This is a genomic window from Acinetobacter sp. YH16038, assembly GCF_013417275.1.
In the GTDB taxonomy this organism is placed as follows: Bacteria; Pseudomonadota; Gammaproteobacteria; order Pseudomonadales; family Moraxellaceae; genus Acinetobacter.
Genome location: NZ_VPEG01000027.1, coordinates 1 through 50700 on the forward strand (window position 1 = coordinate 1; position 50700 = coordinate 50700).

Annotated in this window: 46 protein-coding genes; 22 read left to right on the forward strand and 24 right to left on the reverse strand. The window is 42.8% G+C overall.

Features of this window, described 5'->3' with window-relative positions; all coding sequences use genetic code 11:
* Nucleotides 1-770: 770 nt before the first annotated feature.
* Entirely contained in the window at nt 771-1061 is a 291-nt protein-coding gene (locus tag FTV34_RS12210; protein ID WP_180070358.1) for a hypothetical protein, read from the reverse strand.
* Nucleotides 1062-1559: 498 nt separating this feature from the next.
* Nucleotides 1560-2792 (reverse strand): tyrosine--tRNA ligase, encoded by a 1233-nt coding sequence (tyrS, locus tag FTV34_RS12215; RefSeq protein WP_161792066.1) that lies wholly within the window; start codon nt 2790-2792, stop codon nt 1560-1562.
* Nucleotides 2793-2855: 63 nt separating this feature from the next.
* Between tyrS and FTV34_RS12220 the strand changes: the two genes are divergently transcribed.
* Entirely contained in the window at nt 2856-3983 is a 1128-nt protein-coding gene (locus tag FTV34_RS12220; protein WP_179993045.1) for an anhydro-N-acetylmuramic acid kinase, read from the forward strand.
* Nucleotides 3984-4085: 102 nt separating this feature from the next.
* On the opposite strand, the gene FTV34_RS12225 is transcribed toward FTV34_RS12220, so the two are convergent.
* The 4 genes from FTV34_RS12225 to FTV34_RS12240 form a co-directional block, all read right to left on the reverse strand.
* Entirely contained in the window at nt 4086-5381 is a 1296-nt protein-coding gene (locus FTV34_RS12225) for a lytic murein transglycosylase (RefSeq protein WP_218947846.1), read from the reverse strand.
* Nucleotides 5382-6100: 719 nt separating this feature from the next.
* Nucleotides 6101-7222, reverse strand: a complete 1122-nt coding sequence (locus FTV34_RS12230) for a 5-(carboxyamino)imidazole ribonucleotide synthase (RefSeq protein ID WP_179993046.1) — start codon at nt 7220-7222, stop codon at nt 6101-6103.
* 28 nt (nt 7223-7250) lie between these two features.
* Nucleotides 7251-7763: a 5-(carboxyamino)imidazole ribonucleotide mutase gene (purE, locus tag FTV34_RS12235; RefSeq protein ID WP_180004433.1), complete on the reverse strand. Its 513-nt coding sequence runs from the start codon at nt 7761-7763 to the stop codon at nt 7251-7253.
* A gap of 197 nt (nt 7764-7960) precedes the next feature.
* A complete protein-coding gene (locus tag FTV34_RS12240; protein WP_004780323.1) occupies nt 7961-8302 on the reverse strand; it encodes a DMT family protein in 342 nt (113 codons plus the stop codon).
* A gap of 241 nt (nt 8303-8543) precedes the next feature.
* Here FTV34_RS12240 and mpl point away from each other — a divergent pair, with 241 nt between their 5' ends.
* Both mpl and FTV34_RS12250 read left to right on the forward strand, forming a co-directional pair.
* Entirely contained in the window at nt 8544-9908 is a 1365-nt protein-coding gene (gene mpl / locus FTV34_RS12245; RefSeq protein WP_180053992.1) for a UDP-N-acetylmuramate:L-alanyl-gamma-D-glutamyl-meso-diaminopimelate ligase, read from the forward strand.
* Between the two features lie 346 nt (nt 9909-10254).
* A complete protein-coding gene (locus tag FTV34_RS12250) occupies nt 10255-11337 on the forward strand; it encodes a zinc-dependent alcohol dehydrogenase family protein (protein WP_166139256.1) in 1083 nt (360 codons plus the stop codon).
* Between the two features lie 57 nt (nt 11338-11394).
* Here FTV34_RS12250 and FTV34_RS12255 read toward each other — a convergent pair whose 3' ends face one another.
* Nucleotides 11395-11865 (reverse strand): BLUF domain-containing protein, encoded by a 471-nt coding sequence (locus FTV34_RS12255; protein ID WP_180070360.1) that lies wholly within the window; start codon nt 11863-11865, stop codon nt 11395-11397.
* A gap of 202 nt (nt 11866-12067) precedes the next feature.
* On the opposite strand from FTV34_RS12255, the gene FTV34_RS12260 reads away from it, so the two are divergent.
* Nucleotides 12068-12421 (forward strand): hypothetical protein, encoded by a 354-nt coding sequence (locus FTV34_RS12260; protein ID WP_180070362.1) that lies wholly within the window; start codon nt 12068-12070, stop codon nt 12419-12421.
* On the opposite strand, the gene FTV34_RS12265 is transcribed toward FTV34_RS12260, so the two are convergent.
* Entirely contained in the window at nt 12414-12701 is a 288-nt protein-coding gene (locus FTV34_RS12265) for a GNAT family N-acetyltransferase (RefSeq protein ID WP_004780333.1), read from the reverse strand. The genes FTV34_RS12260 and FTV34_RS12265 overlap by 8 nt on opposite strands.
* Before the next feature lie 292 nt (nt 12702-12993).
* Here FTV34_RS12265 and FTV34_RS12270 point away from each other — a divergent pair, with 292 nt between their 5' ends.
* The 5 genes from FTV34_RS12270 (at nt 12994) to FTV34_RS12290 (ending at nt 18232) form a co-directional block, all read left to right on the forward strand.
* A complete protein-coding gene (locus FTV34_RS12270) occupies nt 12994-14187 on the forward strand; it encodes a sugar transporter (RefSeq protein ID WP_180053999.1) in 1194 nt (397 codons plus the stop codon).
* Nucleotides 14188-14518: 331 nt separating this feature from the next.
* Nucleotides 14519-15484, forward strand: coding sequence for a TerC family protein (locus FTV34_RS12275; RefSeq protein WP_180053994.1), 966 nt, complete (start codon nt 14519-14521; stop codon nt 15482-15484).
* A gap of 255 nt (nt 15485-15739) precedes the next feature.
* The gene (gene guaD, locus FTV34_RS12280) at nt 15740-17059 is read left to right on the forward strand and encodes a guanine deaminase (protein WP_180070363.1); all 1320 of its coding nucleotides are present in this window, start codon (nt 15740-15742) and stop codon (nt 17057-17059) included.
* Between the two features lie 211 nt (nt 17060-17270).
* Nucleotides 17271-17798, forward strand: a complete 528-nt coding sequence (hpt, locus tag FTV34_RS12285) for a hypoxanthine phosphoribosyltransferase (protein ID WP_004780337.1) — start codon at nt 17271-17273, stop codon at nt 17796-17798.
* A 176-nt stretch (nt 17799-17974) separates the two neighbouring features.
* Nucleotides 17975-18232: a GlsB/YeaQ/YmgE family stress response membrane protein gene (locus FTV34_RS12290; RefSeq protein ID WP_034171345.1), complete on the forward strand. Its 258-nt coding sequence runs from the start codon at nt 17975-17977 to the stop codon at nt 18230-18232.
* Nucleotides 18233-18316: 84 nt separating this feature from the next.
* On the opposite strand, the gene FTV34_RS12295 is transcribed toward FTV34_RS12290, so the two are convergent.
* Together FTV34_RS12295 and dmeF are read right to left on the reverse strand one after the other, a co-directional pair.
* Complete coding sequence (locus FTV34_RS12295) at nt 18317-19015, reverse strand: DsbC family protein (RefSeq protein WP_180025583.1); 699 nt, start codon at nt 19013-19015, stop codon at nt 18317-18319.
* A 136-nt stretch (nt 19016-19151) separates the two neighbouring features.
* Entirely contained in the window at nt 19152-20087 is a 936-nt protein-coding gene (dmeF, locus tag FTV34_RS12300) for a CDF family Co(II)/Ni(II) efflux transporter DmeF (RefSeq protein ID WP_180070365.1), read from the reverse strand.
* Between the two features lie 56 nt (nt 20088-20143).
* Between dmeF and FTV34_RS12305 the strand changes: the two genes are divergently transcribed.
* A complete protein-coding gene (locus FTV34_RS12305; RefSeq protein WP_180004162.1) occupies nt 20144-20407 on the forward strand; it encodes a metal/formaldehyde-sensitive transcriptional repressor in 264 nt (87 codons plus the stop codon).
* Nucleotides 20408-20579: 172 nt separating this feature from the next.
* The gene (locus FTV34_RS12310) at nt 20580-21725 is read left to right on the forward strand and encodes an MFS transporter (RefSeq protein ID WP_180070385.1); all 1146 of its coding nucleotides are present in this window, start codon (nt 20580-20582) and stop codon (nt 21723-21725) included.
* Nucleotides 21726-21766: 41 nt separating this feature from the next.
* Here FTV34_RS12310 and mnmE read toward each other — a convergent pair whose 3' ends face one another.
* The 5 genes from mnmE to rpmH form a co-directional block, all read right to left on the reverse strand.
* Nucleotides 21767-23122, reverse strand: a complete 1356-nt coding sequence (gene mnmE, locus FTV34_RS12315) for a tRNA uridine-5-carboxymethylaminomethyl(34) synthesis GTPase MnmE (protein ID WP_180070367.1) — start codon at nt 23120-23122, stop codon at nt 21767-21769.
* A 91-nt stretch (nt 23123-23213) separates the two neighbouring features.
* A complete protein-coding gene (gene yidC, locus FTV34_RS12320) occupies nt 23214-24977 on the reverse strand; it encodes a membrane protein insertase YidC (protein WP_179993056.1) in 1764 nt (587 codons plus the stop codon).
* A 5-nt stretch (nt 24978-24982) separates the two neighbouring features.
* Complete coding sequence (gene yidD, locus FTV34_RS12325; RefSeq protein WP_005233127.1) at nt 24983-25303, reverse strand: membrane protein insertion efficiency factor YidD; 321 nt, start codon at nt 25301-25303, stop codon at nt 24983-24985.
* A 9-nt stretch (nt 25304-25312) separates the two neighbouring features.
* Nucleotides 25313-25708: a ribonuclease P protein component gene (rnpA, locus tag FTV34_RS12330; RefSeq protein WP_034706193.1), complete on the reverse strand. Its 396-nt coding sequence runs from the start codon at nt 25706-25708 to the stop codon at nt 25313-25315.
* A 29-nt stretch (nt 25709-25737) separates the two neighbouring features.
* Complete coding sequence (gene rpmH, locus FTV34_RS12335) at nt 25738-25872, reverse strand: 50S ribosomal protein L34 (protein ID WP_000831329.1); 135 nt, start codon at nt 25870-25872, stop codon at nt 25738-25740.
* 658 nt (nt 25873-26530) lie between these two features.
* Here rpmH and dnaA point away from each other — a divergent pair.
* From dnaA to FTV34_RS12360, 5 genes are all read left to right on the forward strand, one after another.
* Complete coding sequence (gene dnaA / locus FTV34_RS12340; RefSeq protein WP_004780349.1) at nt 26531-27913, forward strand: chromosomal replication initiator protein DnaA; 1383 nt, start codon at nt 26531-26533, stop codon at nt 27911-27913.
* Nucleotides 27914-28022: 109 nt separating this feature from the next.
* Nucleotides 28023-29171 (forward strand): DNA polymerase III subunit beta, encoded by a 1149-nt coding sequence (dnaN, locus tag FTV34_RS12345; protein ID WP_159124285.1) that lies wholly within the window; start codon nt 28023-28025, stop codon nt 29169-29171.
* Between the two features lie 25 nt (nt 29172-29196).
* Nucleotides 29197-30279 (forward strand): DNA replication/repair protein RecF, encoded by a 1083-nt coding sequence (gene recF / locus FTV34_RS12350; RefSeq protein WP_179993059.1) that lies wholly within the window; start codon nt 29197-29199, stop codon nt 30277-30279.
* 54 nt (nt 30280-30333) lie between these two features.
* A complete protein-coding gene (gene gyrB, locus FTV34_RS12355) occupies nt 30334-32799 on the forward strand; it encodes a DNA topoisomerase (ATP-hydrolyzing) subunit B (RefSeq protein ID WP_166139278.1) in 2466 nt (821 codons plus the stop codon).
* Nucleotides 32800-32992: 193 nt separating this feature from the next.
* A complete protein-coding gene (locus tag FTV34_RS12360; protein WP_180070369.1) occupies nt 32993-33340 on the forward strand; it encodes a hypothetical protein in 348 nt (115 codons plus the stop codon).
* Nucleotides 33341-34032: 692 nt separating this feature from the next.
* Here FTV34_RS12360 and FTV34_RS12365 read toward each other — a convergent pair.
* Both FTV34_RS12365 and FTV34_RS12370 read right to left on the reverse strand, forming a co-directional pair.
* Nucleotides 34033-35196 carry a zinc-dependent alcohol dehydrogenase gene (locus FTV34_RS12365; RefSeq protein WP_159124281.1) on the reverse strand — a complete coding sequence of 388 codons (1164 nt, stop codon included), beginning with the start codon at nt 35194-35196 and terminating at the stop codon, nt 34033-34035.
* Between the two features lie 304 nt (nt 35197-35500).
* On the reverse strand, nt 35501-37444 hold the full coding sequence (locus FTV34_RS12370; RefSeq protein WP_180070371.1) for an ATP-binding cassette domain-containing protein: 1944 nt from the start codon (nt 37442-37444) through the stop codon (nt 35501-35503).
* A 211-nt stretch (nt 37445-37655) separates the two neighbouring features.
* Here FTV34_RS12370 and FTV34_RS12375 point away from each other — a divergent pair, with 211 nt between their 5' ends.
* The 4 genes from FTV34_RS12375 to erpA all read left to right on the forward strand — a co-directional run bounded on the left by FTV34_RS12375 (nt 37656) and on the right by erpA (nt 41585).
* Nucleotides 37656-38660, forward strand: coding sequence for a putative solute-binding protein (locus FTV34_RS12375; RefSeq protein WP_180070373.1), 1005 nt, complete (start codon nt 37656-37658; stop codon nt 38658-38660).
* Between the two features lie 254 nt (nt 38661-38914).
* Nucleotides 38915-39925, forward strand: a complete 1011-nt coding sequence (locus FTV34_RS12380) for a putative solute-binding protein (RefSeq protein ID WP_004780360.1) — start codon at nt 38915-38917, stop codon at nt 39923-39925.
* Nucleotides 39926-40119: 194 nt separating this feature from the next.
* On the forward strand, nt 40120-41133 hold the full coding sequence (locus FTV34_RS12385; RefSeq protein WP_180070387.1) for a putative solute-binding protein: 1014 nt from the start codon (nt 40120-40122) through the stop codon (nt 41131-41133).
* 116 nt (nt 41134-41249) lie between these two features.
* Entirely contained in the window at nt 41250-41585 is a 336-nt protein-coding gene (gene erpA / locus FTV34_RS12390) for an iron-sulfur cluster insertion protein ErpA (protein ID WP_004780362.1), read from the forward strand.
* A gap of 60 nt (nt 41586-41645) precedes the next feature.
* Here the strand turns inward: erpA and FTV34_RS12395 are convergent, their stop codons facing one another.
* From FTV34_RS12395 to FTV34_RS12420, 6 genes are all read right to left on the reverse strand, one after another.
* The gene (locus tag FTV34_RS12395; RefSeq protein WP_162835342.1) at nt 41646-42023 is read right to left on the reverse strand and encodes a hypothetical protein; all 378 of its coding nucleotides are present in this window, start codon (nt 42021-42023) and stop codon (nt 41646-41648) included.
* 111 nt (nt 42024-42134) lie between these two features.
* Nucleotides 42135-43040 (reverse strand): matrixin family metalloprotease, encoded by a 906-nt coding sequence (locus tag FTV34_RS12400; RefSeq protein WP_180070375.1) that lies wholly within the window; start codon nt 43038-43040, stop codon nt 42135-42137.
* Nucleotides 43041-43160: 120 nt separating this feature from the next.
* Complete coding sequence (locus tag FTV34_RS12405; RefSeq protein WP_180004176.1) at nt 43161-43604, reverse strand: hypothetical protein; 444 nt, start codon at nt 43602-43604, stop codon at nt 43161-43163.
* A gap of 118 nt (nt 43605-43722) precedes the next feature.
* Nucleotides 43723-45663, reverse strand: a complete 1941-nt coding sequence (gene dnaK, locus FTV34_RS12410; RefSeq protein WP_180070377.1) for a molecular chaperone DnaK — start codon at nt 45661-45663, stop codon at nt 43723-43725.
* 118 nt (nt 45664-45781) lie between these two features.
* The gene (grpE, locus tag FTV34_RS12415) at nt 45782-46330 is read right to left on the reverse strand and encodes a nucleotide exchange factor GrpE (protein ID WP_104427027.1); all 549 of its coding nucleotides are present in this window, start codon (nt 46328-46330) and stop codon (nt 45782-45784) included.
* 724 nt (nt 46331-47054) lie between these two features.
* On the reverse strand, nt 47055-47549 hold the full coding sequence (locus FTV34_RS12420) for a hypothetical protein (protein WP_180025579.1): 495 nt from the start codon (nt 47547-47549) through the stop codon (nt 47055-47057).
* 213 nt (nt 47550-47762) lie between these two features.
* Between FTV34_RS12420 and FTV34_RS12425 the strand changes: the two genes are divergently transcribed.
* A complete protein-coding gene (locus tag FTV34_RS12425; protein WP_180070379.1) occupies nt 47763-48833 on the forward strand; it encodes an alpha/beta hydrolase in 1071 nt (356 codons plus the stop codon).
* Nucleotides 48834-48878: 45 nt separating this feature from the next.
* On the opposite strand, the gene FTV34_RS12430 is transcribed toward FTV34_RS12425, so the two are convergent.
* Nucleotides 48879-49550, reverse strand: a complete 672-nt coding sequence (locus FTV34_RS12430) for an acetoacetate decarboxylase family protein (RefSeq protein ID WP_180070381.1) — start codon at nt 49548-49550, stop codon at nt 48879-48881.
* Nucleotides 49551-49653: 103 nt separating this feature from the next.
* Here FTV34_RS12430 and FTV34_RS12435 point away from each other — a divergent pair, with 103 nt between their 5' ends.
* Nucleotides 49654-50226, forward strand: coding sequence for a peptidylprolyl isomerase (locus tag FTV34_RS12435; protein ID WP_180070383.1), 573 nt, complete (start codon nt 49654-49656; stop codon nt 50224-50226).
* Nucleotides 50227-50700 lie beyond the last annotated feature (474 nt).

A 50700-nucleotide genomic window follows, 5' to 3' on the forward strand; every position in this document is an offset into this window, starting at 1 on the left:
CCAGCGTTCAATCTGAGCCATGATCAAACTCTTCAGTTAAAATCATTTCGAACTTTATAAGTAAAGTTCTTAAACTTGGCTCATCAATTTTCTGACAAATATTTCTCAAATAAACTTCGAGTAATTTCTACCATTCAATCAATGAAAATAATTTCGATCAATCAACCAGTAAAAATCCACACAAGTTGTTCTTCATAATCTCTTAATGATCTTTCTAACATCTCGTCAATGCCAGAAGCTGGACTTCGATAAACTTAACAACTCAACGCTTCGTGTTTCGTTCGTTTCCGTCTATCTCGTCGGTATGGGTGCATTCTAGAGGATTTCAGAATCATTGCAACCCCCAATTCACTATATTTTTCACGTATGTATCTTTTTTCTACGAATTTCGTTAAAAAATCGCTTTTTTATCTAAATTTTGAGCATTTTTCTTCAATAAAAGCCGTATTTATTGCAATTCAATTTAAAACAGTAAAATTTATTAAGACCTGATAACTATCAAAAAACTGTGATTTTTAAATAAGACCGTACAATTTAAGGGCTGTATCCAGAATTTTCCGAAACTTTCTTATATCAGCTTACACATTTTGCTGTTTTCTATCCGACTTATAGATATGGAGCTTTCTGTAAGGTTAAGATATTAGCTGAATACAGATTTTTTCTTAACACCCGCTTTTAAGAAGCAAAAATGAGGATATGATCTTTCTAGATTTCAGATCATCCAGAAAGCTTACTTAAGCGCAGAAGAATAAGTAGAAGATTAAAATCGGTTAAGCCACATTTGAGTATCTATCTTTTACCCAATACTGCATCACTTCCTCAATCACTTCTTTCTTGCCACTATAGTCTTCAGCAGCAAATAATAATTTGGCCCGACGTGGCAGACGTTCTTTGACTAATGAAAAGAGTAAATAGTAGGAGGCAAGATCTAATTGCTGAAATAAGGCCTGTACCTGATCAAAAGATTTTTGTTTTTGCTCAGCAGATTCATATTCGAAGAGAAAACGCAAAATGAAATCGATGTCTTCATCAAACATCTGTTCAGTCTGGTATTGATACACCTTATTTACCTTTCTTTTTATAGATGGATTGAGATTCAAAGATGATTCATTTATCTCATTATAGATTTAGCTTTAATCCCAGCTGATTCATCCATCTTTGTTTTGAATTTATTGAAGATTGAACATATAGCCAGACAACACCAATAAAAAAGGAAGAGATCTCTCCCAAAATCTCTTCCTTTGAATTGAATCTTTACCCGATCCATTATGTCATTATTATAGTTATTCACATTATATTAACTTGTCTCTTTACTTAGAGACCTGATCAATTATGGAGTTGTCTGTTATTGATCATTACCCTCTAGATATGCTTTTCACGGAATCTCTAGACGAATAAATCTTATACACAAAAAACCAGAAATGCAAGCCAAATGGCAAAATTTAAATGTTGTTTTTATAAGGTTTTTTTTGAATTTCTATATTTATATAATTCATATACAGCTTAAAAAATAAAAGCAGGCCGAAGCCTGCTTTTATTTCAATAACTTAGAACCAGCCTTAGTCAACGAAGGTCACTTTTGCAATTGCTTTTTTGCTGGCCTGAATAATTAAAGTTACGTTCTCTTTCACAGAAAAAGACGCATCAACCGGTTTCCAGTCCACTTTTACAGTGCCGCGGCCTAAGGCATCTTTAGCTTGAGCAGCATTTTTGGTTAAGCCAGCTTCACGTAAAATTGAAGTAATGAAGATCTCACCACCAAATTCGCCACGTGAAATAGTCACTTCTGGCGTACCTTCAGGCAGTTCACCTTCAGTAATGATATTACCTGCACCTTTATGGGCGTGAGCGGCAGCTTCAGCACCATGGAAACGTTCCACCAGTTCCAGCGCAAGAATGCGTTTCACTTCCTGCGGGTTACGGCCTTCTTCGATTTCTTTCAGTAAGCCTTGGATTTCTTCTATAGACTTGAAGCTGAGCAGATCGAAATAACGCTCAATCAATGAATCTGGCATAGACAGTACTTTCTGATACATCGCGCCAGGTGCATCAAATACACCAATATAGTTGCCTAAAGATTTAGACATCTTGTTCACGCCATCTAGACCTTCAAGAATTGGCACAGTGATACACACCTGCGCTTCCTGGTTATAACGGCCTTGCAGAGTACGACCCATCAACAGGTTAAAAGTCTGGTCTGTACCCCCTAACTCTACGTCAGCTTCCAAGGCGATTGAGTCATAACCTTGAACCAGTGGATATAAGAATTCATGAATCGCAATCGGTTGCTGATTGTTATAACGCTTGGTGAAGTCATCACGCTCTAACATACGTGCAACTGTTTGCTGTGATGCCAATTGAATCAGGTCAGCTGCAGTTTTTTGTGCAAACCATTCCGAGTTAAACACGACTTTGGTTTTGTTTGGATCAAGAATTTTAAATACTTGTTCCTGATAGGTTTTTGCATTTTCCAGCACCTGTTCGCGTGACAATGGCGGGCGGGTTGCGCTCTTACCAGTCGGGTCACCGATCATCGCAGTGTAGTCACCAATCAGGAAGTACACTTCATGGCCCAAGTCCTGGAATACTTTTAATTTATTGATTAAAACTGTATGACCTAGGTGCAGATCCGGTGCAGTTGGGTCAAAACCCGCTTTAATTTTTAAAGGACGATTCTGCTTTAATTTCTTCAGAAGGTCTTCTTCAGAAATAATTTCGTGGGTGCCTCGTTGGATGAGGGCAAGTTGTTCTTCAGCCGGCAGGAAATTTGACATCACAAAATCCAAATAGATCAGTTATACAATTTGTGCGATATACTAACACTTTTTCAGCACATTGCAGGCTTAAGAATAATCATGACAGCGATCTATATTGGGGTAATGACCGGCACAAGCATGGATGGTGTCGATATTGTTGCTGCTTCTTTTGATCCACTTCAGCTTCATGCTACCCTCACCTTGCCTTTTGATCCCGATCTTCGTGATGAACTGATGGCGTTAACTTTGCCAGATGACAATGAAATCGATCGCATGGGCAAAGCTGATGTCGCACTGGCACAGATGATTGGTCATGGCATCAATGCGCTGATTAAAGAAAATAATTTAGATCGATCTCAAATCAAGGCGATTGGCTCACATGGTCAGACCATCCGCCATCGCCCCGAACATGGCTTTACCCTGCAAATTGGTGATCCGAATATCATTACTGAAATCACCCAGATTCCGGTCATTTCCGATTTCCGTCGTCGTGATCTGGCTGCTGGCGGCCAAGGCGCGCCTTTAGTTCCGGCTTTTCACCAAGATATTTTCCAGCATGACAGTATTCACCGTGTGATTCTGAATCTGGGCGGCATTGCCAATGTGAGTATTCTGCCGGCAGGCCAACCGGATCAGGTCTATGGCTTTGATACCGGCCCTGCCAATATTCTGATGGATGCCTGGTGTCAGCGTTATACCGGCCAGCCTTTTGATGAAAATGGTAACTGGGCAGCTTATGGCACGCCAATCCGTAGCCTATTGGACCGTTTACAGGAACATGAGTTCTTCTCAAAAGAGCCACCCAAAAGTACTGGCCGCGAAGACTTCAATCTGGAATGGCTGGATGAACAAATTGCCGACTGGCGCAATGACCTTCAATACGATGAACTTGAAGATACACCAGAGAATGTGCAAGCTACTTTAATGAAGCTCACGACCCGTGCGATTAAAAAAGCCATTTACCGTTCCGGTCTGGATACCGGTGAAGTTTATGTTTGTGGTGGTGGTGCCTATAATTCACATTTATTGGAACAGTTACGCTGGCGTTTGCGTAAACATCATTGGAGCGTACAAACCACAGCCGATCTTGGCTTAAATCCGACTTGGGTAGAAGGCACGGCTTTTGCCTGGCTGGCGATGCGTTTTATGAATCAACTCAGCGGCAATCTGCCGGCTGTGACAGGCGCATCAGGTTATCGTGTTCTGGGTACAATTACCTCTGTATAAGAGCAGCTTTAAGCTCACTATATATAGTTATAAAAAAGGTCTGCATATTTGCAGACCTTTTTTATAATGAAGAATCATATTTAGATCATGTCTAAATTCTTCCTAACGCATCATGAGTTTGGCATTTTCATTTCTAAATGCACGCAGGATTTGCTGTCCTGCGCGACCGGTCGGGCTTAAACCCAAACGGTTCTGTTCCTGACGAATCGCCTGACGGGTTTTATCCCCAATTAGACCATCTACCTCACCAATATCATAGCCACGGTTTAACAGGAATTGCTGGATCTCGCGACGTTCCGCACGTGACGTACCCGGATCATCGGTTGGCCAAGCTGCCTGGATGCTTCCTTTACCTTGTAAGCGGTCAGATAAATGTGCAATCGCTAAAGCATAACTTTCTGCTGCATTATAGCTGTAAATAGCATCAAAATTCTTAAAGACTAAAAATACCGGGCCATTTTCACCTGCAGGTGCCAATAAGCCAGCCTGAGAAGATTCTGATAAATTGCCCTGCAATAGCGAAGTACCGTCAGCGCGCACCACACCACGGTTCATCCAGCTACTCAGTGATTTTTTATTGCGTCGGCCTTCGCCTGAAACAGACATGCCTTGTGGAATTTTTACTTCAAAGCCCCAAGGTTGGCCAGTCTGCCAGCCACGTTTTTTCAGGAAATTGGCTGTAGAAGCCAGTGCATCAGGAATACTGCCGACTAAATCACGACGACCATCCCCATCAAAATCTACCGCTAGTTCATCATAGGTTGATGGCATAAACTGGGTGTGACCAAATGCGCCTGCCCATGAACCTTTTAGCTGGCTTTCATAGACATCACCACGCTGTAACAGTTTCATAGTGGTGAAGAACTCACCACGGAAATAACTTTGACGACGACCTTCACAACTCAAAGTACCCAAAGACTGTAATAAAGGATATTTCCCGGAAATGTCTCCAAAATTACTTTCTACGCCCCATACGGCTACGATGGTTTCTGCCGGCACTCCATAGGCTGCGCTAATCCGGTTTAATACCTCACGATGTTGCTGCAGTTTTTGTCGACCCAGTTGTACACGTTCTTCATCCACCAGTCCGGACAGATAATCCCAGATCGGAGTCGAAAACTCAGGCTGATAATTCAGCTTTTCAATCACAGAATAATCGGGTGTTAAATTTTGCGTATAACGATCGTAGGTTGAACCACTTACGCCTTGTGCAATCGCCTGACTGCGCAAATTGGCAAGACAATTCTGAAAATTATTTTGGGACGCATAATTGACGGGGCTGCTCGGAACAGAGGATATATCCGTTGATGTCACACGCTGACCATTAATAATCAGTTCTGCCTGTGCCTGTGTAGCAGCTAAAACCAAAGAACCAACAAAAAGTGCAAGCCGTTGCATAAGACCCTTAAATATTTAGATTTTGAATTATGTTTCTACCTTAGCAGCTCATGACGAAAATTAAAGCGCCAATGCGTAAATTTAAATTCATAATTCCTACACTTTTGAATTCATTTTGTAGCTTTTAAATTTAAAAACTTATCCACAAGTCCATTTTAAATTCAAATCAGGCTCATTTTTTTAAATTTAAATTCAAAACTCAGGAAATTACTTTTGAATTTAAAAATTTATTGTGGATAACTTGTCTTTAGATTAGGACTGCTCAATCAGCCAAAGGCTTCTGGTATATAGTATTTCTATTTTAAATTCATTTTTATTAGAAGTAACTATATTTAAATTCAGAACTTTGAATTCATTGATCAGCTTTTAAATTTGAATTCATATTTTTGAATTTAAATTTAAGCAGCGAAGTTTAAATTCAAAGTTCATTTTTAAATTTGAATTTATTTTTATGAATTTAAATTCAAAATCTATTTCCAGTTTTAAATTCAAACTCAATATTAAGTTTATCCACAAGTGAATAACCCAGAATTCAGCCCAAAATAGCAGCGAATTAAATTATTATATTTATACTCAATTGATCAGTTTATAAGCAATTGATTTTAAAAATGATCCGACCAATGGCAGGGGATTTTTAAAGAGGCGCAATCATGCCTGAATCTGGACAAATAAAAAAGCGATCACCGAAGTGATCGCTTTTTTTATCAGCAGCTTAAAGCTTAGATGGTCATATCTTCGCTCAATGCCAATGGATTCGGTAAAATCTTCGCCAGTTGACGGCATAAAGTGGTCAGCTGAGCGCTGTCTGTGGGCATCAAAGTGATGTGACCAATCTTGCGACCTTCACGTTCTGTTTTATTGTACAGATGCAGGTGTGCGCCTTCTAAAGTCAGGACATCTTCAGATTTGGGATGCTGACCGATAATGTTCACCATCACGGTTGGACGCACCACTTCAGTTGAACCCAGTGGCAGACCTGCGACCGCACGAATATGGTTTTCAAACTGCGAGCAGACAGCGCCTTCAATCGACCAGTGACCTGAGTTATGCACACGTGGTGCCATTTCATTTGCATACAGGCCTTTGTCTGTCACAAACAGCTCAAGGGTCAAGACACCCACATAATTCAAGTGATTGAGCAGGCGAGTGATGTAATCCTGCGCGACTGGCTGCAGATCCGCACTATTGGGTGCCGGAACGATGGAATGCGACAGGATGCCGTTATGGTGATGATTTTCAGCCAATGGCCAGGTTTTGACATCACCATTTTGACCACGTACCGCAATGATGGATACTTCACGCGAGAAAGTCACAAAACTTTCGGCAATCAATTCACCAGCAGGGCCGAGTTCCGCCCAGGCCTGATCAATCTGATCTGCTGAACGTAGAACGAACTGGCCTTTGCCGTCATAACCACCACGAGAGGTTTTTAGCACGATCGGTAAGCCAAGCTCAGCAACGGCCGCCTGCAAGCTTTCGACTGAAGTCACCGCTTTATATGGTGCAACCGGAATTTCCAGTTCATCAAATAGTGCCTTTTCAGACAGACGATGTTGTGCAATAGCTAAAGCCTGACGAGGCGGATGCAGATCTTTGTTTTGCGTTAAAACGTCGACATCAGCTAGGGGTGTATTTTCAAACTCCAGGCTGAAGACATCTGCGCTATTGATGAAATCCTGCAAGCCATTTACAGCTTTTGTTGAGAAAACCGGACCCAAAGCCGCAGAAGGGCAGTCCGTATTGGCTTCAAAGAACGTACATTGAATATTTAGAGGTAGTGCGGCTTGTGCCATCATCCGGCCTAGCTGGCCGCCACCAAAAATACCGATGGTTTTATCCATTGTGTTTGATCCCGTATTAAGCTTGGACTTACATTTGACCTGGAATATTATTACTTGCGACTTTCTCGGTTTGTGCCGCGCGGAAATCTGCGACATTTTTTGCGATCTCTGGACGGGTTAAACCTAAAATCTGTGCTGCCATAATGGCTGCATTGGTTGCACCGGCAGGACCGATCGCCAATGTTCCTACGGCGATACCCGCTGGCATTTGCACGATAGAAAGCAATGAATCGACACCATTTAAGATCGAAGATTTGACGGGTACACCCAGTACTGGCAGATCAGTTTTGGCTGCACACATACCTGGTAAATGCGCTGCACCACCTGCACCGGCAATAATCACCTGAATACCACGATCACGCGCTTGTTCAGCATATTCAAACAGACGGTCCGGGGTACGGTGTGCGGAAACGACTTCGGCTTCAAATGGGACACCAAGCTGCTTGAGCATATTGGCAGTGTGTTCGAGAGTTGCCCAATCTGATTGAGAACCCATGATAATACCTACGAGAGGAGTATCTTGTGCAGCAGCCGCATTCATTGCAAATTTTCCAGAGATTAAAGTAAGAAAGATAAATCTCGACGAGAGAGCCAAGCTTGAATAGGAATGCATATTATAGACTGATTTTTCAGCTTCATAAAATTTAACGGTCAAAGCAAGGCTCGATTTTTCTTATTTTTTTAGCAGATTCTTAAAAACTGGAATAAAAATAGGGAAGTAGTGGCTAGTAGATGATTTCAAGAACTGCGGAATACAAAATAGACACAACCACAGAGACATAGCGCCGCCCATAAATAATCCAGTTTAAACGGCTGTTTGAACAGGAAGATCATAAAGGGAACAAAGACCAGTAGAGTGACGACTTCCTGAGTAATCTTCATTTGACCCACCGCCAGTCCCTGTTGGGCTAATAATTTGGTCGCTGGAATCATCAGGCTATATTCAAACAAGGCAATGGCCCAGCTAAATAAAATCGCCTGCCACAGCGGTGCATCATGCGGCAGGAATTTGAGATGTCCGTACCAGGCCAAGGTCATAAAACAGTTGGCAATCACCAGAAGAAATAGAGCCGGTAGCATCTGCATGCACTCTGCAAAAAGTTCGGGCTTATTTTACGATTTATTTTGCCAAAAGATATTCCGGAAGCTTGAAAATTTCCCTGAATTTGTCTGTGAAACAGGATTTAAAAAATCCCGCAGGAATGCTTGAACTTTGACTATCTTTTCGGTCAAAGCCTTGCTATCGTTGCTTGCAAATCGAATAAATCATGGCAACAGCACCAGTACAAAGTGATGTGTCAGGCAAAATGGAGTGAAGTAGATGCATCTGCATATTTTGGGTATTTGTGGCACCTTTATGGGTTCACTGGCATTACTGGCACGTGATCTGGGCCATAAGGTGACAGGATCGGATCAAAACGTTTATCCACCGATGTCGACCCAGCTGGAAAATGCAGGCATTACTTTAATGCAGGGCTACGACCGCAGCCATTTACAGCCGCATCCGGATCTGATCATTGTCGGCAATGCCATGAAACGTGGTATTGATGCTGTAGAATATATGCTGAATGAAGGCCTGCCTTATATTTCAGGTCCACAGTTTCTGGCTGATCATGTCTTGCAAGGCAAACACGTGCTGGGTGTCGCCGGAACGCATGGCAAGACCACAACAACAACCATGCTGGCTTGGGTACTGGATCAGGCCGGTTTAGAACCTGGCTTCCTGATTGGCGGTGTACCGCTTGGCTTTTCAGAAAGTGCGCGTCTCGGTGGAGGGAAATACTTCTGTGTCGAAGCTGATGAATATGATTCTGCTTTCTTCGACAAGCGTTCCAAGTTCGTGCATTACCATCCTAAAACTGCGATTCTGAATAATCTGGAATTTGATCACGCCGATATCTTTGATGATCTGGCAGCGATCCAGAAACAGTTCCACCATTTAGTGCGTACCATTCCAAGTGAAGGCCGCATTATTACGCCAATTACTGAAACGAATATTGATGAAGTGCTAGAGCAGGGCTGCTGGACGCCTGTGGTTCGTACTTCATTAGATGCCAATGAAAAATCTGAGCTTTATGCTGAACAGCTTTCAGAAGATGGTTCTCACTTCAAGGTACTCCAATACGGTATCGTGAAAGGCGAAGTGAAATGGAATATGACGGGTCAGCATAGTGTAGCCAATGCACTGGCAACGATTGCTGCTGCTGAACATGTCGGTGTCTCTATTGAAACGGCTTGTGAAGCACTTTCAAACTTTGGCGGTGTTAAGCGCCGTATGGAACTGCTGGACACTGTACGCGGCATTGAAGTCTATGATGACTTTGCCCATCACCCAACCGCGATTGATACCACCCTTGATGGCGCACGCAAGCGTCTCGGTGAACGTAAGCTGTGGGCAATTATTGAACCACGTTCCAATACTATGCGTATGGGCAGTCATAAAGATGGCTTGGCACATTCCGCGCGTCTGGCGGATGAAGTGATCTGGTATCAACCTGAAGGTCTGGACTGGGATCTGCAACCGGTAATTGACGCTGCGCCAAATAAAGCTGTAGTCGCACGTACTCTGGATGAGATTATCCAGACCGTAGTGGCTGAAGCAGGTGAGGGCGATGCGGTGGTAATCATGTCCAATGGCGGTTTTGGCGGGCTACATCAGAAACTGATTAGCGCTTTAAAAGCTTAAAAATTTATATAAAAAAGCCCGTAATAGCGGGCTTTTTTATTTTAAACATTAAATTCGCTTTCTATCTTTTTTAAGAAAATTAAACTTCATTCAAGTTCAAATCAACTTTCTTATTTCACTATTAAAACAGCTAAAATTTATCTTTTTTCTTTTCATTATTTTTTGTTGCAATCTGGATATAAGACTCATTGCAGTCTTTGAGTGCCCTAGGCACAATCAATAAGAACAACAGTATTTCGATCCTCTTTTATCCTTCACCCTCCTGATGATTTTCCAGGCTGTAAAGGCAGCAAAAAAATAGCTTTATCTCTCTTGTTCAGACCCTCATTTCCTTAGGAGATCTGTCATGACAACAATGAAAGCCATGGTGTATTACGGCGCCAATGATATTCGTTTTGAAGAACGTCCTATTCCCCAAATTCTGCAACCTACTGATGCCATTATCAAACTTAGCAAAGTCACCATTTGTGGTACCGACCTCGGGATCTGGAAAGGTAAAAACCCCGAAATTGAAGAGGTCGCAAAAGAAAAAACCGGCAGCTTTAATGGCCGGATTCTCGGTCATGAAGGTATTGGTATTGTGGAAGAAGTCGGTTCTGCAGTTCAAAACTTTAAAAAAGGTGATCGGGTGATTATTTCCTGTGTCAGCCGCTGCGGCACCTGCGAAAACTGTCAGAAACAGCTATATGCCCATTGTAGAAACGAGGGTGGCTGGATCATGGGCTATATGATTGACGGCACTCATGCCGAATATGTCCGAACCCCATTTGCCGATACTTCTCTCTATCACCTACCAGAAGGTCTGAATGAAGATGTTGCGGTCTTTCTTTCAGATATTTTACCGACCTCACATGAAATTGGTGTGCAATATGGTCAGGTCAAACCGGGAGACAATGTGGCGATTGTCGGTGCCGGCCCAATCGGCATGAGTGCCTTGCTCACTGCTCAGTTTTATTCTCCAGCCAATATCATCATGGTCGATGTCGATGATAACCGGCTGGAATTTGCCAAAACTGTCGGTGCCACCCATACCGTGAATTCAGCCAATGAGGATGCTATTCAACGTGTACTGGACCTCACTGATGGAAGAGGAGTGGACTGTGCCATTGAAGCGGTGGGCCTGGAAGCCACCTGGAATATTTGCCAGCATATTGTGAAAGAAGGCGGACATCTGGCCAATGTCGGTGTACATGGTAAATCCGTCAATTTTGAACTGAATAAACTCTGGATCAAGAACCTGACCATAACCACAGGCCTAGTCAATACCAATACCACCGGGATGCTGCTCAAGACCTGCTGCTCCGGCAAACTGCCACTGGAAAAACTGGCCACCCATCACTTCAAGTTTGCTGAATTTGAAAAGGCCTATGATGTGTTTAAACATGCCTCTGACGAAAAGGCTTTAAAGGTCATGATTGAAATGACTTAGATCATCATTGGCAACAAAAAAGTCCGCTATGCGGACTTTTTTATTTTTTAGCATCAATTAAAAATAGGGAATATAACCACGCTGTTTATAACCTTGAGGAGAAGCAAGATTGGCCTGATTTTCATCCAGACGATAGAGCAGTTCCAGGAATCCACCCAGTTGTTCCTGTTGCAGTGCATGAGGTTCAAACTGGTCTAAACCAAAACGTGAAAATAAAGAAGAAATTTCACTATGTTTATGGACATATTTCATCGACCACTCCGAGAAATGTGGACGTTCTACCGTTGCATCCTGAAAGCGAAGCACCTGATGATGGCGTGGATCACGGCAAATACTCTGAAACAGATTTTCTACCACCTCTGCCTCACCTTCCAGACATTGAAAAAACTTGCCGTGGGAATAATATAAAACCCCGTTAATTTGGTGAGCTTTATTAAATTTTCTCGCTACAGATAATATATCGCTAAGATCCTGTAATAACTCTTGTTCAGATTCTATCCGCTCACTAGCGTAGCAAAGCTGTAGCATAAGGTCATCTCACTGAAGAAAGAATTAAAAGCATAATTTAATCAATTATTTTAATTTAAGTCGATCATTTTTTAATCAAATATCCGTTTTTGCTTACATTGTTTTAGGTTTGCTTTTCCAAAGAAAACTTCTAACAATTACCTCCTGAGAGGAAATCAATGATTTCAGATATATAGCGATAATGATGAAGGAGTGAAACCTGATGTTAAAAGATCTGATTTTCACTGTAGCGTTGTTGTGTATATGTTTTATGCTTTTGATTATGCTGAATGAGATGGCCTTGACGACCGAGACCAACATTCTGCTCAGTTCAGTTTTTGTAGGCTGGACGCTTTTACAGTTTGTTCGCCGTCGTATGTTTTTTTATATCAGTGTAAGCCTGATGATAGGAATACTTACGCTGTTAGGCAAATATGAAGAAGTGTTATGGAACAGCATAGGCCTGATGGCAGGTTATGGCGTATATAACCTGCTGCAGCGTATTTCTGTACCTGCATTTAAAGGCAAATTACAACATATCTCTATCTTGGATAAGTTTAATTCAATTGCTAAATAGCAGCTGCCACATCCTGTAGGCTGCGATCACGTTTAAACATGACATCTACATAGGAACACTGGGGAATAATTTTTAAGCTATTCTTGCGGGCAAAGTCGACCAGTACATCCAGCATTTTGCGTGCTACGCCTTGACCGCGTAAGGAATTATCTACCCAGGTATGATCAGCCACGATGGTCGATGCTTCTTGCCACTGATATGTAATTTCAGCAAGACGTCGACCATCTTCCTCCATAAAAAATACACCGCCGCGTTTTGAATCTTGATGTTGAATGTCCATACTGAAGGCTGATCTCTTAATAAAATTATTGGTTTATTTAATTTAAAACATCTTCTTAAAGAAATAATATGAATTATTGTTAAGTTTTTAATATTGTATGAAATTTTTTATTTTCTTTCATCATTTCCTGTGATTTTTTTCAAATATTGATAACTTTTTATTTCTCTATTTTGCCTGATTGAGGGTGATGCAGTTTGAGTCATCACATATCACCCCAAAAATTTAATTTTAGCTACTCCCTAATTGAGAAAGACAGGATTAGAATGCAGCATCTTTTTGCATGCAACTTCGTATGTCTGACTCATCTTCCGCTTCTTCCGTCACCAAGCAATGGATTGGTGTCATCGCTTTAGCCTGCGCGGCTTTTATTTTTAACACTACTGAATTTATTCCTGTGGCCTTACTGAGTGGAATCGGGCAAAGCTTTGCCATGTCCGCCACTCAGGCCGGCATCATGCTGACCATTTATGCCTGGATCGTGGCCCTACTATCTCTTCCGATCATGCTGCTCACCAAAGCCATAGAACGGCGTTTTCTACTGATGCTGGTCTTTGCGGTCTTTATTTTAAGTCATGTGCTGTCCTATTTTGCCTGGAGTTTTAGCACGCTGGTGATCAGCCGGATAGGGATTGCCATCGCACATGCCTTGTTCTGGTCGATTACCGCTTCACTCGCGGTTCGGGTCGCACCGAAAGGTAAAGAGTTTCAGGCACTTGGTTTATTAGCCACAGGAACGGCGATGGCGATGGTGCTCGGTATTCCATTTGGCCGGATGATTGGTGAGGCGTATGGCTGGCGTAATAGTTTTGCCCTGATTGCGTGTCTCGCATTGATCATTTGCCTGATTCTGGCCAAAACCTTGCCATTGCTTCCAAGTGTCAATTCAGGCTCCCTCAGCAGCTTAAAAAGCCTGATCAAACGTCCAAGCCTGATGCTAGTCTTTACCCTCACCATTCTGGTGATTACGGCGCAGTTTACCGCTTATAGCTATATTGAACCATTCTCCCTGAATATCGCCCGCTTTGATTCAGCCCAGACCACAACTTTACTTCTGGTTTATGGCGGAGCAGGATTCCTGGGTTCTTATCTGTTTGGCCGCTTTGCCGCACAGTTTCCGAAAATGACTATTCCTGCTTTTACTTTTGGACTGGTTATTTCCATGCTGCTGTTATTACCACTGTCGAGCACAGTCACAGGTCTGTCTGGCTTATCTCTACTATGGGGTTTGAGCATCATTGGTTTCAGCTTGGCTCTACAATCCAAAACCCTGAACCTGGCTGCAGATGCCACAGATGTTGCCATGGCCATTTATTCAGGCCTGTATAACGTCGGGATTGGCGGAGGAGCTTTGCTTGGCAGTATGGTCACACTTCAGATCGGGCTATCGAGCATTGGCTGGGTAGGCGCAGGGCTGGCGATTCTTGGATTTCTGCTTAGTCTTTATTTGGTTCAGCGTTTGGACTTTCTGCCCAAAGCTGCTGATTAAACGCTGCTTTTTGTAAAATAATTTGTGATTATACATAAAATCTGTCATGCTCATTTGATATTGAGCAATTGCTCAAACAGAATTGAGTTTGAACAAGGGGAGTAGCCTCCTCCAAACGTTTAAGAATGAAGTTTCAGTTTTTGAACGTGTCAGAATATCGTCATTACACTTTGCAAAAAGTCGGTATCTGAGCATCTTGGAATGCGACTGGATCTCATCCAGTAGAGCACAAAGATGTAGGCAAGACCTTGATCATGTTGTTATAGATGTATTTCATCTGGCAGCAGGTCAAGGTTTTTTTATGGCCGATTGTCAGATGTGGAGAATTCCCATGGAAACAATTGGTACACCTTGGCTGTATCTGGCTTTTTTCATTATCGTTGCAGTGATGCTGGTCATCGATTTTATCGGCTTTAAGCATCAGCACGGACAGCCCACCAAAGTCCGCACTGCCGCCTACTGGAGTGTTGCCTGGGTCAGTGTAGCGACTCTGTTTGGCGGTGCATTATGGCTGTATCTGGAACAGACTTCAGGTGCTGCTCTGGCAAACCAGAAGGTGATGGAATACTTTGCCGGTTATTTGCTGGAAAAATCTCTGGCAATTGATAATGTCTTTGTCTGGCTGATGATCTTTGCTGCCTTTGCTATTCCTCCTGCACTGCAACGCCAGCTGCTGCTCTATGGCGTTTTGGGTGCCATTATTCTGCGGACCATCTTTATTTTTATTGGCGCATGGTTCGTACAGGAGTTCTCGTGGATTCTGTATATCTTCGGTGCTTTTCTGGTTTATACCGGTTTTAAATTCCTGCGCGGCCAAGGAGAAGAGCATACCGATATTGAAGATATGGCAGTTCTGAAATGGCTACGCAAACATATCCGGATTACGCCGCAAATGCGTGGCAATAAATTTTTTGTGCATCAGAACGGTGTCCTGTGGGCAACGCCATTATTTCTGGTGCTGATTCTGGTGGAAGCTTCTGATGTGATCTTTGCGGTAGACTCGATCCCAGCCATTTTCGCTGTCACCACCGATCCCTTTATTGTTTTAACAGCGAATCTGATGGCGATTCTGGGTCTGCGTGCCATGTTCTTCCTGCTCGCTGGTGCTGCATCAAAAATGTACTATCTGCCTTATGGCCTCGGGATCATTCTGGTCTTTATCGGCTTCAAGATGCTGATGCTGGAAGTATTCCATATGCCGATCTGGATTTCCCTGAGCTTTATTGTCATTGTGCTGACGATTACCGCCTGGTTATCAATCCGTCATAGCAAAAAATACAATGAAACAGCGCTATAAATAATTGCTTCGTCATTCCTGATAAGTCCGCAAAATGCGGGCTTCTTTTATTTCAGGCCAGTGATCGTTTTAGCTACTTTAATGAACATCATTTTCTTTATTTAAATCTAATTTAAAAATCTCGTGATAATTGCTTTGATCTTGGCCGCTATTTTGCATTGTTAAAATTTGGGGATTTTTAGTTGTGTATTTCCCATACAGGCTAGAACTTTTCAGCTACAATCAATCGAAAAAATTACAAAGTGCAGGTTTTCAATGTCTTCTTACATTGCGACGACAGCTATCCGTGGTCGTTTCCTCGATATCCAGAATACAGTTGCCCAAGCACGTGAAATTCACGACCAAGTGCGTTATATAGAAGATGGTTTACTCATCATAAAAAATGGAATAATCCAGTGGTTTGGTTCCTGGCAGGAAGGTCAGCAGCAGCTCCCTGAAGGTCTGGATATTACTTATTATCCTGAACAGCTCATCATTCCGGGTATGATCGATACCCATATCCATTTCCCGCAAACTGAAATGGTCGGTGCTTATGGGGAACAGCTACTAGAATGGTTAAATACTTATACCTTCCCGACTGAGATCCAGTTTCAGGATCCGGCGTATAGCCAGAAAATTGCACAGTTCTTTATTCAGGAATTGCTGAAAAATGGTACAACCACAGCTTTGGTGTTCTGTACCGTTCATCCAGCCTCGGTAGAAGCACTGTTCGAAGCGGCTACAGCACAGAATATGCGTCTGATTGCCGGTAAAGTGCTAATGGACCGCCATGCACCTGAAGCCCTGACGGATACTGCAGAATCTGCCTATAGCGACTCTAAAGCCCTGATTGAGAAATGGCATGGTAAAGGACGTAATCTTTATGCGATTACGCCACGTTTTGCTCCGACCTCAACGCCTGAACAGCTGGAAAAAGCAGGGCAGTTAAAAGTCGAATATCCAGATGTTTATATCCATACTCATCTCAGTGAAAACAAAAATGAGATTGCCTGGGTAAAAGAACTCTTTCCGGAACGTGAAGGCTATCTGGATGTCTATCATCATTATGGGCTGACCGGCGCTAAATCCGTATTTGCGCATTGTGTGCATCTGGAAGAAGGGGAGTGGGATTGTATGCATCAAACCGACTCTGCGATTGCCTTCTGTCCAACCTCAAACCTGTTCCTGGGTAGCGGTTTATTTCCACTGAAGAAAGCCTGGGATAAAGGCGTGAAAGTCGGCTTGGGTACTGATATCGGGGCAGGAACCTCCTTTAACCAGCTCCAAACCCTAAATGAGGCTTATAAAGTGCAACAGCTGCAAGGAGAAAAACTTTCGGCTTTTGAGTCGCTATATCATGCGACCCTAGGTGGTGCGAAAGCCTTAAGTCTGGATGACCGCTTGGGGAATTTCAATGTGGGCAAAGAAGCAGACTTTGTGGTGCTGGATCTTAATGCCACCGCTTTACAACAACTACGCCAGAGCAGGGCCAAAAATATTGAAGATACCTTTTTTGCACTGACCATGCTGGGGGATGACCGTAATATTGCAGCAACCTATGTCTATGGACAGGCTGTCTATGTCAAGGCCCAATAAATCGCGTCAGCGTAGGATCATTTTGGCTGCAATCTTCGCCGTCTGTGCTTTTGCGCTGAAGAGAGATTCACAGCAGCCCGAAAATTGATTACATTTACAGCAAGTAAAACAGGTGCATCTCAAGCAAGGATGTATTAAAATTGCTGCAATTCAGGTGTTGCAGGTCAACACCTTTTTTATTTTGCTATTTTTATTTTTTAGGTATCTACCCATGACCGTTCAAATGAGCGTAATGATTTCCGCTGAAGAAATTCAAGCTAAAGTCAAAGAGCTTGGTGCTAAAATCGATGCACACTATGCCAATAGTGACAAAGAGCTTGTACTTATCGGTTTGTTACGCGGTTCAGTGATTTTCATGGCAGACTTGTGTCGTGCCATTACCAAGCCACATGAACTCGACTTCATGACTGTATCCAGCTACGGCGGCGGTACGATTTCGAGCCGTGATGTCAAAATCCTGAAAGATCTGGACGGTGAAATCCGTGGTAAAGATGTGCTGGTGGTTGAGGATATTATCGACTCAGGTAATACCTTAAGCAAAGTCCTGGAAATCCTGCAAACCCGTCAGCCAAACTCAATTGAACTGTGCACTCTGGTGAGTAAACCTTCACGTCGTGAAATCGAGCTGGAAGTAAAATTCCTGGGCTTTGAAGTCGAAGACAAGTTCATTGTTGGTTATGGCCTGGACTATGATCAAAAATACCGTCATATTCCATTTATTGGTGAAATCGGTCTTTAAGAACCGGTTTAAAAGAAGTGGCTTCGTGCCACTTTTTTTTATTTCTTGAATCATTTCAGTAACACAGCAAACAAAAACGCAACAGCCCGTTGCAGGACATGACTTTTTTCAGTGCTTTTCTTGCCGCAAGATAAACCTGATGTAAAAACAAAGACATGATAACAAGGAGTATGCTGATGTGGTCAATTATCGTTGCAATTGTAGTGGGTTTTATTGCGGGTCTGGTTGCACGCGCGATTCATCCTGGTGATGACAAGGCTGGATTCATTGTTACGACCCTGTTGGGGATTGCCGGTTCACTGGTTGCGACCTTTGCCGGGCGTATGCTGGGCTTGTATTCCCAAGATTCTGCCGCAGGCTTTATTGCCTCAGTGATTGGTGCTGTAGTCATCCTGTTTATCTATAATATGGTGACCAAACGCAAACGAATCTAAGCCCTGCTTGGAATAAGTTTCTTTCATAAAAAAAGAGCACTGGTTTAAGTGCTCTTTTTTTATTTATTGAGCATAGTCAGAATTTTACAGGCCGAATTCTTTGAAACCTTGTTCAATCTGTTCTGCTGGCTGAGCGCCCATGACTTTAAAACCATTCGAGAAAATAATCGCTGGTGTGCCATTTACACCGAGTGATTGTGCCAGCTGTTTATTACGTTCAATCGGGTTGGCACAGCTCTTTTTCGATTTAGGTTGTATACCTTGACCAATCAGGTCTTCCCAAGCCTGTGCTGGATTTTTTTCACAATAAACCTGTTTGGACGGCGCAATTGACTGCTGTTTTAAAGGCAGAATGAAGGTATAAATCGTGACATCTTTGAGTTTTTTCAGCTCTACTTCAAGTTGTTTACAATACGGGCAATTTGGGTCAGAAAAGATGGCAAGCTGACGTTTTCCTGTCCCTCTGACTGATTTAATCGCATCCTGTAGCGGTAACTTTTTCCAGTCGACACTGTTTTGTTTGAGTAATAAATCCTGAGTCAGATTATGCTGGTCCTGGATACGAAACATTGAACCGGCTAGGAGATGCTGGGCATCTTCATTCAGATAGACAATCTGCCCCTGCATGGAACCGCTATAGATTCCTTTCATTTCGGTAGGCTGAATATTTTCAATTTTTAGGTTGGGACTGTTTTTTGCCAGATTGGCTTTAACCGTATCCACATTGGCAAAGCTAAGGCCAGGGAAGAGGGTCAAAGCCAGCAGCATATTTCTTATTTGCATGAATGTCCTGCTCAGGTGCAAGTTAAATGTGTTTCGATTTTAGTCTTTTTAAAAAGAAAATTCTGACTATTTTATGTAGCCTGATGTTCAAATCGAACTGATCAATCAATCATGTTTCACGTGGAACATTGCCCCTTTAATGCTGATTCACTTCCACCGAGATATGCACAATTTCTTCATGAATAGAGATCGCCTCACGGATTTGATCAGCACTAATGGGGATTCCCGTTTGAACGGCAACAAAACAGGAAAATTTACCTTTACCGACTCTCGATACATGCAGGTCAGTTAAATGCAGATCATTCCCATATTCAGCAATGACTTCACGTATTTCTTCGACCACTGGGGCATCCATATCGGCATCCAGTAAAGTCTTGGCACTTTGCTTTAGCAGGCCAATCGCCCAGCGTGCGATCAGGATTGAGCCGACCAGTCCCAGTACTGCATCGAGAAAATCCCAGCCCATATATTTTCCAGCAAACAAGGCAATAATGGCCAGAACAGAAGTCACGGCATCAGCAACCACATGCAGAAAGGCCGCTTTATGGTTCAAGTCATGATGACCATGATTATTATCATGCTCGTGATGGGAATGTCCGTGATGATGATCATGGTGATGGTGCCCATCATCATGCAGCAACCAAGCACAGGCCAGATTAATCAATAGTCCTAAAATCGCGATTGGAATGGCTTCGCTATAATGAATCTGAACTGGCGAAAATAGACGTTCTACTGAATGAATCGCCATAAAACCGGCTACTACAAGCAATAAAATTGCACTGCTATAACTGGCCAGAATTTCAATCCGCCAAGTACCCATATTAAAGCGGGGATCATTCGCATAATGGCGGGCCGCTTTATAGGCAAAGTAAGCTAGTCCCAAGGCCAATACATGCGAGCCCATATGCCAGCCATCAGCAAGTAAAGCCATTGACTGGAAGATCCATCCCCCTAATACTTCCAGCACCATCATGACGGCAGTCAGAATCGTGGCAAACAGAATCTTTTTCTGTGCGAGTGGATTACCTTCATCAAATTGATGGCTGTGCGAATCGGCGTTATGTTTTTGCATAAAAGGGAACTATTATTAATACTCCCCCCTAGTATATTTATTTTTGGAGATTTGTGGTGAGTCATGTACATGATGATAAAAAAATATTAAACCGGGTACGGCGCTTGCAAGGTCAGATGAACGCTGTAGAGCAGTCTCTCCTGAATCCTGAAGCAGGTTGTATTCAGGTCCTGCAACAGGTTGCAGCCGTTAAAGGTGCCATAAACGGTTTGATGAATGAATTGATCGAAACCCATTTAAGAGAGCATGTCATTGGAGAAGCTGTGGTTAATGAAGAAGAACTGGCTGAGTTTTTAAAATTATTAAAGCGTTATGGCTAATTGTTTAGTTCAACATTTTTGTTTTCTTTACAGCAAGATAATTGACCGCTTTTTCATCTAACCGATACACTGCCACCCATTCTCTTCTTTCTTCCACATCATTCTTTTTAAAATGTGGTGAAACTTTTACGGCAGCTACATGACAGAAAATATCTCATGGCGACCTTTCGCCATGGTCAGTCTTGCATTGATTATGGGTACCATCGGTACAGCACTGGCAAGTCCGCTTTATCCCATTTATCAACAGATCTGGCATTTATCGCCAAGCCAGATTACCTATATTTTTGTCGCCTATATGTTTGGCTGTCTGGGTACCTTATTATTCCTGGGGCGTACCAGCAACACGATTGGTTTCTTAAGAACGCTACAAATTGGTCTGGTATTTATTAGCATTGGCTTGGTCATTTCAGTCTTTGCCGAGAATGCGCTGATTTTGTCGGTGGGCCGTTTTATCATTGGTATTGCTTCAGGCCTGATGACCACTTCAGCAATGCTAGGCATGATGCAAACCATTCCAGAGACTCATAAGCAGCTTGCACCGCAGCTGGTATCGATTCTGACTGCGGTTGGCTTTGGTCTGGGTCCTTTGGTCGGCGGAATCATTGCGCAGTTTTCTCAGATGCCACTGATTACTCCATATCTGCCTATTATTTGGGGGGCAGTGCTGTGTTTTGTCGGATTATTCTGGCTAAAAACCCCTGCTTTTGAACGTCAGCCTTTTAGTATTGCACCGAAATTACTGCGTCCTGAACCTCAATATCATGCTGTGTTCATGATTGTGGGATTAACTGCATTTAATGCCTTTGCTGCTTTCAGTTTATTTGCTTCACTGTCACCGTCTTTTGTGCAGGATATCTTGCCCTGGCATGGTCCTTTGGTCAGCGGTACCGCCATTACCTGTATTTTGCTGATTTCTGCTGTGGTGCAGTTCTTTGCTAAAGCTGTTCCTGCAAAGAAATGTCTGAATATTGGCTTGATGATTATGCTGGTGAGCTTGGTTAGTCTTGCTCTTTGTATGATCCTTAAAGCAAGTATCTTGTTCTTCGCCAGTGATATCTTATTCGGGATTGGACATGGTTTTGCCTTAATGGGCGCATTCGGTGTGATTCATGCGATCACAACCTTGCAAAATCGGGCAGCCGTGATGTCGACTTACCTGTTTATTGGCTATTTGGGCACGATTGTGCCGATTATCGCGGTGGGGTATCTGGCTGATCACTTCGGCTTAGGATTTGCCGTGATCAGCTTCTGTGTAGTGATCAGTGCACTCTGTCTAATCTTGTGGTTATGGCATCAAAAACTGCAGATAAAAGCCTAATAAAAAAGCCCTCGAATGAGGGCTTTTTTATTTTTTAAATATTATTTACCAATACAGAATGATCCAAAAATTTTGCCTAGCAGATCATCCGCACTAAAGTCACCGGTAATTTCGCCCAGCGCATTCTGTGCCAGACGTAAAGACTCTGCGACCAGTTCACCTGCGTTATAAACAACAAGTTGCTCACGGGCTTCAGCTAGGTACATCTGAGTGCGCTTCATTGCGTCTAAATGGCGGGTACGGGCAATAAAGGTATCTTCTTCAGGTTGGAAGCCTGCATGCGCTGTAATCGCATCTATGAGCGATTGAACGCCAGTTTCCTGCTTGGCTGAGACGGTAATATGACGAAAGCCCTTGAAATCACCCATAACAGCATCGGCACCGGTCAAATCCGCTTTATTCCCAATCAGGACCAGACGTTTCGGCTCAAGATGTTCGGCAAAATATTCTTGAGCGAGCTGTAATGGGTCATCACCTTGGCTCAGGTCATAAACCAGCAATAGCAGATCGGCCTGTTCAATTTCTTTAATCGCACGGCGAATACCTTCTTTTTCCACAATATCGCCGGTTTCACGCAGACCAGCAGTATCAGTCAGGGTAATCGGCAGGCCATTCAATGTGATCTTTTCATGCAATACATCACGGGTTGTCCCGGCAATATCGGTCACAATCGCACGTTCATTACCTGCTAGTGCATTCAGCAGGGATGATTTACCTGCATTGGGTTTACCGGCAATCACCACTTGTAGACCTTCACGCAGTAACTGACCCTGACGTGCAGATTGCTGAACCTGAGTGACGGCATTCGCCACGCCATCCAGCAGATTTAAAATCTTGCCATCAGCCAGAAAGTCAATTTCCTCTTCCGGGAAATCGATCGCCGCTTCGACATGCAAACGCAAGTGAATCAGCTGTTCTAATACCGTATTGACCTTGGTCGAGAATGCCCCTTGCAGCGAACGGACTGCAGACCGGGCAGCCGCTTGGGAGGTCGCATCAATCAGATCGGCAATGGCTTCGGCCTGTACCAGATCCAGCTTGCCATTCTCAAAGGCACGCATCGAGAATTCACCGGCTTTGGCTGCAGTGGCACCCAGTTCCAGCAAACGGCCCAACAGGGCATTCTGGATCACTGGACCACCATGGCCTTGCAGTTCCACCACATCTTCACCAGTAAAGGAATTCGGATTCGGGAAGCAGATCACCAGACCCTCATCCATCACTTCGCCGGCTGCATCATAGAACTGACGGAATCCGGCAAAACGGGCTTTGGGCAAATCTTTTTGGCTCAAAGTCTGGGCAATTTCATAAGACTTGGGACCCGACAGGCGAATGACACCTACACCGCCACGTCCTGGGGGAGTTGCAATCGCAGCAATCGTAGTTCGGTCGAGCATAACATTCACCTAGAAAAACTTAAAAATACAGCAAAAAAAATCCGCTCAAGATTACCATCTTAAGCGGATTTATTCAGCCCATCAGTACAACTTAGTTGACTGGTGTTGCCTCATCGCGTTTAGCACGGTCTTTGGCAACAGACTTGTTGATCAGTGTTTGCTGCAAGATCGTGATCAAGTTGTTCACAATCCAGTACAACACCAGACCTGCCGGGAAGAACAGCAAGAATACTGTAAAGATCACTGGCATAATCTTGAACACTTTCGCCTGCATTGGATCAGTTGGCTGCGGATTCAGCATCTGCTGAATATACATGGTCGCCCCCATGATCAATGGCAGGATGAACCAAGGATCCATTGAAGATAAATCTTGGATCCAGAACATCCATGGTGCATGGCGCAGTTCTACAGATTCCATCAGTACCCAGTACAATGCCAGGAAAATTGGCATTTGCAGTAACAATGGTAAACAGCCAGCAAGTGGATTCACCTGCTCACGTTTGTACAGTGCCATCATTTCCTGAGAGAAGCGCATACGGTCTTCACCAAACTCTTCTTTCATGCGTTGCATTTCAGGTGCAATCACACGCATTTTCGCCATAGAGCGGTAGCTCTTCGACGACAATGGCCACAGGATCAGTTTAACCAGTACGGTTAACAGGATGATTGCCCAACCCCAGTTACCCACTAGACCATGGAAGAACTCAAGACCAACAAACAGCAGTTTGGCAATTGGCCATAACCAGCCATAATCTACAGTCTGGTTCAGACCAGTCGCTAGGTCTTTCAGCTCCGATTGAACTTTTGGACCAGAGTAGAAGGTCGCATCGATTTCAGCTACGGTGCCTGCAGGCACATTGAAAGTTGGAGAAGTAAAACCAATGATATTCATGTTATCAGTTGATTTACGTGATTCCAGCTTCGCACTGTAGGCTTCACCATTGGCTTGAGTCAATTTCAGGTTACCTGGCACCCAGGCACTCACGAAGTAGTGCTGAACCATTGCAACCCAGCCACCTTTGGCTTCGGTATTCAGTTTTTCTTCAACAAAGTTGTCAAATTTTAACTTGTTGTAGTTTTCATCCGGTGTACCCCAAGCGCCGCCCAGGAACGTTCCCAGTGTGAAGATACCCTGATCAGATTTACCTGGATCTTCGGAATTGTCACGTTTGATCTGACCGAACATCTGACCTTGCCAGGTCTGGCCGCTGCGGTTGACCACTTTGTGATTCACAACTACCGGATATTCACCTTCAGTAAAGTTGAAGGTTTTAATGACTTCTACACCATCAGCCGTTTTAAAGACCATAGGTACAGAAAGTACTTTGACAGTTTCGCCATCTTTATTTTTAGCGGCTTTGGCATCTGCCAGTGTATAAGCCGTTTTTTCCAGCTCATAGGTTGGACGGCCACTACGGCTGCTGTCCGGTCCATTCAGACCGATCAGGCCCGACTGGGCGACATAAGTCCGTTTCGCATCGCTTTCCAGCATGACGAACGGTTCATCGCTGTCTTTATTCTTGTCATGATTGAGTAATTCAACACGAACAATATCACCACCTTTAGGATTGATCCAAAGATGATAAAGGTCAGTTTGTACTGAAATAAGCTGCTGACTTACAGGTGCGGTGGCATCCGTTGCTTGCTGCGCTGGCATATTTGCTTGTGGCAGATCAGAGGCGGTCGTCGCCGTCTGAGCATTTGGCAAATCTGCAGATACTTCATGTGAAACAACCGCAGCTTCTTGCTGTGGTTTGGTTTCAGCATTGCCATAATCTTTTTGCCACGCCAAAATGAGCAAATATGCGACAACAAACATGGCTCCGAGAATTGCAATCCTGGCCCATTGTTGCATATGTATTACCCCAAGTGGTTAGAGTGATTTTGGTTCAATAAACGATCACGAAAGGGTACAGCAACGTGAAGCGTTTGAGAATCTATTTGCTGAAATGAAATAAAACGAATCGCTTTCGGGGGAACCGGATCATATCCAGAGCCACCCCACGGATGACAACGGCAAATACGCTTAGTAGCCAGCCACACACCACGTACAGCTCCATGTGTATGGACTGCTTCCAAGGAATATTGAGAACATGTTGGAATATAACGACAGCGTGGTCCCAATAAAGGACTAATCGCAATCTGATAGAAACGTATTAACCAATGCAGTAAACGTACCATTGGCCATCTCTACTTTTGTGGGGAGGATGATGCTATTTTGGAATGCTTTTTGGCAAGACGGTTGAGTTTCTGCCAGGCAAATTGTAATTGCTGATGCAACTCTGCGTTCGGCACTGCTTCTATACCTACTTTAGGCATAACCACAATATCCAAATCATCTAGTTGCTGTTGATGCAGGCGAAAACTTTCGCGAGCAAGTCGTTTTACTCGATTTCGTTCGTGCGCACGGCGCACTTTTTTCTTGGCAACAACTAAACCCAAACGGCTGTTTGGCAGTTCGGAATGTTTTGCAAGAAAAAGGAAATGGGGTTGATGCACTTTAAAAAGCGCACCATCAAAGACTCCTTTATAATCTGCAGCACAGCGTAAACGAAGCTCTGTACCAAAACTATAAAGTGTAGTCATAACACCCAAAATCGGCAAAGCCTAACTGATTAAACAGTTAAGCTGTGACGACCTTTTGCACGACGGCGAGCTAGAACTTGACGACCAGCTTTAGTAGCCATACGAGCACGGAAACCATGAACGCGTTTACGCTTTAATTCAGATGGTTGGAATGTACGTTTCATATTGAAACTCCAAAAATGATCTTTCTATAAAGGTCCGCGATTTTAGTGCTCATTGCTTGAGCTGTCAATGCAAAAGCCACTTTCTTTTCAAATAAGACTGAAATCAAAATTGTAAATAGGGATTAAAAAAATTGTATTCAAATACCTATATATAAGTTAACCACAATATAACTATTTGTTTTAAAATTAAATATAAGTTATTAACACTTATATCAACATAGTTATCCACAACTTATGTGAAATCTAAATTTAACTCATGAGTTTTGAATTTAAATTTAAACTTTTCTTAGTTATCCACAAAAGAACCGAATCTTATAAATAAATTCAAATTTATAAATTTAAATTTATTACTATTAGGATGGACTTTTTCTGTGGAAAAGCTAATTTTATATTAAATAAACAAAAACTTAGTTTGTGGATAAAACTGTTTTTATTAATTTTATACTTTGTGGATAACTTTGTGCTATATTTTATCCACAGCTTGCGGATAAACTTATCCACACCAGCTTTTTAAATTTAAATTTATCCACCATGACTGCTTTTTGCGCAAAATCTGTGGAAATTGCCATGACAGATGTGGATAACTTGGTTAGAATGGCGACCCGCTTTGGTCGCGGTCAGCCTTTTTGATTAACAATGGAATGAATAGGGGATTCACATGCTTTGGACAGACTGCTTAAATCGCTTGCGACAAGAGCTCTCTGGAAATGTCTTTACAATGTGGATTCGCCCGTTGGTTGCAGAAGAGCTGGACGATACCCTGCGTCTTTATGCACCTAATCCGTATTGGACGCGCTACATTCAAGAGCATCATCTGGAACTGATTTCGATTTTGGCCGAACAGCTGTCTGAAGGTCGCGTACGTAAAGTTGAAATTCTGGTGGATTCACGTCCAGGTGCAATTTTATCTGCCAGTGAACAGCCAGCGACGACAACAGCGGCTTTGGAATCTGCACCTGTGGTTGCGCCAGCGCCGCGTCCTAAGAAAGAAAAAGAAGATTCAGGCAAAAATAGCCGTAAACGTCAGCTGAACCCTTTATTTACCTTCTCGTTATTTGTTGAAGGCCGTTCTAACCAGATGGCGGCTGAAACCTGTCGTAAGGTGTTAACCCAACTCGGGGCTTCACAACATAACCCGCTATTTTTATATGGTCCGACTGGTCTGGGTAAAACCCACTTGATGCAGGCCGTCGGAAATGCATTATTACAGGCAAAACCCAATGCCCGCGTGATGTATATGACTGCAGAAAGCTTTGTGCAGGATTTTGTCAGTTCCCTACAACAGGGCAAGGTTGAAGAGTTTAAGAAAAACTGCCGTTCACTGGATCTTTTGCTAGTCGATGATATTCATTTGCTCGCAGGTAAAGAAGCCAGTCTGGTGGAGTTTTTCTATACCTTTAACGCGTTGCTGGATGAATCGAAGCAAATTATCCTAACCTCGGATCGTTACCCTAAAGAATTGACAGAACTGGATCCACGTCTGGTTTCACGTTTTTCCTGGGGACTTTCTGTGGGTGTGGAACCACCCGATATTGAAACTCGAATTGAAATCTTGCTAAAAAAAGCCGAGAACACCGGTGTAGATTTACCACGTAACTGTGCGCTATTTATCGCCCAACAAGTAGTGGCGAACGTACGTGAACTTGAAGGTGCGCTAAATAAAGTGGTAGCGATCTCGCGTTTTAAAGGAACGCCGATTGATCTGGATGTGGTACGTGAGTCTTTGAAAGATGTCCTCGCAATTCGTGCCCGTACCATCAGTACTGAAAATATCCAGCGTGTCGTGAGTGAGTATTTTCGCATTCCGCTTAAAGAGCTGGTAGGTCCAAAACGTACCCGTATTTATGCCCGTCCACGTCAGCTTGCAATGGGTCTGGCACGTGAACTGACTGGAGACAGTTTCCCGGAAATTGGTATGGCTTTTGGTGGTCGAGATCACAGTACAGTCATGCATGCCTGCGAAAAAGTGCAAAGCTTGCGTGAAGAAGATCCGATCTTCAATGAGGACTATAAAAACCTGCAACGCCTGTTGCAGAGTTGACCTAAAACGCTCAAATTCTGTTCTTGCTATGCGGCCTGTTTTGCCGCATAGTTAACTGCTAAAAATTCAACTTTTATCTTATTAATCTTCAGCTTTAGAGGAATGTACCGTGCGTTTAAAAATCGCGAAAGAAAGCTTACTGAATGTTCTCTCACATGTCGTAGGAGCGGTTGAACGTCGCCATACCTTAAATATTCTTTCAAACCTGAAAATCCAGGTGACTGCTGAAGCTTTGACCGTCACCGGTTCGGATCTGGAAGTGGAACTGGTTGCCAGCACACAGTTGGCTGAAGGTGCATGCCTGCAAGCCGGTGAAACCACTGTTCCAGCACGTAAGCTGATTGATATCTGTAAATCTTTGCCATCAGCAGCCCTGATCGACCTGCAAATTACCGATGACCAGCGTTGTATCCTGAAATCTGGAAATAGTCGTTTTGTGCTCGGTACTTTGCCTGCGGATGACTATCCATTACTGAATACTGAAAATACTCAAGGCACGCAAGTGACTGTGACTCAGCGCGAATTAAAGCGTCTGTTTGAAAAAACGGCTTTCGCAATGGCTGTGCAGGACGTACGTTTCTATCTGACCGGTACTTTACTTGAAATTGATGCCAATCAGCTTCGTGCGGTAACGACAGATGGTCACCGTCTGGCACTGTGTGAAACAGCAGCACAATCGACTGCAACTCAACCGATTCAAGCCATTGTTCCACGTAAGGCAGTCGCTGAATTGCAACGTTTATTAAGCGTTGAAGATGAGCAGCTTTCTCTGCTGATTGGTCGTGAATTATTGAATGTGACCATTCGCATGGCCAGCCGTGATAAAGAACAGACCGATATCACAGTTCGTTTCACTACGAAACTGATTGACGGCAAATTCCCAGACTACCGCCGTGTGATTCCACGTGGTGGCGACAAGAATGTAATTATTGCGCATGACGTGTTCAAGCAATCCTTACAACGTGTGGCTATTCTAAGTAATGAAAAACTGCGTGGCGTATTCCTGAACTTTAATGCCGGTTCATTACAACTTCGTGCCAATAACCCGGAACAGGATGAGGCGATTGAAGATCTGGCCATCCAGTATGCAGATGCACCACTGGAAATGTCATTCAATGCGCAATACCTGATTGAAGTGCTAGGGGTACTGGACGGTGAAGATGTATCGATGACCATGACTGAAGCGAATCAGTCTGTGCTGGTTCAGGATCCATCTCATACCGATCAGACTTATGTCGTGATGCCAATGCGTGTCTAAGCGACAGCTGAGCTAAGCCAACGCTATGCATATTACGCGTCTTCATATTGAACGTGTACGAAATTTAAAAACGGTTGCACTCCAGGGATTGCAACCGTTTAATGTTTTTTATGGCCAGAATGGTTCAGGCAAGACTTCAGTACTGGAAGCTATTCATTTACTGGCCACAGGACGTTCCTTTCGTACCCATATCCCGAAAAATTACATTCAGCATGGCGCCTCGGATGCGATTGTGTTCGCCCAATCGGAAACTGAAAAAGTCGGCATGCAAAAAATGGCCAGCGGGGAACAGCTGATTAAGGTCAATGGCGATGCGATTGCGACTCAAGGCCAGCTTGCTAAAATGTTGCCCTTACAACTGCTTGATCCACAAAGTACCGATATTATCGATCATGGCGCCAAACCACGTCGTCAGTTATTGGACTGGTTAATGTTCCACGTGGAACCAGAGTTTTATCATGCCTGGCAATATTATTCACGAGCCTTAAAACAGCGGAACAGCCTGCTTAAATCCAAACGTTTTCTAAGTTTGTCTGATCTGGAACCGTGGAACCAGATGCTGAGTGAGTATGGCGAGATTTTGCACTCCCAGCGTGTCGGCATCGTGGAACAGTGGAAGCCATTTTTTGAGGATGATCTCAAGCATCTACTGCCTGATCTGGAGATTTCTCTGGAATACAGCCCTGGCTTTCACAGCGAAAACGGCCTGCTGAATGACCTGACTAATCATCATGATAAAGATGTGGAACGACGCTATACCGAATATGGTCCACATCGCGCAGATTTGCGTATCAAGACCCCTTTGGGGGATGCTGATGTGATCCTGTCCCGTGGACAAAAAAAGCTTTTAATGATGGCACTTAAACTGTCGCAAATCGCAATGCTGCATTCTTGTAATAAGGAAACTGTGGTATTATTAGATGATGTGACAGCAGAATTAGATTTAACCGCACAACAACGTTTAATTGAGCGATTGAGCCAGCTTGGTAGTCAAGTTTTTATTACCACTTTAGACCATGAATCAGTACAAAAGCACCTACATGATCTGTCTATCTCATATCAGTTATTCAATGTTGAAAACGGTACAGTTCAAGTTGTTGTGCAATAGTTTTTAAATTTTTACCTATCTTTGGATAAACCTATATTTCACTAGGGAGAAACCATGAGTTCAGAAGATCAAGCTGCTTCTCAAACAGAACAAACCACTGAAAAAGCTTATGATTCCTCTAGCATCAAGGTATTACGTGGTTTAGACGCAGTACGTAAGCGTCCAGGCATGTACATTGGTGATACAGACGATGGTACCGGCTTACACCACATGGTCTTCGAGGTCGTAGATAACTCGATTGATGAGGCGCTGGCAGGTCACTGTGATGAAATTTTAGTGACTATTCATGAAGATGAATCAGTTTCAGTATCAGACAATGGCCGTGGTATTCCGACCGACATTCACCCTGAAGAAGGCGTGTCTGCTGCAGAAGTGATTCTAACCATTCTGCATGCTGGCGGTAAGTTTGATGATAACAGCTATAAAGTTTCTGGCGGTCTGCACGGTGTAGGTGTATCCGTAGTAAATGCGTTGTCAGAAAAACTGGAATTAACTATTCATCGTGCCGGTAAAATCCATGAACAGGAATACCGTCATGGTGACCCACAATTCCCGTTAAAAGTAGTAGGTGAGACCGATAAGACCGGTACTCGCGTGCGTTTCTGGCCAAGTGCTGAAACCTTTAGCCAGACCATTTTTAATGTCGATATTCTGGCACGTCGTTTACGTGAACTGTCCTTCCTGAATGCAGGTGTACGAATCGTATTACGTGACGAACGTATCAATGCCGAATACATTTTTGACTATGAAGGCGGTTTGGCTGAGTTTGTTAAGTACATTAACCAAGGTAAAACCCACCTGAATGACATTTTCCATTTCACCACTCAGGCGGAAAATGGCATTGGTGTAGAAGTTGCACTGCAATGGAATGATTCTTATCAGGAAAATGTACGCTGCTTTACCAACAACATCCCGCAAAAGGATGGTGGTACTCACTTAGCCGGTTTCCGTGCAGCACTGACCCGTGGTTTAAATAACTACATGGACAGTGAAAATATCCTGAAAAAAGAAAAAGTTGTGGTTTCAGGTGATGATGCGCGTGAAGGTCTGACTGCCATTGTGTCAGTAAAAGTGCCTGATCCGAAATTCTCTTCACAAACCAAAGAAAAACTGGTGTCGAGTGAAGTGAAATCTGCCGTCGAGCAGGCCATGAACAAGGCCTTCTCTGAATATCTGTTAGAGAATCCACAGGCGGCTAAATCAATCGCTGGCAAGATCATTGATGCAGCGCGTGCCCGTGATGCGGCGCGTAAAGCACGTGAAATGACCCGTCGTAAGAGTGCGCTCGATATCGCCGGTCTTCCAGGTAAACTGGCGGATTGTCAAGAGAAAGATCCAGCTTTATCTGAACTGTACCTGGTCGAAGGTGACTCTGCGGGCGGTTCTGCAAAACAGGGCCGTAACCGTAAGATGCAGGCAATTCTGCCGCTAAAAGGTAAGATCCTGAACGTGGAACGTGCCCGTTTTGACCGTATGATTTCTTCTGCAGAAGTGGGTACGCTGATTACGGCACTCGGCTGTGGTATTGGTCGTGAAGAATATAACCCGGACAAGCTGCGTTATCACAAAATCATCATCATGACCGATGCTGACGTGGATGGTTCACACATTCGTACATTGCTGCTGACTTTCTTCTTCCGTCAAATGCCGGAACTGGTGGAACGCGGTCATATCTATATTGCACAGCCGCCGCTGTACAAGCTGAAAAAAGGCAAACAGGAACAGTACATCAAGGACAATGATGCACTGGAAACTTACCTGATTTCTAATGCGATTGATGAGCTGGAACTGCATATCAGTGCTGATGCCCCTGCGATTCGTGGTGAAGCTCTGGCTAATGTGATTACCGATTATCAAACTTCACAAAAGAGTCTGGCACGTTTAACTGTACGTTATCCTGCAAGCTTGCTGGATGCGTTGATTTCACTGGAAGCCTTCAAGCTGGATCAGCTGGAAGATAAGGCTTATGTGGAAACTTGGGGTGAAGACCTGCGTGCTGCGATTGAAAAAATCCAGCCAAGTTTACGTCCTGAACTGAGTCTGGAGCGTTTTGAAAAAGATGTTGATGGCCAGATCGTAGAAAGCTGGTTGCCACGGATTACGATTTATGTGCATAACCTGCCGCATCACTATCTACTAGATGCTAGCCTGCTCAGCTCAAGTGAATATGCGCGTTTACTGAAAAATTCGAAAAGCTGGTTCACGCTGCTCGAAGAGGGTGCTTATTTACAGAAAGGTGAGCGCAAGATTCAGGTCAGCAGTTTCCATCAGGTTTGGCAGCACATTCTGCAAGACTCTCGCCGTGGCATGATGATCCAGCGTTATAAAGGTCTGGGTGAGATGAACGCGGACCAGCTGTGGGAAACTACGATGGATCCGGAAAACCGTAACATGCTACAAGTGACGGTACAGGATGCGATTGAAGCAGACCGCATGTTCTCTTGTCTGATGGGAGATGATGTGGAACCACGTCGTGCCTTTATTGAAGAAAATGCCTTGAATGCCGATATTGATACCTGATCCATCGGAATAAATCGAAACGAAAAAGCGCCTTTTAAGGCGCTTTTTTTTACGTAAATTTTCTATTAATGCCAGATGAACTGTTTAGAATAATTTTAATCTAAACAGTTTTTAGACCAATGATCCGCTGATATTAGGTTTCAAAAAAGCCTGGTTCAGGAGAATCAAGTCTTATTTATAAAGAGGTTTATCCATGGATAGCCAGCTTGAAGAAATACGTGAGATCTGGGCAAATGCATTCTACAGTGGCGACTATGATGTGCTGCGCCACTATGAACATCAGGACTTTCAGGTAGTTTTTGAACAGGAAGGTCGTGTAGAAGGAAGTTATCTGCGTTATGACCGGATTGCGCATGCGGTACAAAACGGCGTATGGAAACCGCTGAAGCCAGATATAGAATATGAAGAATACGAGTATAATGAAGATCAGACCGAATGCCGGATCTTGATTGGACTGGAAAATAATAAACAGCGTCTTCAGGAGGTCTGGAAGCTAGAGGATGAATGGAAAATTCTAGAACTTAGATTTTTGAAATCCTAAACTTTCAATGATTTATCAAGTTAATTCGAAATTTTCTAAAAATATTTGAATAGTGTTGTTTAAATCTTGCTTAAACCTTGATCAATCGTGTGGATAACTGCAAAGTTATCCATATTTTTTATGTGAATAAGATAGTATTTATCCACAAGTTATATTGCCTTTCTTATCTCTCATTTTTTTAAATTCAAATTTAATTTCTATATCTTGTGGATAAGTGTTTTTAAATTTAAAATAGGTTTTTGAATTTAAAAGACTAGTTGGAGCCATAACTTCTCTGCTCTTAAAAGCAACCAGTTCAGGTGAATTTTTATCTGTTTTTAATGGAAAAATTATATAAACCAGCTAAAAATTAATAGCTTATATTAATATTGTAGATTTAATTAATAATCAGCGTGGAACATATTTTAATTCTAAAGATCTTCACTGTAGCTAAACTACACAATTAATTTAATAATCAAGTGAACTTTCATTTTTTCTCAATGAATCATAGGGTTATAGATTTTTCCAACTTTTACTTCTATAGCTTAGTTTTTTTAAGCTGGGTCATCACGTGACCTAGTGCCAGTTCATCTGATAAACAGACAATAGATCTGAGCTTTTAAAACTGAAAATAGAAAAAGTATGGTTTATAAAATGGTGATCAAAAATAAAAAAAGCGCCTAACGGCGCTTTCTATTTTTTAATGATTGTATTTATGGGGTCAGAATAATCTTGCGGCAGTCTTCTTCACGTTTATCGAAAATACGATAGCCTTCAGCAGCTTCTTCCAGTTTCATGCGATGGGTAATAATCACTTCTGGAGACAGCTGGCCATTTTCTACATATTCAAGTAATTGTGGCAAGAATTTATGTACATGTGTTTGACCCATTTTAAAGGTCAGTCCTTTATCGAAGGCATCACCAAACAGGAAGCCATGAATTGGACCAGCATATACGCCTGGCACACTCACCACACCACCACGGCGTACTGCGGCGATACATTGACGTAGGGCAAAGCCGCTCGAACCTTCAATTTTTAGATTCGTCATCACAGTTTCAAGCAAACTGCCTTTGGCCTCGAAACCAATCGCATCAATGACGGCATCAACACCACGATGACCGGCAGTATTTTGAATAATATATTCAGCTGCATCGACTTCATCAAAATTCACTGGAATTGCACCATAAGTTTGATGGGCGAAACGCAGACGGTAAGGGTGGTGATCGACCATAAAGATCTGTTCGGCACCCAGCATACGTGCGCAGGCAGCCGACAGTAAACCAACTGGACCAGCACCATAAATCGCAACACTGGAGCCGCGAGTGACCTGGGCATTGGTTACAGCCTGCCATGCAGTAGGCAAGATATCAGTCAGAAACAGGACTTTTTCATCCGGTAATGATCCTGGCACTTTAAATGGGCCCACATTACCTTTAGGCACACGAACATATTCAGCCTGTCCGCCTGGTACACCGCCATACAAATGACTATAACCAAATAGAGCGGCACCTGGTGGAATCTGTTTTTTATTGATAATTGCACCACGGCCAGTATTGGTATTTTCACAGGCAGCCATCAGTTCATGTTCACAGAAAAAACAGTGACCACATGCAATCACGAAAGGAATAATGACCCGGTCGCCTTTTTTGACTTCTGTGACTTCAGGGCCGACTTCTTCTACAATTCCCATAAATTCATGGCCGAAAATATCGCCATCTTCAGTGGCCGGGATTTTACCCCGGTATAGATGCAGATCTGAGCCACAGATGGCAGTCGCTGTCACCCTTAAAATGACGTCATCTGGTTCCTGAATCACTGGATCTGGAACGGATTCAACTCGTACATCCCGAGCACCATGATAGGTAAGAGCACGCATGCGGATTTCCTCTCTCTAGTTCAACATTAAACAGACTCGTATCAAGGCTACCAAAAATAAAAAACACTTTTATTAGAGCCTTATGCGCCAAGAAATCGCTGTAAATTAATGTATGAAATAAGACATCCGAGTGTTTAAAAAATAAACTTATATAGGATTTGCGTAATTCACTACAAAATATGTCAAAAAACGGTTTCGATAAAAAAATCAGGGAAAAGATGGAGAGAGCAATATATAAAAAGTATAAAAAAGAGATTAGCTCCAGTTGCAGCTAATCTCTAAGATTTGAATCAAGGTTTAAAACTTAACCTTCCTGAAAAGATTGCTCCAAACTTTCTAGCTCCATCATCAGTTCTAGCATTTGCTCTTCGGCAGTTTCCAGTTTCTGTTTCAGTTCAGTTTGCTCGTTCATAAGTTTCAGCAAGTCATCTTTACGTGCAGCTTCATATAAAGCGCTATCTGCCAGCAATTCTTCAATTTCTGCCAGACGCGGTTGTAACTTGTCAATTTGCGCTTCGCATTTTTCGATATTCTTGCGAATCGGACGAGTCTGCTCACGACGCTGAGCGGCCAGTTTGCGCTGTGCTTCCTTATCTACTTTGGCTACCACCACAGGTTTAGCTTCTGTTTCTACTACCTGTGCTTTGGCTAAGGCATTCTGTGCATTGATCTGCTGTTGACGCGCTTCACGTAACCATTTGGCATAGTCCTGCAAATCACCCTCAAATTCGGTACAACGTCCGGCATGTACTAACAGCAATTCATCACATACTGTCGCAATCAATTGACGTTCATGCGAAACGAGTACCACCGCACCTTCAAAATCCTGCAAAGCCATAGTCAGGGCATGGCGCATATCCAGATCCAGATGGTTTGTCGGTTCATCCAGAATCAGTACATTTGGACGCTGCCAAACAATTAAAGCCAAAGCCAAACGTGCACGTTCACCCCCAGAGAAACTCTCACATGGGGTATCCATGCGCTCACCGCTAAAACCGAAACTGCCGAGGAAAGAGCGTAAAGAAGCTTCACTGATTTTTGGATCGGCGATACGTGCCAGTTGTAGCATTGGGCTGGCATTAGCATCCAAAGCATCCATCTGATGCTGAGCAAAATAACCGATATTGAGTAATTCTGAGGCTTTACGTTGACCATTTAATAAAGGCAAATCTCCGACTAAGGTTTTGATTAGGGTTGATTTACCCGCACCATTCATTCCCAGTAAACCAATGCGAGAATTTGGGGTGATTTGCAGGTTAATTTTGCTGGCAATCGATTTATCGCCATAACCAATTTCCGCCTGTTCCAAGGCCAGAAGTGGTGAACTCATTTTGGTCGGTTCACGGAAACTGAAGGTAAAAGGTGTATCTACATGAGCAGGGGCGAGATCCTGCATACGCTCCAGCATTTTGATCCGGCTTTGGGCCTGACGTGCTTTAGTTGCTTTGGCTTTGAAACGGTCAATAAATTTTTGTAAATGTGCTCGGGCTTCCTGCTGTTTCTCAAAGGCCTGTTGCTGTTGCGCCAGACGCTCGCTACGGGTCACTTCAAAAGTTGAATAATTACCGGTATAGAGGGTGAGTTCCTGATTTTCGATATGCAGAATATGATCCGTCACGGCATCCAGAAAATCACGGTCATGCGAAATTAGCACTAAAGTGCCTTCATACGCCTTTAACCAGTCTTCGAGCCACAAAATCGCATCCAGATCCAAGTGGTTGGTCGGTTCATCGAGTAATAGCAGGTCTGAACGGCTCATCAGGGTACGGGCCAGATTCAGACGCATCCGCCAACCGCCTGAAAAGCTGGAAACATCCAGGCGAATCTGATGATCCATAAAGCCTAAACCAGCCATTAACTGTGCTGCTTTAGAGGGAGCGGAATAGCCATGAATCTCGTCAAAACGGCCATGTAGCTGTGCCAGTTCTGCATCAGAAAGCTGTTCCGGATGTGCCAGTTTGGCCTGTATATCCCAATACTCTTCATCGCCTGACAGAACAAAATCAATGGCTGGCATATCTAGGGCTTTAATTTCCTGAGCCATATGCGCTACGGTCCAAACGGATGGACGGGTTAGCGAACCCTCATCTGCACTGAGCTCACCTAAAAGAGCCGCAAACAGGGTAGATTTTCCTGCGCCATTCACGCCGGTTAAACCAATTTTCCAGCCGGGATGAAGCTGCATGGAGGCTTTTTGAAATAACACTCGCCCACCACGGCGTAACGAAACTTGGTCTAACTGAATCATTGAACTTACTAACAAGGGCAAAAGAGAATGCCGCTATTCTAATGGAAAGCCGGGAGAAAACAAAAAATCTTCGTTGCAGTTTATCCTGTTCAGGCTTTAAAAATTTATAGATTCATATATGATGAACTATGTTTTGATTAAATACTCTATTTTGTTTAAAAACCGAAAGATAGAGCCATCAAGGCTCATAATAATATTGAGTAGAATAAAAATGAAAAAAGGATTTTTAATTTTATCTGCACTGGGCCTATGGGCTTCGAGTGCACATGCTGCCCCAGCCAATGTCTGTGTATTTGATTTACTGGGAAAATCGGGTGAATCCTTCAAACTGCTGGAAGAATGGGCATTAGCCAGCAAGCAGTGGGGGGCTACGGTTCAATTGATTGCTTATCAGGATGAAGCCAAAGTCGATCAGGATGCCAAAGCCGGAAAATGCGATGGCTTCTATATGACCTCCATGCGCGCGCGAGCTTATAACAAATTTGCAGGCTCCATTGATGCCATTGGCGGCGTTCCTAATAATGACATTGCCATGAAAGCGGTGAGTTATGTGCTGGATAAGCGTAATACCAAGCGCATGACCACTCAGATTGGCAAGGAAAAATTTGAAGTAGCCGGTATTGGCCAGATTGGTCCTGCTTATATCTTTGTCCGTGATCGTAATATGAACAAGCTGGAACATATTAAAGGCAAGAAGTTTGCTGTGCTGCATTATGACTATGCCCAAACCATTATGGTGAACCGGGTAGAAGCTGTACCGGTAAATTCGGAAATTTCCAATTTCATCCGTAAATTTAATCAGGGTGAAGTGGATATTGTGGCAGCACCCGCTTATGCCTTTAAACCTCTTGAAGTGACCAAAGGACTGGGTCAGAAAGGAGCCATGATTAACTTTCCGGTGGTCAATGTCACAGCAGATCTGATTATTCGACCGGATAAATTTCCAGAACAGTTTGCAGCCAATTCCCGACAATGGTTTGTTAAGCAGTTACCCCGTAGCTTCGCGATGGTGAAACGTATGGAAGCAGAAATCCCGCGTAAATATGTTCTGAACCTGAGTCGTGAGGAACAGGTCAGTTATCAGAAAATTCTGCGTGAAGGGCGTATGGATTTAACCAAACAGGGCATCTATGATGCTGGCATGATGACGGTATTAAAACGGGCACGCTGTACTGTGGAAAGAACCAATTTCGAATGCTCAATTAGTGGTGAATAGTTTTAAAATCATGTATATCTTTGTAACTACAGCGAATGAAATGTAATTCAAAGTAGCCAAGTTAAAACATTAAGATACTGATATATTTATAAAAAAATAAGATAAAAGAAATCAAGAAAAACTGATTTATCTTTATAGGCCAAAAAGCCGCTTTTATCTGGAGTAAATGCTCTATTTTTTTGAAATAAATTTGCTTAATATTTGACGCGTGTACGGACACTCAGCTAACAACAAGATTTCAAAGGATAACTAAAATGAAAAAAACACTCTTATCATTGGCTGCATTTTCTGCATTTGGTTTTGCAGGTGTGGCACATGCAGAAAAGGTCGATATCTGTGTGTTTGACCTACTTGGTAAATCTGGCGAGTCTTTCCAGATGGCTCAGGAATGGGCGCTGGCAGCAAAAGGCTGGGGCGCAGATATTAATCTGATCGCCCGTCAGGATGAAGCCGTCGCTGACAATGACTTCAAGGCTGGCAAATGTGATGGTGTATTCATGACTGCCATGCGTGCCCGTCAATACAACAAGTTTGCCGGTTCAATCGATGCCTTAGGTGGTGCTCCAAGTAATGCCATTGCGCAGCGTGCGATTAGCTTCGCTTTAGATAAGCGTAATGCGGCTAAAATGGTTACCACCATGGGCGGTAAAAAATATGAGGTGGCTGGGATTGCGCCATTAGGTTCAGCTTTTATCTTTGTGCGTGACAAAAACATCAACTCCATTGAAAAAGCGGCAGGCAAGAAGTTCGCTGTTCTTGGCTATGATGATGCGCAAAAAATCATGGTTCAACGTGTAGGTGCTCAGGCCGTAGTGTCTGATGTATCCAACTTCGTGGCCAAGTTTAATAATGGCCAAGTCGATATGGTGGGCGCACCGGCGTATGCGTACAAGCCACTCGAAATCTATAAAGGTCTGGGCAATAGCGGTGCGATGTTTAACTTCCCGGTACTGCATGTCACCTCTGACTTTGTGATCCGTCCGGAGAAATTCCCAGCCGGTTTTGGCCAGAAGTCTCGTGACTGGTTCATTAAAAACCTGCCTAAGAGCATGGCGATGATTAATCGTCTGGAAGCTGGTATTCCAGCGAAATATAAGCTGAATCTGAGTGCAGAAGATAAAACCAAGTACCAGAAGTTATTACGTGAAGGGCGTATGGATATGACCAAGCGTGGAATCTATGATGCCAGCATGATGTCGGTACTGAAACGTGCGCGTTGCTCTGTCGATAAAGCCAACTTTGAATGTTCACTTTCTGGCGAATAATTTGATTTTTAAGGAAAAAAGCTTAGATTTATCTAAGCTTTTTTTATATTAAACAAAGTCAGATCTGCCATTGCAGATCACAGCAAAGCAGTTAAGCTGATTAAAAATAATGTTTTCATGTTTAGTATAAAAAACAATAACATGTAGCACTTAAAGCAGATAACAAAAACAAGGCAATCAAGGAAAGCAAAATGATGCAGAGAGGATGGAAAGCTCTGGCTGTAGGTGCAGCACTCGCGGCAGTTTCAGGTCTGGCTCAGGCTAAACAGGTGGTATGTGTATTCGATCTGGTCGGCAAAAATGGTGACGTTTATGCTGTAATGAAAGACTATCAGCTGGCTGCAAAAAACTGGGGTGCTGATATCGAGCTCAGGGTAAATACCAATGAAGCCGTCGTCGCAGAAGATTTTAAAGCTGGTAAATGTGACGGGATCAGTGTTACCGGTATGCGTGGCCGTCAGTTCAACCGTTTTACTGGTTCACTCGATGCGATTGGTGCAATTCCTGATCTGAACCTGGCGGTAAAAGTTATACAAGGCCTGGCGAGTCCGACCTTTGCCAAGCTGATGGTTCAAGGCAAGTATGAAGTCGCAGGGGTAATTCCGGTAGGCGATGCCTTCCTGATGGTCAATGACCGGAGTATTAATACTGTTGCAAAAGCAGCAGGTAAAAAAATTGCTGTACTTGACTATGACGAAGCACAAAAAATCATGGTTCAACAGGTGGGTGCACAGGCAGTCAGCGCCGATGTGACCAACTTTGGCTCTAAATTTAACAATGGTCAGGTCGATATTATTGGCGCGCCGGCTGCTGTATTTAAACCGCTAGAACTGCATAAAGGTTTGGGTAGCAAGGGTGTTATTGTGAATTATCCGGTATTGCAGGTCACCGGTAATATTATTATTCGTCCAGATAAATTCCCGGCAGGATATGGACAAAAATCACGTGAATGGGTGAAAAGCCAGTTACCACGTGCTTTTGGAATTTTGGGTAAAATGAAGGCAGATATTCCCTCTAAATACTGGATGGATATTCCTGAAGCAGATAAGCCAGGTTACCAAAAGCTGATGCGTGATTCGCGGATTGATCTGACCAAACGGGGTATTTATGATAAACGCATGATGAAGTTACTCTGGCAATTCCGCTGCAAGCAAAATCCGAAAAACTTCGAATGTGCATTACAGGATGAGAACTATAAACAATCCTGATAAAATTACTCTGATTTGACTTTTAATCTGTACAGACTGACCATATATTGAGTGTGTTATACTTGAAATATGGTCTTTTCTTTTTAAAGACATTCCATTCAACAGAGGAATCCGCCATGAATGCTCAAGCGCTTGTGCTCACCGACAATGCCGCAAATAAAGTACGCCAGTTGCGTGACAGTGAAGGTAACCAAGACTTAATGCTCCGTGTGTATGTCACCGGTGGCGGTTGTTCAGGTTTCTCTTATGGCTTTAACTTTGCGGAAAGCCAAAATGAAGATGATGCAGAATTCGTCAATGGCGATGTCAAAATGCTGGTCGATTCTCTGAGCTATCAATATCTGGTCGGTTCAGTGGTTGACTATGTTGAAGGTCTGGAAGGTTCACGTTTTGTGGTACAAAACCCGAATGCGACCACGACCTGTGGTTGTGGATCTTCATTCTCGATCTAATACCTATCAAGTTGAATAAAAAAGTCCTCATATGAGGACTTTTTTATATCTGAAGAAAGCTTAGCTTTCCAGTTTGACCGCTTCAAGCAGGTCAAAAATCACTGTAGTGACATCCTGACTCAGTTCGCGGTTATTAAATATCTCGTAGGCTGTAATGGTAATGTCCGTATCACTCGGCAACAGACGCTGTTCTTCCTCAATCAAGTCATTGATCGGTAACAAAGTCTGTTTCACTTGCAGATGCAAAATATCTTTAAATTCAAGATTTTCATCATCCAGCTCGATCAGCTGTTCATTGAAATAAGGCAGCAAAATTGAATGAAGATAAGGTTGAATATCCTCGATATCAAAGATCTCGATATCACGGGTTTCATCAATCGTACTAATGTGGTCATTTACTTCAATTAAAATATGGTAGTAACTCACATGAATCTCCAAGAAAGTTGGCCTAAGACGTCCTACTGTTCTTCACAATAACATGAAATGAAACCAAGTTGTATTTTTACTAGCCTAAACACATAAATAATATAGGGAATTAAAACCTGAATGTTATCGGGTATACAATAGGGTCTTGTCTGCCGGGCGTAGTTTGAAATCTTGCAGATTCTGTTCACCCAATACAGGATACATTAAGGCTTCCGGATCATTATGATGATAGAGACCCAAGGCATGGCCCAGCTCATGTGCCAAAGTTAAACGTAAATCATCTTTGGCATCAAACTGGTAAATCTGGATCTTATCTCCCATAAAAATACCCTTATGAAACTGGCGTGGGGGAAAACGCTGCTGGGCCTGCTGGATATTTCGCTGATGGCTTTGCACACTGTTTTGATGAACAGAAATTTGCTGATTAAATGAAGATAGCTGTTCCTGAAGATAGGCATATTCGCGCTTAAAACTTTCCAGTTTAGGCTTGAGCATTTCCATCTCATACTGAAGCTGTTCACGCTCGGCAGATGAGCTGGCTTGTTGACGGCGTTGCAATAAGGTTTGAAATTCAAACTCAAGCTGACTTTTTTGCTGGATCAGTCGTTGCTGCTGATCTTCCAGATTTTTCTGTGAAACTTGCAGATTGCTGACTTCACGCTGATATCTGGCTTCATCGGCAAGTAACTTTTTTTCAACCTTTTTAAAGGCTTCATAGTCCTGTTGGCGTTGATCATAAATCAGTTGAATGGCCAGCTGAGCATTCTCATCATAGACCATCAGATCATCGCGATTGGTTCCTTCATGCCAGATCTGAATAGCTTCCTGACTTAATTGAATGACCTCATCACGGGTCAAGCCAAAACCGGGATCGACTTGGTCAATCCGGAAACGTAGGCGCGTATCAAAAGGATGGGTCAAACGGTCAGCCAGGGAATTAAATTTTAATTGTGGATGGGTCTTGGTTTGTAGATACAAAAACAGTGACACAATGAAAACGACAATCCCCAGAAAGCTTAAAAGACGCATAGTGTTTTTTTAAATATTGTTTGGCTCAATGTAGCTAAAAAACCAGCAAAATCCTAGCGTCAGAGCGATAAAAAGTGGCAATAAAAAACCGTGCTTATGCACGGTTCTGTTCAGGTCAGATTATGATTTTTTACCTTTCCACTGTTCAACCTGTCTTGGCATATTGGAATGATAGATAAAACCAAGACCTATACCATTCAATAAGAAGATCATAAATTCAATTAAATATTTCAGGTTATAGGAATGTCTGGTTTGGTGATTAAAGGCATACAGCGTGATTTCAGATTTAAAGATCTGGAAAATAATATAGCTCAGCAATCCAATAGCTAGAATGATAAAACCTTTTCCGGAAGGGTAACGCTGAGGTACAGCCAGGATCAGTAATACAATGATAGCAATCAGGAAACCCAAGGAAAAAGAAGCTTCAATTCCGAAGGTTTGCAGGTAATTAAAAGGCGCGAGTACCACATTCGGCGGTAAGATCAGAAGCAGATTGCCCATCGGGTAGAGCAGCATGATCGCAAGCCCGGAAGCCAGAAGAAAAAGCTTAACAAAATTCTGCATACGTTTTTATTTTTAAGTTATTTATTTCATTATAGTTTAATTAAAAAAGATTCTATTGCCTATGTATTGAACAAAAAAAAGACCGCATAAAATGCGGTCTTTTTCTCAAAGTGACAAATTATTTTTTGTCATCTTTTACTTCAGTGAATTCAGCATCAACTACGCCGTCATCTGCTTTTTGGGCTTGGCCTTCGCCGCCTTGGAATGCATTAGGATCGAAACCTTGTGCACCGCCTTGGCCTTGAGCTGCTTCATAAGCACGTTGAGTGATCGGCATAATAATGTTTTGCAATGCTTCAGTTTTCGCTTTGATTGCTTCAACATCATTTTCTTTCGTAGACGCTTCTAACTCAGAAATCGCAGTTTCGATTGCAGTTTTTTCGTCAGCAGTCACTTGTTCGCCAAGATCTTTTACTGCTTTTTGAGCAGAAGAAACTAGCGCATCCGCTTCGTTACGTGCTTTAGCCAGTTCTTCGAACTTACGGTCTTCTTCAGCATTTGCTTCAGCATCTTTGATCATTGCTTCGATTTCAGCATCAGACAAACCTGAGTTTGCTTTGATCTGGATAGATTGCTCTTTACCAGTGCTCTTATCTTTCGCAGATACTTTCAAGATACCATCTGCGTTGATGTCGAACGATACTTCAATTTGTGGCACACCACGTGGAGCAGGTGGGATGTCACCTAACTGGAAGTTACCCAACAATTTGTTCTGTTGAGCCATTTTACGTTCACCTTGGTAAACTGAAATGTCTACAGCAGGCTGGTTGTCCGCAGCAGTTGAGAACACCTGAGATTTCTTCGCGGGAATCGTCGTGTTTTTCTCAATAATTGGAGTCAACACGCCACCCATGGTTTCAATACCAAGAGTTAGTGGAGTTACGTCAAGAAGAAGTACGTCAGTTTTGTCACCAGACAATACCGCACCTTGGATCGCAGCACCCATTGCGACTGCTTCGTCCGGGTTCACGTCTTTACGTGGTTCACGACCGAAGAATTCTTGTACTTTTTGTTGTACAAGTGGCATACGAGACTGACCACCTACCAGGATTACGTCAGAGATGTCAGAAGTTGAAAGACCTGCATCTTTCAGCGCAATCTTACAAGGCTCGATGGTACGAGCTACAAGATCAGCCACTAAACCTTCAAGTTTTGCACGAGTTACATTGATCACTAAGTGTTTAGGACCAGTCGCATCTGCAGTGATGTATGGAAGGTTGATTTCAGTTGCGTTAGAAGAAGAAAGCTCGATTTTTGCTTTTTCAGCTGCTTCTTTCAGACGTTGTAACGCAAGTGGATCGTTTTTCAAGTTAACGTTTTGTTCTTTCTTGAACTCTTCAACCAAGTAGTCGATCAATGCGTTATCGAAGTCTTCCCCACCAAGGAAGGTATCACCATTAGTTGATAACACTTCGATTTGCTGGTCGCCATCAAGGTCAGCAATTTCAATGATTGAAACGTCGAATGTACCACCACCCAAGTCGTATACCGCAACTTTACGGTCGCCTTCTTTCTTGTCCATACCGAACGCAAGCGCCGCAGCAGTTGGTTCGTTGATGATACGTTTAACTTCTAGGCCTGCAATTTTACCTGCATCCTTAGTTGCTTGACGTTGTGCATCGTTGAAGTAAGCAGGAACAGTAATCACCGCTTCAGTGACTGTTTCACCCAGGTAGTCTTCTGCAGTTTTCTTCATTTTTTTCAGAACTTCTGCAGAGATCTGTTGTGGAGCAAGTTTCTTGTCGTTTACTTCAACCCAAGCATCGCCATTGTCAGCTTTCAGGATTTTGTAAGGAACCAGACCGATATCTTTTTGTACCGCTTGGTCTTCATAACGACGACCGATCAGACGTTTGATCGCGAATAATGTGTTTTTAGGGTTGGTTACCGCTTGGCGTTTAGCTGATTGACCAACAAGGATCTCGCCATCTTTGTACGCAATAATAGATGGAGTTGTACGTGCGCCTTCAGCGTTTTCGATAACTTTAACTTTGTCGCCTTCAAGTACTGCAACACATGAGTTTGTAGTACCTAAGTCAATACCAATGATTTTAGCCATTTGGATGTTTCCTCAAAAATTTTTTTGTGATTTACACTTGTTATCCGATATGAGAGCCGTTCAATTTTTTTCAAGTAAATTTTTAGAAAAAATTTCACAAACTCCCGATTTATTTAGCTTAAGCGCCAACCATGACCATTGCAGGACGTAATAAACGACCATTGAGGGCATAGCCTTTTTGCAAGACTGTACCGATTTCATTAGATTTGGCATTTGGATCAATACCGACTGCCTGATGCAATTCAGCATTAAAACCATTTGCGGTATCAACTGCGACTACACCAAATTTCTCTAGTGTATTGAGCAACGCTTTCAGGGTCAGTTCTACGCCTTCACGTAACGGGCCCTGTTCTTCCCCTGCAGCAACAATCGCGCGCTCCAGGTTATCCACTGTATCTAGCAGCTCTTTAGAGAACTTTTCCAGCACAGTGTCTTTATGCTTTTCTGATTCACGCTGGATACGTTCCACACTTTTTTGTGCTTCGTAAACTGCATTGGCAGTGCGTGCTTTTTCTAACTTTAAGTCACCTTCAAGTTGTGCAATCTGCTCTTGTAAAGATTCAACGGTAACTTCTACTTGCTCAGGTTCAGCTTGAGTTTGCTCTATCTCTTGTGTCGCTTGCTCTTGCTCAAGATCTTGAGCTTGTTCGTTCTGCTCAGTTGCCATTGATTTACTCCGTTTAAATGGGTTCTTAAACATGTACAGTCCTTGGGCGTCAGAGTTAACTGCGTTAATACTGAACTGCCATGATTGAAATTTTTAATTATTTAAAGAAATCGGGGCAGGGGTAAAAAATTCAAGCACAACTACAGATTAATTTTAGGATTTATTTAGATTTAATGGCTTTCATAAAAGTAGCATCGTATTTTTAGATACAAATAATAATTTTTATCTGTTTTAAATATTTTTAGAACCGGTGCATCATAGCGTCATTAACAGCGACCTTGTTCTGAGGAGAGAGCTGAACCAGGTTGCTGTTGCCTTATTTTTTAAGCTGTTTTTTCCAGTCGGATCCCTCACACATGGTCCGGCTTTTTTTTGTCCAGATTATTTTTTAGACATAAAAGCGATTAATAACTAAGCAATAAAGTATTACACAAAAAATGAGCAACGCTATATTATTCATTTCAGATTCTATCGCTGTAGTTTCTTCTCTTTTTTAGAAATGTGTTTTCGTGGCTTATCTTTTCTCTAGATAAGCCTTTTTTTTGCCTGAAATTTGCTACGGTTTTCGACTTATAAAATGGGATCATCTTCATCAAGGCTGTGTTGAGTAAAAACATTTCTTCTATTCAAAGAAAATAACTGGAATGAGATCAAAACCATAAAACCGAGTCCATAAAAAAAGCCCTGATCTAAATCAGGGCCTCTTTTTTTATTTATATTCTGCCTAATCACGACGATTACGTGGTCGCTGCTGTTCCTGTTTACGTCGCTGATCATTCCAGCGTGGATTATTGGAGCGGTTTTGCTGAACCCGTTTACGCTGCTGTTCTGCCACTTTTTTACGTTGTTCCAGCTGCTGGCGACGTTTACGTTCGGCCTGGGCCTGTTTCTGACGCTGGTTACTCAGATTCTTGCGTTGCTGTTCCAGACGTTGTCGTTCCAGTTGAGTTTTACGACGATCCAGTTCTATTTGCCGACGACGTTCCTGTTCCCAGTTACGCTGCTGAATATTTTTGCGCCGTTCCAGTTCCAGCCTCTTACGTTGCTGTTCATATTCCCAGCGTTGCCGGTCATAGCGACGATCCTGATCATAGCGATAGTCATAACCTCGATCGCGACGGTCATAACGTCCGTCATAATAACCATCATCAGGAAAAGCCACACAGCCTACGGCTAAAAATGCAGTGGCTAAGGATACCGTTATTATTCTTATCGCCATAAGCTATCTCCTTTTATACAGACTTCTACATCAAAGTCGCAAAAGTGCTGTAAAAATCTTACTTAAACTGTCAATGACATCTGATTAAATTCAGGTTAGCGTATTTGGCAGATGATCTATGTACATTGATATTAAGACTTATATAAGAATATGGTCACTAAAACCCTAATCATGTAGAAAAAATGAAGAATTATGGGAAAAGGATGAAAACTCATGGGTGCGAATAATCCGGTCACAAAATTTGTAATGTATAAGGGGCAGGGCACTGCAGCACGTTTGCTGGATTGCCTGCCGAGCTTTGCACAAGAACGTCTGGTAAAAGCATTGGATTATCCTTATGACTATCCTGATTTGGATCCTTATATAAAATGCTTGATGGCGATTCAGATTAAACAGGGAGAGCACAGTTTTATTAGTGCAGATGCGGTGCAGTCACGTCAACTGTTTGATGAACGCATGAAAGCTATTCAGGCGAAACCGACGCCGGTCAAGGCAGTCGAGGATCTGCGTTTGCCATTGCAAAATGGCACTATCTTTGCCCGACATTATCATCCGGCACCACAGAAAAAATTGCCGATGGTCATTTTCTATCATGGTGGTGCATTTATAGTGGGTGGTCTGGATACGCATGATGAGTTCTGCCGTTTATTGGCGGTGCATGCCAAGGTGCAGGTACTCAGCGTGGCTTATCCGCTAACGCCCGAATACAGTCCTTTGCAGATGGTACAGGTCTGTGAAGATGCTCTGGCTTGGGTACATCAAAACATCAAGCAGTTGAAAATCTATAAAAACCAGATTGTAGTGGCAGGGGATAGTGCAGGTGGAAATCTGGCGGCAGTGGTTGCGCAGCGGAGTGCCGATAAAATCTATGCACCTCGCGCACAGTTATTGCTTTACCCGGCTGTCGATTTTAAAAGCCGCCATCCTTCTTTTTATGCATACAATCAGGGCCTGGTACTTTCAGCTCAGGATATTGATCTGGTGACCAAGCTATATGCTGAAACACATCAGGTCGAACTGGACGATCCGCTGATTTCACCGACCTATGGTGAACTGAAGAATCTACCGCCTGCCTATGTGATTACCGCCCGTCATGATGTGTTGCATGATGAGGGTTCAATCTATGCTCTGAAGTTACGTGAGAATGGGGTACGAGTGTACTATCAGGAATATACGGATCAGGCACATGGTTTTATCAATCTGACCCCAATTCATAAACGTTCGAAAAAGCAGGTTATTGAACTCAGCAAGAATTTCCGTAAATTCCTGGATAAAAAGATCTGATTCAAAAATAGATGTAAAAAAGGTGTTTCACGTGAAACACCTTTTTTATTTTTTATGGATCTTGGCTTCTGGAAAGACTAAATTAAATTTAGGTACATAAAAGCTTTGTAAATATTTAGCTTTAGAAAAATCTGGGAATATATCCTGAGTATCTTGCCACTCTGCTTGAATGAGCTTGGATAAATAACCCCGGAATTGAGGGCTAAACTGATAATACTGGGATTTCCAGGTTTGCCGGATTTTTAGCATGGAGCTTGGAAGATGATGACTATTTAAATAGAAAGAACGAGGAGATTTAGGTTTTTTAAGACGAAGCGTCATGCTTTGCCCACGATGAGTTATGCGACAAATCGTTTCCTGTCCCTGTTCTTGCCAGTCAAACTCTGCATATTCTTTAGGAATACCCCACAAGTGCTGACCATGCACAATAGATTCATGAGTAGAGACATAAATTTTCGGAATAGTCGAAAGACGCCGTCTGCTAATTAAAGGATGATCCATAATCAGCAATTCATCATAAGGACCCACAGGAGAATGATGGTAGCGCACCAATAAAACCTGAACGACACGGCCGAGTGGAGATGGCGCAATCCGAAAACTCTGAAATTCACGAATAAAATGAGGGGTAATCCAGTAATTCAGAATAAAACCCTCCCCCTGCAAATGCCAAGGCGGAAATTGATGGACGCTTTTCTCCTGTAGTAATGCATGGCTCATTATTATTCTCTTGTCTTTAGTCGGCAGGTCACTGCATTATTAGTCATGAAAGATTAATATGTTGTGAATCTCAACCTTTCTTTATCAGTAGATGAGTTAAAAAATGTTAAAAAAATCATTATCTGCTATCGCGTTGATCGCACTTAGCTTGCCAAGTTTTGCTGCCAATACCCTGATCGAGATGAAGACCTCATCCGGTAATATCGAAATTGAACTCTTTAATGACAAAGCACCGATTACGGTGAAAAACTTTGAAGAATATGTCAAAAGCAACTTCTATACAGGAACCATTTTCCATCGGGTCATTCCAGGCTTCATGATTCAGGGCGGAGGTTTTGATCTCAACATGCAAGAAAAAGCCAATAATAAAGCTTCAATCAAGAATGAATCAGATAATGGTTTGCAAAACAAACGTGGCACTTTGGCCATGGCACGTACCAATGATCCTAATTCGGCTAAAGCACAGTTCTTTATTAACCTAGTAGATAACAGTTTTCTGGACCGTTCACCAAGAAATGCTGGATATGCGGTATTTGGGCGGGTTACTAAAGGTATGGAGGTAGTCGATAAGATCGCTCAAGTACCTACTCAGAACTATGGCATGCATCAGGACGTCCCGAAAACAGCAGTAAAAATTAACAGTGTGACCATTAAAGCACCAAGCGTGAAAAAGTAAGTGAAAAATAAAACATAAATGTTTTGTTTATATTTTCTTTGGAATATTATGAACTTATGTAACAATTGGTAGAAAAATGAACCAATTTGGTGCATAAAAATGAAACAGTCATGATTGGTGTGCGTTAAAAGCACTTGCTTGTGTAGGAAATTGCCCTATAATGAGCTCATACCGACGAGATAGACGGAAACGAACGAAACGCGAAGCGTTGAGTTGTTAAGTTTATCAAAGTCCAGCTTCTAGCACTGACGAGGTGTTAGAAAGATCATTAAGAGATTATGAAGAACAACTTGTGTGGATTTTTACTGGTTGATTGATCGAAATTATTTTCATTGATTGAATGGTAGAAATTACTCGAAGTTTATTTGAGAAATATTTGTCAGAAAATTGATGAGCCAAGTTTAAGAACTTTACTTATAAAGTTCGAAATGATTTTAACTGAAGAGTTTGATCATGGCTCAGATTGAACGCTGG

What these genes read in the sequence shown, in the direction of transcription:
- FTV34_RS12220 (WP_179993045.1), top strand. Translation starts at nt 2,856, where the DNA reads ATGACAGCGATCTATATTGGGGTAATGACCGGCACAAGCATGGATGGT.
- FTV34_RS12225 (WP_218947846.1), bottom strand. Translation starts at nt 5,381, where the DNA reads ATGCAACGGCTTGCACTTTTTGTTGGTTCTTTGGTTTTAGCTGCTACA.
- FTV34_RS12230 (WP_179993046.1), bottom strand. Translation starts at nt 7,222, where the DNA reads ATGGATAAAACCATCGGTATTTTTGGTGGCGGCCAGCTAGGCCGGATG.
- purE (WP_180004433.1), bottom strand. Translation starts at nt 7,763, where the DNA reads ATGAATGCGGCTGCTGCACAAGATACTCCTCTCGTAGGTATTATCATG.
- FTV34_RS12240 (WP_004780323.1), bottom strand. Translation starts at nt 8,302, where the DNA reads ATGCTACCGGCTCTATTTCTTCTGGTGATTGCCAACTGTTTTATGACC.
- mpl (WP_180053992.1), top strand. Translation starts at nt 8,544, where the DNA reads ATGCATCTGCATATTTTGGGTATTTGTGGCACCTTTATGGGTTCACTG.
- FTV34_RS12250 (WP_166139256.1), top strand. Translation starts at nt 10,255, where the DNA reads ATGACAACAATGAAAGCCATGGTGTATTACGGCGCCAATGATATTCGT.
- FTV34_RS12255 (WP_180070360.1), bottom strand. Translation starts at nt 11,865, where the DNA reads ATGCTACAGCTTTGCTACGCTAGTGAGCGGATAGAATCTGAACAAGAG.
- FTV34_RS12260 (WP_180070362.1), top strand. Translation starts at nt 12,068, where the DNA reads ATGTTAAAAGATCTGATTTTCACTGTAGCGTTGTTGTGTATATGTTTT.
- FTV34_RS12265 (WP_004780333.1), bottom strand. Translation starts at nt 12,701, where the DNA reads ATGGACATTCAACATCAAGATTCAAAACGCGGCGGTGTATTTTTTATG.
- FTV34_RS12270 (WP_180053999.1), top strand. Translation starts at nt 12,994, where the DNA reads ATGTCTGACTCATCTTCCGCTTCTTCCGTCACCAAGCAATGGATTGGT.
- FTV34_RS12275 (WP_180053994.1), top strand. Translation starts at nt 14,519, where the DNA reads ATGGAAACAATTGGTACACCTTGGCTGTATCTGGCTTTTTTCATTATC.
- guaD (WP_180070363.1), top strand. Translation starts at nt 15,740, where the DNA reads ATGTCTTCTTACATTGCGACGACAGCTATCCGTGGTCGTTTCCTCGAT.
- hpt (WP_004780337.1), top strand. Translation starts at nt 17,271, where the DNA reads ATGACCGTTCAAATGAGCGTAATGATTTCCGCTGAAGAAATTCAAGCT.
- FTV34_RS12290 (WP_034171345.1), top strand. Translation starts at nt 17,975, where the DNA reads ATGTGGTCAATTATCGTTGCAATTGTAGTGGGTTTTATTGCGGGTCTG.
- FTV34_RS12295 (WP_180025583.1), bottom strand. Translation starts at nt 19,015, where the DNA reads ATGCAAATAAGAAATATGCTGCTGGCTTTGACCCTCTTCCCTGGCCTT.
- dmeF (WP_180070365.1), bottom strand. Translation starts at nt 20,087, where the DNA reads ATGCAAAAACATAACGCCGATTCGCACAGCCATCAATTTGATGAAGGT.
- FTV34_RS12310 (WP_180070385.1), top strand. Translation starts at nt 20,580, where the DNA reads ATGGTCAGTCTTGCATTGATTATGGGTACCATCGGTACAGCACTGGCA.
- mnmE (WP_180070367.1), bottom strand. Translation starts at nt 23,122, where the DNA reads ATGCTCGACCGAACTACGATTGCTGCGATTGCAACTCCCCCAGGACGT.
- yidC (WP_179993056.1), bottom strand. Translation starts at nt 24,977, where the DNA reads ATGCAACAATGGGCCAGGATTGCAATTCTCGGAGCCATGTTTGTTGTC.
- yidD (WP_005233127.1), bottom strand. Translation starts at nt 25,303, where the DNA reads ATGGTACGTTTACTGCATTGGTTAATACGTTTCTATCAGATTGCGATT.
- rnpA (WP_034706193.1), bottom strand. Translation starts at nt 25,708, where the DNA reads ATGACTACACTTTATAGTTTTGGTACAGAGCTTCGTTTACGCTGTGCT.
- rpmH (WP_000831329.1), bottom strand. Translation starts at nt 25,872, where the DNA reads ATGAAACGTACATTCCAACCATCTGAATTAAAGCGTAAACGCGTTCAT.
- dnaA (WP_004780349.1), top strand. Translation starts at nt 26,531, where the DNA reads ATGCTTTGGACAGACTGCTTAAATCGCTTGCGACAAGAGCTCTCTGGA.
- recF (WP_179993059.1), top strand. Translation starts at nt 29,197, where the DNA reads ATGCATATTACGCGTCTTCATATTGAACGTGTACGAAATTTAAAAACG.
- gyrB (WP_166139278.1), top strand. Translation starts at nt 30,334, where the DNA reads ATGAGTTCAGAAGATCAAGCTGCTTCTCAAACAGAACAAACCACTGAA.
- FTV34_RS12360 (WP_180070369.1), top strand. Translation starts at nt 32,993, where the DNA reads ATGGATAGCCAGCTTGAAGAAATACGTGAGATCTGGGCAAATGCATTC.
- FTV34_RS12365 (WP_159124281.1), bottom strand. Translation starts at nt 35,196, where the DNA reads ATGCGTGCTCTTACCTATCATGGTGCTCGGGATGTACGAGTTGAATCC.
- FTV34_RS12370 (WP_180070371.1), bottom strand. Translation starts at nt 37,444, where the DNA reads ATGATTCAGTTAGACCAAGTTTCGTTACGCCGTGGTGGGCGAGTGTTA.
- FTV34_RS12375 (WP_180070373.1), top strand. Translation starts at nt 37,656, where the DNA reads ATGAAAAAAGGATTTTTAATTTTATCTGCACTGGGCCTATGGGCTTCG.
- FTV34_RS12380 (WP_004780360.1), top strand. Translation starts at nt 38,915, where the DNA reads ATGAAAAAAACACTCTTATCATTGGCTGCATTTTCTGCATTTGGTTTT.
- FTV34_RS12385 (WP_180070387.1), top strand. Translation starts at nt 40,120, where the DNA reads ATGCAGAGAGGATGGAAAGCTCTGGCTGTAGGTGCAGCACTCGCGGCA.
- erpA (WP_004780362.1), top strand. Translation starts at nt 41,250, where the DNA reads ATGAATGCTCAAGCGCTTGTGCTCACCGACAATGCCGCAAATAAAGTA.
- FTV34_RS12400 (WP_180070375.1), bottom strand. Translation starts at nt 43,040, where the DNA reads ATGCGTCTTTTAAGCTTTCTGGGGATTGTCGTTTTCATTGTGTCACTG.
- FTV34_RS12405 (WP_180004176.1), bottom strand. Translation starts at nt 43,604, where the DNA reads ATGCAGAATTTTGTTAAGCTTTTTCTTCTGGCTTCCGGGCTTGCGATC.
- dnaK (WP_180070377.1), bottom strand. Translation starts at nt 45,663, where the DNA reads ATGGCTAAAATCATTGGTATTGACTTAGGTACTACAAACTCATGTGTT.
- grpE (WP_104427027.1), bottom strand. Translation starts at nt 46,330, where the DNA reads ATGGCAACTGAGCAGAACGAACAAGCTCAAGATCTTGAGCAAGAGCAA.
- FTV34_RS12420 (WP_180025579.1), bottom strand. Translation starts at nt 47,549, where the DNA reads ATGGCGATAAGAATAATAACGGTATCCTTAGCCACTGCATTTTTAGCC.
- FTV34_RS12425 (WP_180070379.1), top strand. Translation starts at nt 47,763, where the DNA reads ATGGGTGCGAATAATCCGGTCACAAAATTTGTAATGTATAAGGGGCAG.
- FTV34_RS12430 (WP_180070381.1), bottom strand. Translation starts at nt 49,550, where the DNA reads ATGAGCCATGCATTACTACAGGAGAAAAGCGTCCATCAATTTCCGCCT.
- FTV34_RS12435 (WP_180070383.1), top strand. Translation starts at nt 49,654, where the DNA reads ATGTTAAAAAAATCATTATCTGCTATCGCGTTGATCGCACTTAGCTTG.